Source organism: Geodermatophilus sp. SYSU D01106 (assembly GCF_054049995.1).
Genome location: NZ_JBJGYM010000018.1, coordinates 57,519 through 100,206, shown reverse-complemented (window position 1 = coordinate 100,206; position 42,688 = coordinate 57,519). Strand labels below are relative to the sequence as shown.

At 76.1% G+C, this 42,688-nt stretch carries 35 protein-coding genes and 1 tRNA gene (1 of these 36 running past the window's edge); 24 read left to right on the top strand and 12 right to left on the bottom strand.

Annotation, left to right across the window (positions count from 1 at the left end; translation table 11 throughout):
• Positions 1 to 190: 190 nt before the first annotated feature.
• Positions 191 to 1,051, bottom strand: coding sequence for a dihydropteroate synthase (gene folP / locus ACI78R_RS17820; RefSeq protein ID WP_083628096.1), 861 nt, complete (start codon positions 1,049 to 1,051; stop codon positions 191 to 193).
• 75 nt (positions 1,052 to 1,126) lie between these two features.
• Here folP and ACI78R_RS17815 point away from each other — a divergent pair, with 75 nt between their 5' ends.
• A complete protein-coding gene (locus ACI78R_RS17815) occupies positions 1,127 to 1,588 on the top strand; it encodes a MaoC family dehydratase (RefSeq protein WP_457041694.1) in 462 nt (153 codons plus the stop codon).
• A gap of 74 nt (positions 1,589 to 1,662) precedes the next feature.
• Here the strand turns inward: ACI78R_RS17815 and ACI78R_RS17810 are convergent, their stop codons facing one another.
• Positions 1,663 to 2,919, bottom strand: a complete 1,257-nt coding sequence (locus tag ACI78R_RS17810) for a serine hydrolase domain-containing protein (protein ID WP_457041693.1) — start codon at positions 2,917 to 2,919, stop codon at positions 1,663 to 1,665.
• A 145-nt stretch (positions 2,920 to 3,064) separates the two neighbouring features.
• The gene (locus tag ACI78R_RS17805; protein WP_073417863.1) at positions 3,065 to 3,349 is read right to left on the bottom strand and encodes an HU family DNA-binding protein; all 285 of its coding nucleotides are present in this window, start codon (positions 3,347 to 3,349) and stop codon (positions 3,065 to 3,067) included.
• 225 nt (positions 3,350 to 3,574) lie between these two features.
• On the opposite strand from ACI78R_RS17805, the gene ACI78R_RS17800 reads away from it, so the two are divergent.
• Complete coding sequence (locus ACI78R_RS17800) at positions 3,575 to 4,498, top strand: aldo/keto reductase (RefSeq protein WP_457041692.1); 924 nt, start codon at positions 3,575 to 3,577, stop codon at positions 4,496 to 4,498.
• 10 nt (positions 4,499 to 4,508) lie between these two features.
• Here ACI78R_RS17800 and ACI78R_RS17795 read toward each other — a convergent pair whose 3' ends face one another.
• Positions 4,509 to 5,684: an EAL domain-containing protein gene (locus ACI78R_RS17795; RefSeq protein WP_457041691.1), complete on the bottom strand. Its 1,176-nt coding sequence runs from the start codon at positions 5,682 to 5,684 to the stop codon at positions 4,509 to 4,511.
• A gap of 85 nt (positions 5,685 to 5,769) precedes the next feature.
• On the opposite strand from ACI78R_RS17795, the gene ACI78R_RS17790 reads away from it, so the two are divergent.
• Positions 5,770 to 8,520 (top strand): SpoIIE family protein phosphatase, encoded by a 2,751-nt coding sequence (locus tag ACI78R_RS17790; RefSeq protein WP_457041690.1) that lies wholly within the window; start codon positions 5,770 to 5,772, stop codon positions 8,518 to 8,520.
• Here ACI78R_RS17790 and ACI78R_RS17785 read toward each other — a convergent pair.
• Both ACI78R_RS17785 and ACI78R_RS17780 read right to left on the bottom strand, forming a co-directional pair.
• Complete coding sequence (locus tag ACI78R_RS17785) at positions 8,499 to 9,722, bottom strand: saccharopine dehydrogenase family protein (RefSeq protein ID WP_457041689.1); 1,224 nt, start codon at positions 9,720 to 9,722, stop codon at positions 8,499 to 8,501. The two genes, ACI78R_RS17790 and ACI78R_RS17785, sit on opposite strands and share 22 nt — an antisense overlap.
• Positions 9,723 to 9,749: 27 nt before the next feature.
• Positions 9,750 to 10,481 carry a trimeric intracellular cation channel family protein gene (locus tag ACI78R_RS17780; RefSeq protein WP_073417870.1) on the bottom strand — a complete coding sequence of 244 codons (732 nt, stop codon included), beginning with the start codon at positions 10,479 to 10,481 and terminating at the stop codon, positions 9,750 to 9,752.
• 101 nt (positions 10,482 to 10,582) lie between these two features.
• Here ACI78R_RS17780 and ACI78R_RS17775 point away from each other — a divergent pair, with 101 nt between their 5' ends.
• Both ACI78R_RS17775 and ACI78R_RS17770 read left to right on the top strand, forming a co-directional pair.
• Complete coding sequence (locus tag ACI78R_RS17775) at positions 10,583 to 12,580, top strand: putative bifunctional diguanylate cyclase/phosphodiesterase (RefSeq protein WP_457041688.1); 1,998 nt, start codon at positions 10,583 to 10,585, stop codon at positions 12,578 to 12,580.
• Positions 12,577 to 13,485: an ABC transporter substrate-binding protein gene (locus ACI78R_RS17770; RefSeq protein WP_457041687.1), complete on the top strand. Its 909-nt coding sequence runs from the start codon at positions 12,577 to 12,579 to the stop codon at positions 13,483 to 13,485. The genes ACI78R_RS17775 and ACI78R_RS17770 overlap by 4 nt, the downstream gene beginning before the upstream one ends.
• 90 nt (positions 13,486 to 13,575) lie before the next feature.
• Here ACI78R_RS17770 and ACI78R_RS17765 read toward each other — a convergent pair whose 3' ends face one another.
• Entirely contained in the window at positions 13,576 to 15,627 is a 2,052-nt protein-coding gene (locus ACI78R_RS17765) for an acyl-CoA dehydrogenase family protein (RefSeq protein ID WP_457041686.1), read from the bottom strand.
• Positions 15,624 to 16,283 (bottom strand): TetR family transcriptional regulator, encoded by a 660-nt coding sequence (locus tag ACI78R_RS17760; RefSeq protein ID WP_457041685.1) that lies wholly within the window; start codon positions 16,281 to 16,283, stop codon positions 15,624 to 15,626. Before ACI78R_RS17760 ends, ACI78R_RS17765 begins: the two co-directional genes overlap by 4 nt.
• A 90-nt stretch (positions 16,284 to 16,373) precedes the next feature.
• On the opposite strand from ACI78R_RS17760, the gene ACI78R_RS17755 reads away from it, so the two are divergent.
• From ACI78R_RS17755 to nagB, 9 genes are all read left to right on the top strand, one after another.
• Positions 16,374 to 17,663: an acetyl-CoA C-acetyltransferase gene (locus ACI78R_RS17755; protein WP_457041684.1), complete on the top strand. Its 1,290-nt coding sequence runs from the start codon at positions 16,374 to 16,376 to the stop codon at positions 17,661 to 17,663.
• A gap of 14 nt (positions 17,664 to 17,677) precedes the next feature.
• The gene (locus ACI78R_RS17750) at positions 17,678 to 19,045 is read left to right on the top strand and encodes a 3-oxoacyl-ACP reductase (protein ID WP_457041683.1); all 1,368 of its coding nucleotides are present in this window, start codon (positions 17,678 to 17,680) and stop codon (positions 19,043 to 19,045) included.
• The gene (locus ACI78R_RS17745; protein ID WP_457041682.1) at positions 19,045 to 19,896 is read left to right on the top strand and encodes a MaoC family dehydratase; all 852 of its coding nucleotides are present in this window, start codon (positions 19,045 to 19,047) and stop codon (positions 19,894 to 19,896) included. Before ACI78R_RS17750 ends, ACI78R_RS17745 begins: the two co-directional genes overlap by 1 nt.
• 130 nt (positions 19,897 to 20,026) lie before the next feature.
• Positions 20,027 to 21,208, top strand: coding sequence for an ROK family transcriptional regulator (locus tag ACI78R_RS17740; RefSeq protein WP_457041681.1), 1,182 nt, complete (start codon positions 20,027 to 20,029; stop codon positions 21,206 to 21,208).
• Positions 21,209 to 21,273: 65 nt separating this feature from the next.
• Positions 21,274 to 22,599 carry an extracellular solute-binding protein gene (locus ACI78R_RS17735; protein ID WP_457041680.1) on the top strand — a complete coding sequence of 442 codons (1,326 nt, stop codon included), beginning with the start codon at positions 21,274 to 21,276 and terminating at the stop codon, positions 22,597 to 22,599.
• 62 nt (positions 22,600 to 22,661) lie between these two features.
• The gene (locus tag ACI78R_RS17730; RefSeq protein ID WP_457041679.1) at positions 22,662 to 23,648 is read left to right on the top strand and encodes a carbohydrate ABC transporter permease; all 987 of its coding nucleotides are present in this window, start codon (positions 22,662 to 22,664) and stop codon (positions 23,646 to 23,648) included.
• The gene (locus tag ACI78R_RS17725; RefSeq protein ID WP_457041678.1) at positions 23,645 to 24,562 is read left to right on the top strand and encodes a carbohydrate ABC transporter permease; all 918 of its coding nucleotides are present in this window, start codon (positions 23,645 to 23,647) and stop codon (positions 24,560 to 24,562) included. The genes ACI78R_RS17730 and ACI78R_RS17725 overlap by 4 nt, the downstream gene beginning before the upstream one ends.
• Positions 24,559 to 25,524, top strand: coding sequence for an ROK family protein (locus tag ACI78R_RS17720; protein WP_457041677.1), 966 nt, complete (start codon positions 24,559 to 24,561; stop codon positions 25,522 to 25,524). Before ACI78R_RS17725 ends, ACI78R_RS17720 begins: the two co-directional genes overlap by 4 nt.
• 19 nt (positions 25,525 to 25,543) lie before the next feature.
• Positions 25,544 to 26,326, top strand: a complete 783-nt coding sequence (nagB, locus tag ACI78R_RS17715) for a glucosamine-6-phosphate deaminase (protein ID WP_457041676.1) — start codon at positions 25,544 to 25,546, stop codon at positions 26,324 to 26,326.
• 10 nt (positions 26,327 to 26,336) lie between these two features.
• Here the strand turns inward: nagB and nagA are convergent, their stop codons facing one another.
• The gene (nagA, locus tag ACI78R_RS17710; protein ID WP_457041675.1) at positions 26,337 to 27,467 is read right to left on the bottom strand and encodes an N-acetylglucosamine-6-phosphate deacetylase; all 1,131 of its coding nucleotides are present in this window, start codon (positions 27,465 to 27,467) and stop codon (positions 26,337 to 26,339) included.
• Entirely contained in the window at positions 27,464 to 28,924 is a 1,461-nt protein-coding gene (locus ACI78R_RS17705) for a glycoside hydrolase family 3 N-terminal domain-containing protein (protein WP_457041674.1), read from the bottom strand. The genes nagA and ACI78R_RS17705 overlap by 4 nt, the downstream gene beginning before the upstream one ends.
• A gap of 255 nt (positions 28,925 to 29,179) precedes the next feature.
• On the opposite strand from ACI78R_RS17705, the gene ACI78R_RS17700 reads away from it, so the two are divergent.
• The 7 genes from ACI78R_RS17700 (at position 29,180) to ACI78R_RS17670 (ending at position 36,765) form a co-directional block, all read left to right on the top strand.
• Positions 29,180 to 30,256: an ABC transporter ATP-binding protein gene (locus ACI78R_RS17700; protein WP_457041673.1), complete on the top strand. Its 1,077-nt coding sequence runs from the start codon at positions 29,180 to 29,182 to the stop codon at positions 30,254 to 30,256.
• 105 nt (positions 30,257 to 30,361) lie between these two features.
• A complete protein-coding gene (locus ACI78R_RS17695; RefSeq protein WP_457041672.1) occupies positions 30,362 to 31,894 on the top strand; it encodes an ABC transporter substrate-binding protein in 1,533 nt (510 codons plus the stop codon).
• Positions 31,891 to 32,832 (top strand): ABC transporter permease, encoded by a 942-nt coding sequence (locus ACI78R_RS17690; RefSeq protein WP_457041697.1) that lies wholly within the window; start codon positions 31,891 to 31,893, stop codon positions 32,830 to 32,832. The genes ACI78R_RS17695 and ACI78R_RS17690 overlap by 4 nt, the downstream gene beginning before the upstream one ends.
• Before the next feature lie 49 nt (positions 32,833 to 32,881).
• On the top strand, positions 32,882 to 33,823 hold the full coding sequence (locus ACI78R_RS17685; protein ID WP_457041671.1) for an ABC transporter permease: 942 nt from the start codon (positions 32,882 to 32,884) through the stop codon (positions 33,821 to 33,823).
• Positions 33,820 to 34,821: an ABC transporter ATP-binding protein gene (locus ACI78R_RS17680; RefSeq protein ID WP_457041670.1), complete on the top strand. Its 1,002-nt coding sequence runs from the start codon at positions 33,820 to 33,822 to the stop codon at positions 34,819 to 34,821. The genes ACI78R_RS17685 and ACI78R_RS17680 overlap by 4 nt, the downstream gene beginning before the upstream one ends.
• On the top strand, positions 34,818 to 35,915 hold the full coding sequence (locus ACI78R_RS17675; RefSeq protein ID WP_457041669.1) for an ABC transporter ATP-binding protein: 1,098 nt from the start codon (positions 34,818 to 34,820) through the stop codon (positions 35,913 to 35,915). The genes ACI78R_RS17680 and ACI78R_RS17675 overlap by 4 nt, the downstream gene beginning before the upstream one ends.
• 97 nt (positions 35,916 to 36,012) lie before the next feature.
• On the top strand, positions 36,013 to 36,765 hold the full coding sequence (locus ACI78R_RS17670; RefSeq protein WP_457041668.1) for an MIP/aquaporin family protein: 753 nt from the start codon (positions 36,013 to 36,015) through the stop codon (positions 36,763 to 36,765).
• 43 nt (positions 36,766 to 36,808) lie between these two features.
• Here ACI78R_RS17670 and ACI78R_RS17665 read toward each other — a convergent pair whose 3' ends face one another.
• The gene (locus ACI78R_RS17665) at positions 36,809 to 38,623 is read right to left on the bottom strand and encodes a helicase-related protein (RefSeq protein WP_457041667.1); all 1,815 of its coding nucleotides are present in this window, start codon (positions 38,621 to 38,623) and stop codon (positions 36,809 to 36,811) included.
• Positions 38,624 to 38,849: 226 nt separating this feature from the next.
• Between ACI78R_RS17665 and ACI78R_RS17660 the strand changes: the two genes are divergently transcribed.
• Positions 38,850 to 39,452: a CGNR zinc finger domain-containing protein gene (locus ACI78R_RS17660; protein ID WP_457041666.1), complete on the top strand. Its 603-nt coding sequence runs from the start codon at positions 38,850 to 38,852 to the stop codon at positions 39,450 to 39,452.
• Positions 39,453 to 39,816: 364 nt separating this feature from the next.
• Here ACI78R_RS17660 and ACI78R_RS17655 read toward each other — a convergent pair whose 3' ends face one another.
• A complete protein-coding gene (locus tag ACI78R_RS17655) occupies positions 39,817 to 40,572 on the bottom strand; it encodes an SDR family NAD(P)-dependent oxidoreductase (RefSeq protein ID WP_457041665.1) in 756 nt (251 codons plus the stop codon).
• Between the two features lie 487 nt (positions 40,573 to 41,059).
• On the opposite strand from ACI78R_RS17655, the gene ACI78R_RS17650 reads away from it, so the two are divergent.
• Both ACI78R_RS17650 and ACI78R_RS17645 read left to right on the top strand, forming a co-directional pair.
• Positions 41,060 to 41,146 (top strand) — tRNA-Ser (locus ACI78R_RS17650).
• Between the two features lie 90 nt (positions 41,147 to 41,236).
• A protein-coding gene (locus tag ACI78R_RS17645; protein ID WP_457041664.1) for a putative bifunctional diguanylate cyclase/phosphodiesterase crosses the window boundary here: on the top strand, positions 41,237 to 42,688 show its 5' portion. The gene runs 1,074 nt beyond the window's last position; 1,452 of the gene's 2,526 nt are visible here — the first part of the coding sequence; the start codon lies at positions 41,237 to 41,239; its stop codon lies off the right edge, out of view.

The window sequence follows — 42,688 nt, the reverse complement described above, 5'->3', positions numbered from 1 at the left end:
GCGCGCCACCCCGCTCCAGCGTCCGCCCCGGGGCGGCCCGCGCGCGCCCCCCCCGCGGCCCCGCCCCCCGCCCCCCCGCCACGGTGAGCCCGCCTGATCGTGCGGGGTCCGCTCGGGGACCAGGCCCCGACCGCGGGCCGTGGTGCCCGCCCTCGTGCTGTAGCGCGAGGTCGGGCACCGCACGACGAGGTCAGGCCAGGCCGCGGGTGGTGCGCGCGGGCGGGCGGTCGCCGCGGATCGACGCCACCATGTCCAGCGTCTGCCGGGTCGCCGCGACGTCGTGGGCGCGGAACACCCGGGCGCCCAGCCACGCGCTCACCGCCGTCGCCGCGAGCGTGCCGGTGAGCCGCTCCTCCAGCGGGACGTCGAGGGTCTCGCCGACGAAGTCCTTGTTCGACAGCGCCACCAGCACCGGCCAGCCGGTGGCCACCAGCTCGTCCAGCCGCCGGGTGGCCTCCAGGGAGTGCCGGGTGTTCTTGCCGAAGTCGTGGCCCGGGTCGACCAGCACCCGCTCGCGCTCCACGCCCGCGGCCACCGCCGCCTCGGCGAGCGCCGTCGTCCGGGCGACGACGTCGGCCACCACGTCGTCGTAGCGCACCCGGTGCGGGCGGGTGCGCGGCGGCAGCCCGCCGGCGTGGGTGCACACGATCCCCGCACCCGCCTCCGCGGCCACCTCGGCCAGCTCCGGCTCCACGCCGCCCCAGGCGTCGTTGACGACGTCGGCGCCCGCGGCGAGCACCTCGCGGGCCACCTCGGCGCGCCACGTGTCGATGGAGATGGGCAGCGCCGGGTGGGCGGCGCGGATGGCGGCCACCAGGTCGGCGGTGCGGCGGATCTCCTCGGCGGCGTCGACCTCCTCGCCGGGCGCGGCCTTGACCCCGCCGACGTCGACCATGTCCGCGCCCTCGGCCACCACCCGGTCCACCCGCTCGACGGCGGCGGCCAGCTCGTAGGTGGCGCCGCGGTCGTAGAACGAGTCGGGCGTGCGGTTGACGATGGCCATCACCACCAGACCGCCGTCGGGCACGTCCAGCCGGCCCAGTCGCAGCACCCGTGGCCCCCGTCCCCGTCAGCGGTGTGGTGGAGTCAGCCAACCAGACCCCCAGCGGACACAGGAGGACAGGCGATGGCGCAGACCACCGTGGACGGCGTCGAGGGCGTGCAGTCGCTCGTCGGTCAGCACCTCGGGTACAGCGACTGGGTGCAGGTGACCCAGGAGCAGGTGCAGCAGTTCGCCGACGCGACCGGCGACCACCAGTGGATCCACGTCGACGTGGACCGCGCGAAGCGGGAGAGCCCCTTCGGCGGGCCGATCGCGCACGGCTACCTGACGCTGTCGCTCATCCCGTCGCTGCTGCCGGAGATCGTCGAGATCAGCGGCTTCCGGATGGGCGTCAACTACGGCACCGAGAAGGTGCGCTTCCCCTCGCCGGTGCCGGTGGGCAGCCGGGTGCGCGCGGGCGCCACCCTCGCGTCGGCGACGCCGTTCGAGGGCGGCATCGCGATGAACATGGACGTCACCGTGGAGATCGAGGGCGGCACCAAGCCGGCGATGGTCGCCACCGTCGTCTACCGCCGCTACCTGTAGGCGCCCAGGCATTGGAGGCTATTCGCACGTCCTGAGCGCGGATACGTGCGGATAGCCTCCAATGCCTCAGGCCGTCAGGCGATGATCGCCTGGTTGACCAGCGCCCGCAGGTACGCGCGGATCGGCAGCGTGCTCGAGGGCAGCAGCTGCGTGTAGAAGGTGACGACGACGTCCTCGACCGGGTCGACGTAGAACGCCGTCGACGCCGCCCCGCCCCAGCTGTAGTCGCCGGCGCTCGCGACGCCGCCGTAGCGCGCCGGGTCCAGCACCATCGAGAAGCCCAGCCCGAAGCCCACCCCGCGCAGCGGCGTCTCGGCGAACAGGGGCCGGCCGAAGGTCTCCAGGTCGGCGTTGCCGGGCAGGTGGTTGCGCACCATGTGGGCGAGCGTGCGCGGGCCGAGCAGCCGGCCGCCGTCGTAGGAGCCGCCGCGGCGCAGCATCTCGCAGAAGCGGAGGTAGTCCGCCGCCGTCGAGACCAGCCCGCCGCCGCCGGACAGGAACGTCGGCTTGCGGTGCGCCGCCTCGCCCATGGCGTCGATCGGGGCGAACGACGTCGGCGCGCCGGCCGGCTGCCCCGGGACGGCGGCGTAGAGGCGGGCGAGGGAGTCGACGTCGTCGCCCTCACGCAGGCCGAAGGACGTGTCGGTCATCCCCAGCGGGCCGAACACCCGCTCCTGGAAGAAGACGTCGAGCGTCTGGCCGGACACGACCTCGACCAGCCGGCCGAGGACGTCGGTGGAGACGCCGTAGTTCCACTCCGAGCCGGGCTGGAACACCAGCGGCACCGACGCCCACTGGCGGCAGGCCTCGGCGGAGTCGACGCCGGGCGGGGTGCCCCACTCGTGGCCCATCGCCCGGTACATCGCGTCGACGGGGTGGGCGTGGTGGAACCCGTAGGTCAGCCCGGACATGTGGGTGAGCAGGTGCCAGATCCGGATCGGCTCCACCTGCGGCTGGGTGACCGGCTTCTGCGCCGAGCCGGCCACGTACACGCGGGTCTCGGCGAACTCCGGCAGCCAGCGGGCGATCGGCTCGGTGAGCTCGAAGGCCCCCTCCTCGTACAGCATCATCGCCGCGACCGAGGTGACCGGCTTGGTCATCGAGAAGATCCGCCAGCGGGTGTCCTCCTCGACCGGCCGGCCGTTCTCGACGTCGCGCGCGCCGTACCGGCCCACGTGCGCCAGCCGGCCGTGCCGGGACACCGTGACGAGGAAGCCGGGCAGCTGACCGCCGTCGACCCAGCGGGCCAGCCGCCGGTCGAGGCGCTCGAGCCGGGCGCCGTCGAGGCCGACCTCCGCCGGGTCGGTGTCCAGGGTCAGTGCGCTGCTCACGCGTGCCTCCGTCCCGGTGCCGTCCCCGTCGGGCGGCGCCTGCCTGCGCATCCTGACCCACCGGGCGTGGGCGGGGTCACAGGGGGGCAGGCGCCACCCCGGGCGGGCGGCCGGTCAGGCCGGCGCGTCGCCGGGGCCCGGCGGATCACACCGGGACGTTGGAGGCGGCCTTCTTCAGGTTCGAGCCGGCGGTGACCTTGACCGTGTTGGCGGCGGGGATCTCGATGGACTCGCCGGTCTGCGGGTTGCGGCCGGTGCGGGCGGAGCGCTGGGTCCGCTCGACGGTCAGCAGCCCGGAGACGGCGACCTTCTCGCCGCGGGTGATCGCCTCGACGAGCTCCTCCTGGAGCCCGGACAGGACGGCGTCGACGGTCGCGCTCGGGACGTCGGCGCGCTTGGAGATGGCGGTGACGAGTTCGGCCTTGTTCACAGAGGTTCCTCTCGGACGTCGCGGCCGCGCGGTCTCGGCGGCCGCAGGATGGGGTCCCGGGCGGTCGCCCGGGACGGACCGTTCCCCCTGCGGGGTCCGGCCCGGGGCACCGTGACACGCCGACCGGACATCTGGCCAGTCCACGGGCCTGCTGCCGACCCTACGGACCCGCGGGTCCCACCCGTCCCGGGGGCGGGGTCGCGGCCCCCGGCATAGCGTGGGCGCGTGCCGCAGCTCCCCGGGACCGACCTGACCGTCAGCGACCTGTGCCTGGGCGGCAACGTCTTCGGCTGGACGGCCGACGAGGCGACGTCGCACGCGGTGCTCGACCGCTTCGTCGACGCCGTGCCCAGCACGCAGAGCCCGTTCGTCGACACCGCGGAGATGTACGGCGACGGCCGCTCCGAGCAGATCCTCGGCGGCTGGATGGCCGAGCGCGGGCTGCGCGACCGGATGGTGGTGGCCACCAAGGCCTCGCCCGGGCAGAAGGAGCACCCGCTGTCGTCCCGCGAGGTCAAGGCGGCCGCGGAGCGGAGCCTGCGCAACCTGCGGACCGACCGGATCGACCTCTACTACGCCCACTACGACGACGCGACGACGCCCCTCGAGGAGACGCTCACCGCCTTCGACGAGCTGGTGCGCGAGGGCAAGGTGCGCCACGTCGCGGCGTCGAACTACTCGCCGGCGCGGCTGACCGAGGCCCTGGAGACCTCCGAGCGGCTCGGACTCGCCCGCTACGTGGCGCTGCAGCCGCACTACAGCCTGGTCGAGCGCCCGGCCTACGAGGACGGGCTGCGCGACGTCGTCGCGGCCAACGGCCTGGGCTGCCTGCCCTACTTCGCGCTGGCCAAGGGCTTCCTGACCGGCAAGTACCGCGCCGGCGAGCGGGTCGACTCGCCGCGGGCGCAGGGCGCGCAGGCCTACGTGGGGGAGCGCGGCGACCGGGTGCTCGCGGCGCTGGCCGAGGTGGCCTCCGCGCACGGGGTGAGCCAGGCCGCGGTGGCGCTGCGCTGGCTCGCCGACCAGCCCACCGTCACCGCGCCGATCGCCAGCGGCCGCGACGTCGACCAGCTCGCCGACCTGCTGCCCATGCAGGACCTCGTGCTCACCGACGACGAGCGCGCGGCGCTCACCGCCTCCGCCGGGTAGCCCGCCCGCGTCAGCGGACGGCGGCGGCCGAGGCCAGGTCCTCCACCCGCAGCAGCCCGAGGACCGCGCCGTCGGGCCCGGTGCACACGACCGGGTCGAAGCGGTGCGCCGGCGGACGGGTGAGCGCGCGCTGCAGCGTGGCGACGACGGCGTCGCCCGGGGCGGCGCACAGCGAGACCGGCGCGGTGTGCACCGACCCCGTCCGCGGGTCGGACAGCCGCAGGGCCAGCGGTGCGCCGTCGGGCGCCACGAGCGCGACGGGCGGGACGCCGGGCAGCGGGTCGCCCGCGTCCACCTGGCGGACGGGGCGCACCAGGCCGGCGACGGTGTGCGCGGAGCGGGCGCGGGCGGTGCTGCTGCGCACCAGCGCGGCGACGTCGGCGTCCAGCGGGGCGAAGCCCGGCGCGGGGCGGCCGAGCAGCCAGCCCTGGGCGAGCGGGACGCCGAGCCGGGCGAAGGCGGCCAGCTCGCCGCGCGTCTCGATGCCCTCGGCGACGAGCAGGGCGTCGATGCGGGCGGTGAAGGCGCCCACGGTCTCGGCCAGCGCCAGGCGCACCGGGTCCGCGTCCGCGCCGCTGACCAGCGAGCGGTCGAGCTTGACGAGCTGCGGGCGCAGCGCGGCCAGCTGGCGCAGCCCCGACCAGCCGGAGCCCGTGTCGTCGAGCGCGACCACCGCGCCGCGGGCCCGCAGTGCGGCCACCTGCACCCGCAGCGCCCCGAGGTCGGGCACGGGCACGTGCTCGGTCAGCTCCACGACGACGCCGCGCAGGTCCGGCCGGCTCGCCAGCGCGGCCTGGACGGGGGCCGAGCCGAGCAGGTGCGGGCCGACGTTGACCGTGAGGAAGGTGTCCGCGGGCAGCGCCGGGACGGCGTCGAGCGCCTTCCGCACGGCCAGCGCGTGCAGCTCGGCGGCCACGCCGGAGTCCTCGGCGGCGGCGAACCACACGTCGGGCCCGGCGGTGCCGGGGAAGCGGGCCAGTGCCTCGTACCCCGCGACGCGGGCGCGGGCGAGGTCGACGATGGGCTGGAAGACGAGCGTCAGGTCGTCCGGGTCGGCCAGCAGCGGACGGCAGTCCGGCAGCCGGCGGGTGAGCATCGCCGTCATGGAGGGGGGATCGGCGTCCGGCGGCGAGGGGTGCAGGCCGCCGGCGCCGGCCGTCACCCGGCGGGGTGACACTTCCGTCACCGGACGGTTCCGTCTGTTCAGGGGGTGCCCCGTGGCACCATGGTCGGGCGCGGCCGCCGGGGCCGGGTGCGCTCGAGGAGGAACCGTGACCGTTCCTCCGTCCCCGACCGCTGCCGGTGCCCTGCGCGACGCCCACCGCGTCGCCGCCGCTCGCCGCCTCTTCCTGGAGGTGTCGGGCCCGGCCGCCTACGACCGGCTGTCGGCGCTCGCCGCGCGGCTGCTCGCGGCCGGACACGCCAAGGTCACGCTCTTCACCGACCAGGACACCGTCGTCGGCGGGCACGGCCTGCCCCCGGGCGTCGTCGGCGGCCGGGCGCTGCTGACCGGCGCCCTGTCGGCAAGGGTCGTCGCGGACGCCCGGCCGCTGGTGGTGCCCGACGCCCGGCTCGACCCGTCGCTGGCGGACCTGCCGGCGGTCACCTCCGGGCAGGTGGTCGCCTACCTCGGCACGCCGCTGGTCGCGGCGTCCGGGCTGGTCGTGGGCGTCCTCGCCGTCTACGACCCCGCGCCGCGGGAGTGGCACGCCGACGAGGGCGAGCTGCTCGAGCACCTCGCCGCCTCGGTCGTCGCCGAGCTCGAGCTCTCCGCCGCCCGCTCGGTCATCGGCGCCTCGCGGACCCGGCTGGAGGTCGCGCTCGAGGCCAGCTCGGTCGGCATCTGGGAGCAGGACCTGCGCACCGGCGTCCTGCACTGGGACGAGCGCGGCGCGGCACTGCACGGCCTCGAGGGCCCGCTGGAGATCACCGACGTCGACGCCATGATCGCGGCGAGGCTGCACCCCGACGACCGGGACGCCGTGCGCCGGGCGATGGCCGACGCGCTGGCCGGCTCCGGGGAGTACGTGGCGGAGGCCCGGGTCCTGCACGCCGACGGCAGCACCCGGTGGACGGTGTCCCGCGGCCGCGTCGTCCGCGACGCCCAGGGCAGCGCCGTCCGGGTGCTCGGCACCGTCGTCGACGTCACCGACGCCCGCGAGGAGGCCGCCCGGCGCATGGCCGCGACGCAGCGGGCCGCGGCCGTGGCGGAGGTGGCCGCCCAGCTGGCCAACGCCACCGCGCTGTCGGAGCTGGCCGAGATCACCCTGCGCGGCGCACGGGTGCTCGGCGCCTCCTCCAGCGCGCTGGCCGCCTTCGACGCCGACGGCGCGCTGCGCCTCCACCTGGGCCGGCGGCTCGCCGACACCGTCGCCGCGGCCGCCGCCGAGGCCGACGTCGCGCCGCCGCAGGACATCGTCGTCGAGCTCGACGACACCCTCCCCACGCAGTACACCGCCCGGCACGGCGAGCGGTTCCTGTTCGCCGACCTCGACGACGCGATCGCCCGCTTCCCCGCCATGGCCGAGGTGGGCACGGCGCTCGGCCTGCACGCGCTGGCCTCGCTGCCGCTGCGGGTCGAGGGGCGGCTGCTCGGCAGCTTCGTCGTCATCTGGGACACCGCGCACGTCTTCGACGACGACGACGCCGAGCTGCTCGACGCGCTCACCGCCCAGATCGCGCTGAGCGTCTCCCGGCTGCGCGCCGACGCCGAGCGGGACGCCGCGGTGGCGGCCATGGCCGAGGCCAACCGGCGGCTGCAGCTGCTCGCCGACGCCGGCCGGGTCCTGTCGGGCAGCCTCGACACCGCCGAGCAGCTCGACCGGCTGGCCGACCTGGTCGTGCCGGCGCTCGGCGACTGGTGCTGGATCGTCGTCACCGACGACCACCGGCGGCTGCACGACGCCGCCGTCGCCCACCGCCACCCCGAGCGGCGGGCGGACGTCGCCGCCTACGTGCGCGCCATGGCGCACGCCATGACCAGCGAGCACGCCGCGCAGGTGGTGCTGCGCACCGGCCGTCCGCTCGTGGTGCCCGAGATCGACGCCGACCGCATCACCGCGGCGCTCGCCGACCCCGCGGCGCGGGAGGCGCTGTCCCGGCTCGAGCCCCGCGCGGCCGCCGTCGTGCCGCTGCTCGCGCGCGGGGAGGTCGTCGGCGCGCTCGGCCTGGCCAACGACGCCGGCCGCGGGGCCCACACCCCGGCCGAGGTCGAGGCGGCCGTGGAGATCGGCCGCCGCGTCGGCCTGTCCCTGCAGGCGGCGCGGCTGTTCGCCCAGCAGCGCGACCTCGCCGAGGCGCTGCAGCACAGCCTGCTCACCGAGCCGCCGCGCCTGGAGGGCTGCGAGGTGGTCGTCCGGTACGTCCCGGCGTCCGAGGGCGCCGACATCGGCGGCGACTGGTACGACGCGTTCCCCGGCGGCGACGGCGAGACGGTGCTCGCCATCGGCGACGTCGTCGGGCACGACCGGCACGCCGCCGCCGCGATGGGACAGCTGCGCGGCCTGCTCCGCGGCATCGCCTACGCCGACGCCGCGACGCCGGCCGAGCTGCTCACCCGCCTCGACCGCGCCGCCTCCGGCCTGGCCGTGGGCGCGATGGCGACCGCGCTGCTGGCCCGCCTGTCCCGGCCCGGCCCCGACGGCGCGGTGCTGCACTGGTCGAGCGCCGGGCACCCGCCGCCGGTCGTCGTCGACCCCGGCGGGGACGTGCGCGTCCTCGCCGCGGAACCCGCCGACCTGCTGCTCGGCGTCGAGCCGGGCCGCCCGCGCACCGACCGCGTCGCCGAGCTGCCGGCCGGCAGCACCGTGCTGCTGTACACCGACGGGCTGGTCGAGCGGCGCGACCGCGACCTCGAGGCCGGCACCGCCGACCTCGTCGCCGCGTTGCGCGGCTGCGACGGGGCGCCGCTGGACGAGCTGTGCGACGTCGTCCTGCGGCGGATGTTCCTCCCCGGCGCCGAGGACGACGTCGCCCTCCTGGCCGTGCGGGTGGGTCAGGCCTACACGGCCTCGACGTCGTAGGTGTGGCCGGCGGCGCGCAGCCGCTCCACCAGCACGTCCCCCAGCGCCGTCGACGGGGTGAGCGAGCCCGCCCGGTCGGGCAGCCGGTCGCCGTCGAGGGCCAGGCCCAGCGCCACCTGGCCGAGCATCACCGACGTCGCCTTGTAGCCGGGGTCGCCGGGACCCGCCGCCGTCGCGCGGTAGTGCCGCCCGCCCTCGGTGTCGGCGTCGACGACCATCCGGAAGAAGCCCTTCTCCCGGGCCGCCTCCGACGGGCCGGTGCCGGGCGCGGGCAGCACCCGGTCGACCAGCGCCCGCGTCGGCCCGAACGCCATCGCGCCGAACGCCGCCGCCAGGCCGGTGGTGATGCCCGCGGCGGTCAGGGCGCCGGTGACGCCGCGGCCGGCGCTCATCGACTCGCCGTAGCGCAGGCCGTGCCCGTAGGCCCAGTCCTGCAGGGCGTTGCTGCGCCGCACGATCCGGGTGTTGAACGGCGCCATGACGAAGGGCGCGGTCCAGCGGCCGTCGGCGGCCAGTGCGGGCGGGGCGACGTCCGGGGGCTGGCGCGTGCCGGGCTCGGCGGCGCGGTCGGGGGAGAGGGCGTACGGGTCGCCGATGACCCGGCGCAGCGAGCGGTCGGTGGCCATCTGCTCGATCTGCGCGCGCATCGAGTCGACCGTGCCGCCGCTGAACCCGCCCTTGAGGCTCGCGACCAGCCGGACGTCGGTGAGCCCGCCGGCGCCGTCGGCCCGGGCGCGCTCGGCGAGCAGGAACACCGAGAGGTCCGAGGGGATGGAGTCGTAGCCGGCCGCGTGCACGAGCCGGGCCCCGGTCTCCCTCGCCACGGCGTCGCAGCGGTCGATCGCCTCGCGGACGAAGAGCACCTCGCCGGTGAGGTCGGCGTAGTGCGTGCCGGCGCGGGCGCACGCCTCGACCACCGGCAGGCCGTAGCGCTGGTAGGGGCCGACGGTCGTGACCAGCACCCGGGTGGACGCCGCCAGCCGCTCCAGCGACGCCGCGTCGCCGGTGTCGGCCTCCAGCAGCGGCCACCGCTGCGCCGCGCCCGGCAGGTCCGCCGCGGTGGCGGTCAGCTTCTCCCGTGACCGGCCGGCCAGCGCCACCCGCAGGTCGGGCGGCGCGGCCTCGGCGAGGTAGGCGGCGACCAGCCGGCCGACGAAGCCGGTGGTACCGAAGAGGACGACGTCGTGCTCCCGCTCGGACATGCCGGTCATCCTCCGGGCGGCCCCGCCTCAGCGCATCCGGCGGCGGAGGACGCGTCGGCGGTCCCCGGGACGGGCGGACCGGTCCCGCGCGGCCAGCCGGCTGCGGGCGCGCCCGGGGAGGTCGACGGCCACCGGCGCCGCCCAGCCGCGCCAGACCGACAGCACCCGCAGCGCCGCGACGAAGACGATGACCAGCAGGGCCACGGGGATCGGGTCGAGGCCGGCCGGCCCAGCCAGCAGCGTGAGCAGGGTGGCGCCCAGCAGCGCGGCGACGGCGTTGTAGGGGCCCGGCTGCACGATGTCGGCGCGCTGGGCGAGCAGCATGTCGCGGATCACCGCCCCGCCCACGGCGGTGAGCGTGCCGATGAAGACGACCGAGGCGCTGGGCAGTCCGGCCAGCTGCGCCTTCTGCGCGCCGATGACGGTGAACAGGCCGAGGCTGAGCGCGTCGAGCCCCACGAGCAGCGTCGTCAGCCGCGACAGCCAGCCGGAGAAGTAGAAGGTCACCATCGCGGTGATCGCGACGGCGGGCAGGTAGGCGCGGTTGGTCAGCGCCACCGGCGCTCCCTGCGCCAGCAGCACGTCGCGGATGAGCCCGCCGCCGAGGCCGCCGGTGACGGCGAGCAGCAGCACGCCGGAGATGGCGAAGCCCTCCCGGGCCGCGAGCAGCCCGCCCGTGAGCGCCCCGACCACGATCGCGGCGAGGTCGACGGCGGCCGGCACGCGGAGGGTCTCGACGGTCGCCGCGAGGGTGCTCACGGCCGACCATCCTCCCGCGCTCGACCCTGCCGTCCGGGACGTCCCACCCCGACGGGTGAGACCACGGTTGACCTGCGGGCCCGCCCAGCCGATCAGGGGGCATGACCCGGTCCCGCAGCGCCACCGCGGCCGGCACCCGGCTCTTCGCCGCCTACGCCGCGGCCAGCCTGGTGCCGGTGGTCGTGCTGGGCGCCGTCCTGTCCAGCGGCTCCCGTCAGGACGCCGTCGACCGCGCCCTGGAGTACGGCCGCGCCCAGGCCGCCGTCGTCGAGGAGACGGCGATCGCCCCGGCCCTGCGCGGCCAGGACCTCGGCACCGGGCTGACGGCCGCCGAGCGCGAGCGCCTTCAGATGGCCACCGACCTCGCCGTCTTCCGCGGGTCGCTGCTGCGGCTGCGGCTGCGCGACTTCACCGGCGTGGTGCTCTTCGCCGACGACGGCGCCACCGGCCCCGAGGCGGCCCTGCCCGACTACCCCGCCGGGGAGGACGTCTCCCCGTCCACCGGTGCCGCCTTCACCACCGCCGCGGCCGGCGGCACCGACGTGACCCTGCTCGACGGCGACGGCCTCGCGGTCGGCCGGATGATCCGCGTGCTGCAGCCGATCGTGGCCGACACCTCGGGCCGCTCGATCGGCGTGCTGGAGCTGCTGCTGCCCTACGACACCGTCGCCGCCGAGGTCGAGGCGGCCACCACGCGCACCCACTGGCGCCTCGGCGCCGGCCTCGGCGCGCTGTACGTGGTGCTCGCCGGGATCTCCTGGTCGACCACGCGCCGGCTGCGCCGCCAGGCCGCGCAGGCCGAGCACGACGCGCTGCACGACCCGCTGACCGGCCTGGCCAACCGCGAGCTGTTCGCGCGCCGGGTGGCCGCCGAGCTGGAGCGCGGCGCGCCGGGCGCCGTCGTCCTGGTCGACCTCGACCGGTTCAAGGAGGTGAACGACACCCTCGGCCACCACGCCGGCGACCAGCTGCTCGTCGAGGTCGGCCGGCGCCTGGCCGCGACCGTCCGCGCCGAGGACACCGTCGCGCGCCTCGGCGGGGACGAGTTCGGCCTGCTGCTGCCCGGCATGGACGACGGCGCCGCCGCCCGCGACCTCGTGCTGCGGGTGAGCGACGCGCTCGCGGCCGAGACGGTCGTCGAGGGCGTGCCGCTCGCGGTCGAGGCCAGTTGCGGGATCGCCGTCTTCCCGGCCGACGCCACCGACGTCGAGACGCTGATGACCTGCGCCGACGCCGCCATGTACCAGGGCAAGCGCGGCGCGACCGGCGTCGTCGTCTTCGACCCGCGCGCCGCCGTCCCGACCGCGCACTCGCCGTCGCTGCAGCACGACGTCCGCCGCGCCCTGGAGGACGGCGACCTGCGCCTGCACTACCAGCCGCAGGTGGACCTGGCCTCCGGCCGGACCGTCGGCGTCGAGGCGCTGCTGCGCTGGCAGCACCCGGTGCGCGGGCTCATCGGCCCCGGGGACTTCCTGCCGGCCCTCGAGCAGTCCGGCGTCATGGGCGCGCTCACCGGGTGGGTGCTGCGCCGGGCGCTCGCCGACTGCGCCGCGTGGACGGCGGCCGGCGAGGACTGGACCGTCTCGGTCAACGTCTCGGTGCGCAACCTCGAGACGCCGGGCTTCGCGGCCACGGTGGCGCGGCTGGCCGCCGAGGCCGGGGTGGCGCCGTCGCGGCTGCACCTGGAGGTCACCGAGACCGCGCTGCCGGCCGACCTGGCCGCCGCCGCGACGTGCCTGGCCGAGCTCACCGCGGCCGGCTTCGGCGCCGCGCTGGACGACTTCGGCGTCGGCTTCGCGAGCCTGTCGCACCTGCGCTCGCTCACCCTCACCGAGGTGAAGGCCGACCGGGCCTTCGTCACCGGTGTCGACGTCTCCGCCGAGGACGCCGCCGTCGTGCGGGCCCTGGTGGAGCTCGCGCACGGCCTGGGTCTGTCGGTCTGCGCCGAGGGCGTGGAGACGCCCGAGGTCGCGGCCTGGCTCCGGGCGGTCGGCTGCGACCGCGCCCAGGGCTGGTTGTTCTCCCGGCCGCGCCCGTGGCCGGAGCTCTCGCGCGCGGCCGCAGGGGTGTCCGCGCCCTCCGTGGAGGTCCTCGCGTGACCCGCACCCGCACCCGCCGCGCCGTCCCCGGCGCCGTCCTCGCCGTCGCCGTCCTGCTCACCGCCGGGTGCGGCGCGGGGGAGGAGGCCGCGGCCGCCGCGGGCCCCACCGCCGACGTCGCCGTGGACGAGGCGCTGCACGCCGCGCTGCCCGACGACGTGCGGGAGGCCGGCGTGCTGACCGTGGCCAACGACCCGTCCTACCCGCCGGCGTCCTCGTTCGGCCCGGACGGGCGCACGATCGTCGGCTTCGAGCCCGACCTCGGCGCCGCACTGGGCGACCTGCTCGGCGTCGAGGTGCGCTTCGAGGCCTCGCCGTTCGACGGGCTGCTCGACGAGCTCGGCGCCGGCCGCTTCGACCTGGTGATGAGCGCGGTCACCGACACCGCCGAGCGCGAGCAGCAGGCCGACTTCGTCAACTACTTCCGCGCCGGGTCCTCGATCGTCGTGGCCCGGGGCAACCCGCTCGGCGTCCACGACCTCGCCGGGCTGTGCGGCCGCAGCGTCGCCGTCGAGGCCGGCACGGTGCAGGTCGGGCTGCTGGAGCGGGCGCAGGCGTCGTGCGCGCTGCGCATCGACGTCCACGAGCTGCCCACCAACGACGACGCCCTGCTCGAGCTGCGCACCGGCCGGGCCGACGCCGTGCTCGCCGACTACCCGCCGGCGGTCTTCGTGACCACCGACCCGCGGACGCAGAACAGCTACCAGCTCGTCTCCGACACCCAGTACGAGCCGGGCCTCTACGGCATCGCCGTCGCCCCGGAGCGCACGGAGCTGCGCGACGTCGTCACCGAGGCCCTGCAGCGCCTGGTCGACGACGGCGTCTACCAGGAGCTGCTCGACCGCTGGGAGGTCGGGCACGGCGCCGTCGCCGCGGTGACCGTCAACGGCGCCCTGCCCGCCTGACCCACACTGCCCGCCTGACCCACACTGCCCGCCTGACCCACACTGCCCGCCTGACCCACACTGCCCGCCTGACCCACACTGCCCGCCGGGTCACTGTCCCGGCGGCACGTCCACCGCGACGGCCGTGTCGTCCGGCGCGGCCGAGCCCGCCTCGGTGGTGATCCGCGCGTCCTCCGCGGCCATGGCCTCCTGGCGGGCGGCCTCTTCCTCGAGGACCGCCGCGTTCTTCCACGCGTGCGGGATCCCGAAGCCGTCGACGAGCGTGACCGCGTGCGGCCGCAGCTCGCCGAGCAGGGCGTTCACCGTGCCGGTCAGCGCCTTGGACCGGGCCGGGGTGAGCTGGCCGTGCTCGAGGAACCAGCCCTTGTCGGCCTCGATGGTCGACAGCGCGTAGAGGTCGCACAGGACCTCGAGCAGGGCCCGCGCGGCGGGGTCGGTCGTGCGGTCGATGCCCGCGACGAACGCCTCGAGGACGACGCGGTCGATGTGCGTGGACGCCGTCCGCAGCACGTGGTCCTGGACGCTGTTGAACACCGCGAAGGGCTCCATGCCGTCGGTCGCGGCGTTCCGGCGCAGCCGGCGGATGGCGCCCTCGAGGGTGTGCCTCTCGCGGAACTCGAACATCCGCAGCTGCCAGCCGCGGTCGCGCAGCGGCACGTCCTCGTCGCGGCCGGGAACGGCGTCGACGAGCCGGGCGATCAGCCCGCGGGCCGCCGTCCGCTCCAGCACCGTCTCGCGGACCATGTCGGCGACGAACGCCACCCGGCCCCAGCCGTCGAGCGAGCCGAACGCGTCGCGGTAGCCGGTGAGCAGGCCCTTGGCGACCAGCTGCAGCAGGACGGTGTTGTCGCCCTCGAACGTGGTGAAGACGTCGGTGTCGGCCTTGAGCTGCGGCAGCCGGTTCTCCGCCAGGTAGCCCGCGCCGCCGAGCGCCTCGCGGCACGTCTGGATGGTGCGGGTGGCGTGCCAGGTGGTGGCGGCCTTGAGGCCGGCGGCGCGCGACTCGAGCTCGCGCTGGGCGGCCTCGTCGACCTCCTCGCCGTGCTCGTGCACCGCCGTGTGCAGGTCGTGCATGGTGCCGACCAGCTCCTCCTGGGCGAAGGCCAGGGCATAGGAGGTGGCCAGCGCGGGGAGCAGCTTGCGCTGGTGGACCAGGTAGTCGTTGAGCACGATCTCCCGGTCGCGGCCCGGGGCGGCGAACTGGCGGCGCACCTCGCCGTAGCGGACGGCGATGTCGAGGGCCATCCGGGTGGCCGAGCCGGCCGAGCCGCCGACGCTCACCCGGCCGCGCACCAGCGTGCCGAGCATGGTGAAGAAGCGGCGCGTCTCGTTGGCGATCGAGCTGCTGTACGTGCCGTCCTCGGCCACCTGGCCGTAGCGGTCGAGCAGCATCTCCCGCGGCACGCGGACGTGGTCGAAGGACAGCCGGCCGTTGTCGACGCCGAGCAGCCCGGCCTTGGGGCCGTCGTCGCCGATGGTGACGCCGGGCATCGCGTTGCCGTCCGCGTCGCGGATCGGCACCAGCCAGGCGTGCACGCCCTGCTTGCGTCCCTGGGTGACCAGCTGCGCGAAGACGACGGCCATCCGCCCGTCCTTCGCGGCGTTGCCGATGTAGTCCTTGCGGGCGGCCTCGTGCGGGGTGTGCAGGTCGAAGGTCCGCGTCTGCGGGTCGTACGTGCAGGTGGTGCGCAGCTGCTGCACGTCGGAGCCGTGGCCGGTCTCGGTCATGGCGAAGCAGCCGGGCAGGGCGAAGCTCATGATGTCGGGCAGGTACGCGTCGTGGTGGCGCTCGGTGCCGAGGAGCTGGACGGCGCCGCCGAACAGGCCCCACTGGACGCCGGCCTTGACCATCAGCGACAGGTCGCCGTAGGCCAGCATCTCGATGGAGGTCACCGAGCCGCCGGCGTCGGCCTCGCCGCCGTACTGCTTGGGGAAGCCCAGCCCGACGCGGCCGGTGGCGGCCAGCTCGCCGGCCAGCCGGGTGATCCGCTCGCGGGCCTCCTGCACCGACTCGCCGTAGACCGGCGCGTACTTCGGGTCGCCGAGCTGCTCGCGGGCATCGCGGCGGACGTGCGCCCACCGCCCGTCGAGCACCTCCTGCAGGCGCGCCGGGTCCACGGTGCGGGGGAGGGTGGAGGTCACTTCTTCTCCTCGGGGGTCGCTCCGGCCGGGTCGAGGCTCGAGAGCCCGGCCCAGGCGAGGTCGGTGAGGTGGGCGGCGAGGGCGGCGCGGGGCATCGGGCGCTCGGCGCGCAGCCACCAGTCGGCGGCGGCGCGCACGAGGCCGACGAGTCCGTGGCCCCAGGGGGCGGCGGCGGCCGGGTCGCGGCCGGCCTGCTCGAGGGCGACGGCGACCAGCGCGGCGGCCTGGTCGCCCACGAGGTCGGACAGGGTGCTGACCGGGTCGGCGTCGACCGGCCGGTCCAGCAGCGGGTGGGCGACGACGAAGCGGTACAGCTCCGGGTCGGCCTCCAGGAACGCCAGGTAGGTCTCGACGGCGGCGGCCACCATCCGGTGCGGGTGGTCGGTGCTGGTCATCGCCGCGCGCAGCTTCTCGGTCAGCTGCGCCGCGACCCGGTTGCAGACGGCGACGTAGAGCTCGCTGCGGTCGGCGAAGTGCCGGTAGACGACGGTCTTGCTCGTGCCGGCCTCGGCGGCGATCTCGTCCATGCCGACGCCCGCGCCGTACCTGCCCACCGCGGCGACGGTGGCGTCGACGAGCTGCTCGCGGCGAGCCCGGCGGTGTTCGTCCCACCGCGAGTCCCGGCGGTCGCGCCGCGATGTCGTCTCCGCTTTCATGTAACCGACGGTACCGTGTACCGTCGGTACCGGCCACTCCGTCAGCCGTTCGCGTGCGCACGGCGCACCAGGGACCCCTGGAGGTCACCGATGAGCCCGACCCAGCCCCGCCGGGCCGCCGTCCTCGGCGGCAACCGCATCCCCTTCGCACGGTCGAACTCCGCCTACGCGCAGGCCTCCAACCAGGACATGCTCACCGCGACCCTCGACGGCCTGGTCGCCCGCTTCGGCCTCCAGGGCCGGCAGGTCGGCGAGGTCGTCGCCGGCGCCGTCCTCAAGCACGCGCGCGACTTCAACCTGACCCGCGAGTCGGTCCTCGGGTCGAGGCTGTCGGCCGCCACCCCCGCCTACGACGTGCAGCAGGCCTGCGGCACCGGCCTCGAGGCGACCGTGCTGGTCGCCAACAAGATCGCCCTGGGCCAGGTCGAGTCCGGCATCGCCGGCGGCGTGGACACGACGTCGGACGCCCCGCTCGCTGTCGGCGACGACCTGCGCCGCGCGCTGATCGCGCTCAACAACGCGAAGACCCTCGGGCAGCGGCTGAAGGCGCTCGGTCGCATCCGCCCCGGCTCGCTGGTCCCGGAGATCCCGCGCAACGCCGAGCCGCGCACCGGCCTCGCGATGGGCGAGCACCAGGCGATCACCGCCCGGGAGTGGGAGATCGGCCGGGAGGAGCAGGACGAGCTGACCGTCCGGTCGCACCGCAACCTCGCCGCCGCCTATGAGCGCGGCTTCCTCGACGACCTGGTCACGCCCTACCTGGGCCTCACCCGCGACCAGAACCTGCGGCCGGACACGACCGTCGAGAAGCTGGGGAGGCTGAAGCCGGTCTTCGGCACGGACGACCCCGCGGCCACCATGACCGCCGGCAACTCCACGCCGCTGTCCGACGGCGCGTCGGCCGTCCTGCTCTCCTCCGACGAGTGGGCCGCCGAGCACGGCCTGCCGGTGCTCGCCCACCTCGTCGACGCCCAGACCGCCGCCGTCGACTACGTCCACGGCGGCGAGGGCCTGCTGATGGCGCCGGCCCACGCCGTGCCGGTGCTGCTCGCCCGCAACGGGCTGACGCTGCAGGACTTCGACTTCTACGAGATCCACGAGGCCTTCGCGTCCACCGTGCTCGCCACCCTCAAGGCGTGGGAGGACCCGGCGTTCTGCAAGGAGCGCCTCGGCCTCGACGCCCCGCTCGGGCCGATCGACCGGTCGAAGCTGAACGTCAACGGCTCCTCGCTCGCGGCCGGGCACCCGTTCGCCGCGACCGGCGGCCGGATCGTCGCCTCGCTGGCCAAGCAGCTGCACGAGGCCGGTCCCGGCAGGCGCGGGCTGATCTCCGTCTGCGCGGCCGGCGGCCAGGGCGTCGTCGCGATCCTCGAGTCCTGAAGGAGCTGCACCCCGTGAGCGACTGGTACACGTCCTTCGCCAACTCCGGCGTCGGGTCCTCCCTCGTGCGGCAGCTGGGCCTGCCCCGGCCGGCCGTGCTGCGCCGGTACGAGCCGGGTCAGCCGGTGCTGCCCGGGCCGGCCGTCGTCGGCTCGGCGGGGGAGGGGCGGCTCCGGGAGACGCTGACCGCCGTCCTCCGCGACGCCGGCGTCGCCGTCCTGTCCCCGGTCACGGCCGACGGGGCGGACGACGGGGCCGCCGACGGCGAGCGGCCCGCGGCCGTGGTCCTCGACGCCACCGGCGTCACCGGCCCGGCGCAGCTCGCCGCCGTGCACGACCTGCTCGCCCCCGCGGTGAGGCGGCTGCGGCCCACCGGCCGGGTGGTCGTGCTCGCCGACCCGCCCGCCGACGCCGGCTCCCCGGCCCCGGCGGCGGCCCGGCAGGCGCTCGAGGGCCTGGTGCGCTCGCTGGCCAAGGAGCTGCGCGCGGGCTCCACGGCCAACCTCGTGTACGTGCCCGGGGGCGCCGAGGCGTCGGTCGCGAGCCCGGTGCTGTTCCTCCTGTCCGGGCGGTCGGCCTACGTGGACGGCCAGGTGCTCACCGTGTCGCCGGCCGACGTCCCCGCCGGGGGTGGCAGCGAGCGCCCGCTCGCCGGCAAGGTCGCCGTCGTGACCGGCGCCGCGCGCGGCATCGGCGCCGCGATCGCCCGCGTCGTGGCCCGCGACGGCGCGCACGTCGTCGCCGTCGACGTGCCCGCGGCGGGCGAGGCGCTCGCCGCGGTGGCCAACGAGATCGGCGGGACGGCGTTCCAGCTCGACATCACCGCGCCCGACGCCGCCCGGCGGCTGGTCACGCACCTGCGCGAGCGGCACGGCGGGGTCGACGTCGTCGTGCACAACGCCGGCATCACCCGCGACAGGCTGCTGGTCAACATGGACGCCGCCCGGTGGGACGCGGTCATGGCGGTCAACCTGCAGGCCCAGCTCGACCTCACCCAGGCGCTGCTCGACGCCGACGGCGTGCTGCGGCCCGGCGCCCGCGTGGTGGCGGTCAGCTCCCAGTCGGGCATCGCGGGCAACCGCGGCCAGACGAACTACGCGGCGAGCAAGGCCGGCGTCATCGGCATGGTCCGCGCCTGGGCGCCCGCCTTCGCAGAGCGCGGCGCCACGATCAACGCGGTCGCGCCCGGGTTCATCGTCACCGAGATGACGGCGAGGATGCCCTTCGGCACCCGCGAGGTCGGCGCCCGGATCAACTCGCTGCAGCAGGGCGGGCTGCCGGTCGACGTCGCCGAGACGATCGCCTGGCTGGCGCAGCCCGGCGCCGCCGGCGTGAACGGCCAGGTCGTGCGGGTGTGCGGCCAGTCGATGCTGGGGGCCTGATGGCGGCCACCGTGCTCGACGCCGCGCCGGACCTGGGCGCGCTGTACGCCCGGGCCGCCCTGACGGCGTGGGGCCGCGGCGGCGACCTGCCGGCCACCCGGCTGGCGCGCACCGGCGTCGCCGTCGACCGCGGGCACCTGGCCGCGTACGCGCGGGTGTGCCGGCTGTCGCTCGCCGACGTGCTGCCGGCGACCTACCCGCACGTGCTCGCGTTCCCGCTGCAGATGGCGCTGATGGCCGACCGCGCGTTCCCGCTGGCGCTGCCCGGGCTGGTGCACGTGCGCAACACCGTCGAGGTGCTCGCCCCGCTCGGCGCGGACGCCCCGCTGGACCTCGAGGTGTGGGCCGAGCGGTTCGCCGCGCACCGCAGCGGCGCGACCGTCGACCTGCGCGCGAGCGTGTCGGCCGGCGGCGCGGAGGTGTGGCGGTCGCGCTCCACCTACCTCGCCCGCGGGGCCCGTGCGCCGGAGGGCGCGCCGGCGTCCGACGTCGAGGTGCCCGTCGGGGACCTGCCGCGCGCCGTGGCCACCTGGCGGGTGCCCGCCGACGCCGGCCGGCGCTACGCCCGGGTCTCCGGCGACGTGAATCCGATCCACCTGGGGCGGCTCCCCGCGCGGGCGTTCGGCTTCCCGCGCGCCATCGCGCACGGCATGTGGACCGCGGCGCGGGTGCTCGGGGCGCTGGCCGGGCGGCTGCCCGACGCGTTCGTGTACGACGTCGCCTTCCGCAGGCCGCTGCTGCTGCCGTCGACGGTGCGGCTGGCCACGTCGCCGGCCGGCGGCGGCTGGGACGTGGCCGTGCGGGACGTGAGGGGCGGCGAGCACCTGGCCGGCACCGTCCGGCCGCGCTGATCCGTTGCTCCCGGAGCCGCCGTCCCCTCCCCGGGGCGGCGGCTCCCTCCGTCGGCGGCCAGGTCACCGTCCGGTCTCCGGGACGCCACCCTCTTGACACGGGATATGTAAGTAACCTTTCCTGACAAATGTGACCGCCGACGCAGCGCCGCCCGTCCCGCGTCGCCGTCCGCTGCGCCCGACGCGCAAGGTGCTGCCCGAGCACGCCCGGGCGCACCACCGCTCGATGGTGCTGCAGCACCTGTTCCACTCGGGTCCCCGGTCGCGCGCGGACCTCGCCCGCGCGACCGGGTTGACCCGGGTGACCGTCTCCGACCTCGTCTCCTCGCTGCTCGCCGAGGGCCTGGTCTCCGAGCTCGGCGTCCGCGCCGAGGCGCGGGTGGGCAAGCCGGCCACCCTGGTCGGCCTGCGCACCGACGCGTTCTCCATCGTCGCGGTCGACCTCGCCGACGACGAGCGCATGCACGGCGCGGTGCTGGAGCTGTCCGGCACCGTCCGCGAGCGCCGGTCGGCGGCGGTGCGGGGCCTCACCGGCGCCGCCGCCGTCGAGGCGCTCACGGCGCTGTGCCGGGAGCTCGCCGAGGCGTCCCCGCTGCCGGTCCTGGGGGTCGGCGTCGGCTCGCCCGGCGTCATCACCCCCGCCGGCTGCGTCGTGCAGGCCCCCAACCGCGGCTGGTACGACCTGCCGCTGGCCGCCCGGCTCACCGAGGAGCTCGGCCTGCCGGTGCACGTGGCCAACGACGCCAACACCGCGGCGCTGGGCGAGCTCACCTACGGCGACGCCACCGGCGGCGGGCTCATGGTGCTCACCGTCGGCGGGGGCGTCGGCGCCGGCATCGTCCTCGACGGGGCGCTGGTGCACGGCGACTCCCACGCGGCCGGCGAGCTCGGCCACGTCACCGCCGTCGACGAGCGGGACGACGTCGACGGCGCCCCGCTCGGCCGGCCCGCGCCCTGCGCCTGCGGGCGCACCGGCTGCCTGGAGACCGTGCTCTCGGTCCCCGCTCTCCGTCGTCGCGTCGAGGGCCTGGCCCCGGCCGACGCCGCCGCGGCGCTGGCCCAGGTGGGCCGGCGGCTCGGCATCGTGCTCGCCCCCGTGGTGAGCGCGCTCAACCTCCCGGAGGTCGTGCTGCGCGGCCCGCGGGAGCTCCTGGACGGCCCCCTGCGGGAGGCGGCCCTGGCCGCCCTCCGCGAGCGGACCATGCCGGTCATCAGCGGCACGGTGCAGCTGCGGATGACCTCGCTCGACGAGGACGGCGCCCTCTCCGGGGCGGCCGTGCTCGTGCTGTCCGGCCAGCTCGGGGTGACGTGACCACCCCGAGCCGGCCAGGTGCACGTCGGAGGACCCAACCCGCGCGAACGAGGAGGAACCCCAACATGAGAAGAGTACGCACCGGCGGGCTGGCCGCCGCTGCGGTCGCCTCGCTGCTCGCCGTCTCCGCCTGTGGCGGAGGCTCGACGGCGGAGGCGTCCGGGGACACCGAGGTCCGGCTCTGGCTCAACGGCACGGACACCCCGCAGGAGCTGCGCGACTACCTCGTCGAGACCTTCGAGGCCGACCACGAGGGCATGACGCTGGTCATCGAGGAGCAGGACTGGAGCGGCCTCGTGCCGCGCCTGCAGACGGCGCTGGCCAGCGAGGACCAGACGCCCGACCTGGTCGAGATCGGCAACACGCAGAGCCCGACGTTCACCTACGCCGGCGCCTTCAGCGACCTGTCCGACATGTACGACGAGCTCGGCGGCGACGACCTGCTGCCCGGCTTCGTCGAGGCCGGGACCGTCGACGACACGCTGTACGCGGTGCCCTACTACTCGGGCGCCCGGGCGGTCTTCTACCGCAAGGACCTCTTCGAGCAGGCCGGTGTGGCCGTGCCGCAGACCCTCGCGGAGTTCCGCACCGCGGCCATCGCGCTGCAGCAGGCCAACCCGGCGCAGGACTTCAGCGGGTTCTGGTTCCCCGGGCAGGACTGGTACAACGGCATCGCCTGGCTGTTCACCGGCGGCGGCGAGCTCGCCGTGCAGGAGGGCGACCGCTGGGTCGGCGCGCTGTCGAGCCCCGAGTCGCAGGCGGCGCTCACCGAGGTCCAGGACCTGTTCACCAACGCCACCCGCGCGCCGCGCGACGCCGACTCCAACGAGCCGTGGGTCGCGTTCAACAACGGCCAGGCCGCCATGTTCTCCGCGCCCACCTGGGCCCGGTGGAGCATCGCCCTGCCCGAGTGCGACGAGGGCGTCGACCCCGACGACACCTCGCCCGAGGCGGAGGCGCTGCTCGCCGAGCAGCAGGCCTGCAACGAGGAGCGCACCGGCGTCTTCCCGCTGCCCGGCGCGCAGCCGGGCACCCCGGCCACGGTCTTCGCCGGCGGCTCGAACATCGCCGTCCCGACGATGTCCCAGCACCAGGAGGAGGCCCGCGACCTGCTGCGGATCATCTACTCCGAGGAGTTCCAGACGATGCTGGCCGAGAACGGGCTCATCCCCGGGAACAGCCAGTACGCCGGCGCCCTCGGGGACGACCCGTACGCGCAGGCCGCGCTCGCCGCGGCGGTCGACGCGAAGCTGACGCCGGCCGCCGAGCGGTGGGCCGACGTCGAGGGCGCCCGGATCCTGGAGGACTTCTTCCAGCAGATCGCCAGCGGGGCCGACGTCGCGCAGGCCGCCGCCGAGGCCGACCGGCTCCTCGAGGAGACGCTCAACTGACCGCCCGACCGGGGAGGGCGCGGCCCGCGCCCTCCCCGGTCCCGGACGCCCGGAGCGCCCCCATGGCCGCACCACCCCTGCCGCCGGAGACGGCGGCGCCCCCGCGCGACCCCGCGCCCCCCGGCCCCGCCCCGGCGCCGCCCCGCCCGGTGCCCCGGCGGGCCCCCTGGCGGGCGCGCCTCAACCCCTACCTGCTGCTCGTCCCCGCGCTGGTGCCGATCGCCGTCGGCCTCGGCTACCCGCTGGTCCGCCAGTTCCTGCTGTCCTTCCAGGAGTACGGCCTGGCGCAGCAGTTCGGCCGGCCCGCCGAGTGGGTGGGCCTGCGCAACTACACGGAGCTGCTGAGCGACCCCTACGTCTGGGGCGTCATCGGCCGGTCGGTGGCGTTCTGCCTGGTCAACGCCGGGCTCACCATGGCCGTCGGCGTCGGGCTCGCGGTGCTGATGAGCAAGGTCGGCCGCGCCGCCCGGATCACCCTGCAGGTCGGCATGCTGCTGGCCTGGGGCACGCCGGTGCTGGCCACCCTCACCGTCTGGCAGTGGCTGTTCGACTCCCAGTACGGCGTCGTCAACTGGGTGCTCGCCGGCCCGCTCGGGCTCGCCGAGTTCCGCGGCCACTCCTGGATCATCGAGCCGGCGTCCTTCTACCTCGTCGCCACGGTGATCGTGGTCTGGATGAGCGTGCCGTTCGTCGTCTTCACCACCTACGCCGCCCTGCTGCAGGTCCCGGCCGAGTGCGTGGAGGCCGCCCAGCTCGACGGCGCCAGCGCCTGGCAGCGCTTCCGCCACCTGTCGGTGCCCCTGATCAAGCCCGTGCTGCTCATCGCCGCCCTGCTGCAGGTCATCTGGGACCTGCGGGTCTTCACCCAGATCCACGTGCTGCAGAAGGCCGGCGCCCCGACCCGGGAGACCCACCTGCTCGGCACCTACGTCTACTCGCTGTCCCGGGAGTTCTCGATGGCCGGCGCCATGGCCACGGTCATGCTCGTCCTCACCCTGTGCCTCACCGGCTTCTACATCCGCCGCATGCTTCGGGACGAGGAGCTGTGAGCGCCGCCGTCCCGCCGGCGGTCGCCGTCCCGCCGGCCGCCCGCGGCGCCCGGCCCGCGCCCCGCCCGCGGCGGCGGGTCCGCCCGCGCACCCGCGCCGCGCGCTGGCTGCTCGGCGGCCTCGCCGTCGCCGTCGCGCTCGTCTGGGCGTTCCCCATCTACTGGATGGTCAGCAGCGCCTTCCTGCCGACGGCGCGGCTGCAGCGGCCAGAACCGACCTTCGTCCCCGTCGACGGGACGCTGGCCAACTTCCGGCAGGTCCTGACCGACGAGTCCTTCTACGCCTCGTTCCGCGTCTCGCTGGCGGTCACGGCGATCACCCTCGCCGGCGCGGTGCTGTTCGCGTTCGTCGCCGCACTCGCGATCAGCCGATTCCGCTTCCGCGGCCGGAAGTCGTTCATCGTGACCATTCTCGTGGTGCAGATGATCCCCGCCGAGGGACTGTTCATCTCGCAGTACGCCGTGCTCGACGGATGGGGTCTGGTGAATTCCGTCCTGGGGCTCTCCATCGTCTACGTGGCCGCCATTCTGCCGTTCACCGTATGGATGCTGCGCGGATTCGTGAACGGCGTCCCGCTGGAACTGGAGGAGGCGGCGATGGTCGACGGGCTGTCGCGCACCCGCGCCTTCTTCCGCATCACCTTCCCGCTGCTCGCACCCGGCCTCGTCGCCTCCGGCGTCTACGGGTTCCTGCAGGCGTGGAACGAGTACACGCTCGCGCTGGTCGTCATGACCGAGCCGGGCGAGCGGACCCTGCCGCTGTGGCTGCAGGGCCTGGTCGAGGCCAACCGGGCCACCGACTGGGGCGTGGTCATGGCCGGCTCGACGCTCATCGCCGTGCCGGTCATCGGCTTCTTCCTGCTCGTGCAGAAGCGGATGAGCGCCGGTCTGGTGGCCGGGGCGGTGAAGGGGTGACCGGGACCGCGGGGAGCTGGTCGGCGGGTCTGGACATCGGGGGCACCAAGGTCCTCGGCGTGCTGGTCGACGACGCCGGGACCGTCCGGGGCAGCGTGCGGGTGCCCACCCGCCGCGGCACCGACGGCGTGGTGGCCGCGGCCGCCGAGGTGGTGGAGCGGCTGTGCGCCGACGCCGGCCCCGGCGTGGGCGCGCTCGCGGCCGTCGGTGCCGGCGTCCCGGGGCTGGTCGACCCCGTGTCGGGGGAGGTGTCGCACGCGGTCAACCTCGGCATCGACGACCGCGGCGTGGCCCTGGCGCCGCTGCTGTCCGCCCGCCTCGGCGGGGTGCCGGTGACGGTGGAGAACGACCTCAACGTGGCCGCCGTCGGGGCCGCCCGGGTGCTCGGGCTGCGCGGCGACCTCGCGCTGCTGGGCCTGGGCACCGGCGTGGCCGCCGGCCTGCTGCTGGGCGGCGGGCTGCGGCGCGGGCACGGCGGCGGGGCGGGGGAGATCGGCCACGTGCCGCTCGACCCGCACGGCCCGCCCTGCCCGTGCGGCCAGCGCGGCTGCCTGGAGCTCTACGCCTCCGGCTCGGCGCTCGACGCCGCCTGGCCGGCGCCGGACGGGGTGCCCGCCGCGGCCGCCGTCTTCGCCGCCGCGGGGGCGGGGGACGCCGCGGCGGTGCGCGTCCGCGACCGGTTCGCCGGCGCGGTGGCGGCCGCCGTGCGCCTGCTGGTGCTCACCTGCGACGTCGAGCACGTGGTGCTCGGTGGCGGCGTGGCCGAGGTGGGGGAGCCGCTGGTCGCCGCGGTGCGCGACCGGCTGGAGCGGCAGGCCGACGGGTCGCCGTTCCTGCGCAGCCTGGGCATGCCGGCGCGGGTGCAGGTGGTCCCGCGCGGGGTGCCGGTGGCCCCGGTCGGGGCCGCGCTGACCGCCCGGGAGGCGGCCGGCCCGCGGCTCGCCGAGCCGCTCGCCCTGTGAGCGCCGGGGAGGTGGGCGCGTGGAGGTGATCGTGCTGCCGGGGCCCGACGACGTCGCCCGGGTGGCCGCCGACGTCGTCGCCGACGTCGTGCGGCGGTGCGCGGACGCGGTGCTCGGGGTGGCGACCGGCTCCTCGCCGGTGGGCGTCTACGCCGAGCTGGCCCGCCGGGTCACCGCCGGCGACCTGGACCTGTCCGGCGTCACCGCCTTCGCCCTCGACGAGTACGTGGGCCTGCCGGACGGGCACCCGGAGTCCTACGCGGCGGTGGTCGCCCGCGACGTCACGGGGCCGCTGCGGCTGGACCCCGCGCGGGTGCACGTGCCCGACGGCCGGGCGGCCGACCTGGAGGCCGCCGCGGAGGCGTACGAGCGGGCGATCGCCGGCGCCGGCGGGATCGACGTGCAGCTGCTGGGCATCGGCGCCAACGGGCACGTCGGGTTCAACGAGCCCACGTCGTCGTTCGGGTCGCGCACCCGGATCAAGACGCTCACCGCCCGCACCCGGGCCGACAACGCCCGCTTCTTCGCCTCGCCGGAGGAGGTGCCGCTGCACTGCCTCACCCAGGGGCTGGGCACCATCCTCGAGGCCCGCCGGCTGCTGCTGGTGGCGCAGGGGGAGGCGAAGGCCGACGCGGTGGCGGCCGCCGTCGAGGGGCCGCTGACCAGCATGTGCCCGGGCTCGGCGCTGCAGCTGCACCCGCGGGCGACCGTCGTCGTCGACGAGGCGGCGGCCGCGGGGCTGACGCTGCTCGGGCACTACCGGGAGGTGTACGCGGCCAAGCCGGCCTGGCAGCGCCCCTGACGGCAGGGGCTCAGCGCACGCGCGCGCCGGCCGCCCAGACCGCCGTGACGGACCGGTCCGGGTCGAGGGCGACGACGTCGGCGGCATAGCCGGGCGCCAGCCGCCCGAGCCGGTCGCCCAGGCCCAGCGCGCGGGCCGGCACGCTGGTCAGCGCCGCCACCGCCGGCACCAGGCCGATGCCGGCGGCGAGCGCGTTGCGCAGCGCCGCGTCCTGGGTGAGCGTCGAGCCGGCGATCGTGTCGGTGCCGGCGAGCACGGCCCGGCCGCCGCGGACGGTGACGTCGAGGGCGCCGATGCGGTGCGCGCCGTCGGGTCCGCCGGCCGCGGCCATCGCGTCGGTGACCAGCGCGACCCGGCCGGGCGCCCCGGCCACCAGCAGCGCCGCGACGACGGGGTGCACGTGCACGCCGTCGAGGACCAGCTCGAGGGTGACCCGCGGGTCGGCCAGCGCGGCGCCCACCGGACCCGGCTCCCGGTGGTGCAGGCCGGGCATGGCGTTGAGCGCGTGGGTGAGCAGCCGGGCGCCGGCGTCGACGGCCGCGGCGGTGAGCACGGCGTCGGCGTCGGTGTGCCCGACCGCGACGACGACCCCGGCGGCGCTGAACGCGCGGACGGCCTCCAGGGCGCCGGGCAGCTCGGGCGCGACGGTGACCTGGCGCAGCGCGCCCCGGGCGGCGGCGAGCAGCCGGGCGACGTCGTCCGGCGCGGGCGCGCGCAGGTGGCGCGGGTCGTGCGCGCCGCAGCGGGCCGGCGCCAGGAACGGGCCCTCGAGGTGCGCGCCGAGCACGGTGGGGTCCTCGGCGGCGAGGTCGGCGACGCCGGCCAGCGACGCCTCGAGCTCCTCGAGCGGGGCGGCGACCAGGCTCACCACCGACCGCGTGGTGCCCGCCGCCCGGTGCGCCGCGAGCGCGGCGCGGACCGCGTCGGGGCCGTCGTCGAAGGCCGCCCCGCCGCCGCCGTGGGCGTGCAGGTCGACGAAGCCGGGGACCAGGTCGGCGCCCGGGAGCTCGACCGTGTCGTCGGCCGACGGCGGGGGACCGGTGCCGGTGGCGGCGATCGTCGCGCCGTCGAGGAGCAGCCAGCCGCCGTCGACGGCGCCGCCCGCGTCGACCAGCCGCGCGCCCCGGACCAGCGTGGTCATCCGGCCAGCACCTCGGCTGCGGCCTCGGTGAGCACCCGCGCGGCGCCGTGCGTGACGACCGCCGGGCCGGGGGTGAGGGCGGCGTCGTCGGGCATGCCGAGCGCCACGACGACGGCGTCGGGCCGGTGCGCGAGCAGGCCGGCCAGCCAGGCGCGCTCGGTGGGGTGCCGGTACGCGTCGCGGACGGCGACCACCAGCGGCCGGCCCTGCGCCCGTGCCACCACCGCGGCGGCGCCCGGGTCGCCGTCGCGCACGGTCAGCGTCTCTGCGAGCAGGCCCCGCCGGGCCAGCGGCCCGGCGAGGTCCCACCGGGCGTCGCCGACGGCCATGTTCGCCTCCCCGCGCACCTCCACGACCACCGCCGGCGCGGCCAGCGGGACGACGTCGCGGCAGCGCAGCGCCCGGCGCGCGGCGGCCGCGCCGGGGTCGCCGTCCGGCGCCGGGCCGGCGACGCGCGCCGCCTGGCGGGCCCGCAGCGCCCGCACCCGCCCGGCCGCCTCGTGCAGCCGTTTCTCGGGCAGCGTGCCCGCGCGGACCGCGTCGGTCACCGCCCGGCGGAGCGCCGCGCAGTGCTCCTCGCCGTCCTCGGCGCCGACCAGCAGCAGGTCCGCGCCCGCCGCCAGCGACAGCGCGCCGGCCCCGGCGATGCCGTGCGCGGCCCGCACGCCCGCCATGTCGAGCGCGTCGGTGACCACCACGCCGTCGAAGCCGAGCTCGCCGCGCAGCACGTCGACCAGCCAGCGGCGGCTCAGCGTGGCCGGCTGCCCGTCGACGGCGGGGAAGACCACGTGCGAGGTCATCACCAGGTCGGCGCCGGCGGCCACCGCGGCGGCGAACGGCGGCAGCTCCCGGGCCCACGCGATCGCCGGGTCGACGTCGACCACCGGCAGGCCGAGGTGCGAGTCGACGGTGGTGGCCCCGTGGCCGGGGAAGTGCTTGGCGCAGGCGGCGACGCCCGCGGCCTGCAGCCCGGCCACGAACGCCGCGCCGTGCCGGGCGACCAGCGCCGGATCGGCACCGAAGGAGCGCACGCCGATCACCGGGTTGCGGGGGTCGCTGTTCACGTCGACCGACGGCGCGAGGTCGACGTCGACCCCGGCGGCCCGCAGGTCGGCGCCGACGGCCGCGGCGACCGCGCGGGTGAGCTCGACGTCGTCGACGACGCCGAGCGCCAGGTTGCCGGGGTAGCCGCTACCGACCAGGTAGTCCAGCCGGGTGACGTCGCCGCCCTCCTCGTCGAGGGTGACCAGCGCGTCGGGGGCGGCCGCGTGGACGGCGTCGCTGATGGCCCGCACCCGCTCGGGCGCCGGCTGCGCGGGCCCGGCGGTGAGGTTGGCGCCGTAGACGCAGACGCCGGCCATCCCGCGCTCCAGCGCCGCGCGGACCCAGCCGGGGACGGTGTCGCCCGCGAACCCGGGCACGAGGCAGGCGTCGACCAGGTCGTGCAGTTCCGGCATCGTCCCGCCGTTCTCCGAGGTGCGCCGGGAACGGTCCCCGGGCGGTCCGGGAATGGCGCGCGGGCAGCCTATCGGCGACGGGTGGAGCGGGGCCAGCGGCGCCATTCCGGCGCGCTCGGGGAAATGGTGGCGGGCGGCCCGCCGGGCCCTTTTCCGGCGTGCCCGGCTGCACTACTGTCGCGGCGTGCCGGGCGCCGTCCCGGCGTGCGCGGGGAATGGCTGCCCGTGCCCGTTCCCGCCCCCGGAGGCCCCGCGATGGCGACCGTCACCTACGACTCCGCGACGTGCGTCTACGACGGGGCCGACCGCCTCGCCGTCGACGCGCTCGACCTCGAGGTCGCCGACGGCGAGTTCCTCGTCCTCGTCGGGCCGTCCGGCTGCGGCAAGTCCACGTCGCTGCGGATGCTCGCCGGCCTGGAGCGGGTCGACGCCGGCCGGATCCTCATCGGCGGCCGCGACGTCACCGAGGCGGCGCCCAAGGACCGCGACGTGGCGATGGTGTTCCAGAACTACGCGCTGTACCCGCACATGACCGTCGGCGACAACATGGGCTTCGCGCTCAAGATCGCCGGGGTGCCCAAGGGGGAGATCCGGGAGCGGGTGGCCGAGGCGGCGCGGATGCTCGACCTCGAGCAGTACCTCGACCGGCGGCCCAAGGCGCTGTCCGGCGGGCAGCGGCAGCGGGTGGCCATGGGGCGGGCCATCGTGCGGCGGCCGCAGGTCTTCCTCATGGACGAGCCGCTGTCGAACCTCGACGCCAAGCTGCGCGTGCAGACCCGCACCCAGATCGCCTCGCTGCAGCGCCGGCTCGGGGTCACCACGGTCTACGTCACCCACGACCAGACCGAGGCGATGACCATGGGCGACCGGGTCGCGGTGCTCAAGGACGGCCTGCTCATGCAGGCCGGCCGCCCGCGCGAGCTCTACGACCGGCCGCGCAACGTCTTCGTCGCCGGCTTCATCGGCTCGCCCGCCATGAACCTGTTCACCCTCCCCGTGGCCGACGGCGGGGTGCGCCTCGGCGACCAGCTCGTGCCGGTGGCTCGCGAGGCGCTCGGCTCGGCCGACGCGGCGGAGGTGGTGCTCGGGGTGCGCCCGGAGGACCTCGAGCTCGCGGCGGAGGGGCTGGCGGTGGAGGTCGACGTCGTGGAGGAGCTCGGCGCCGACGCCTACGTCTACGGCCGCGCGCGGCTCGGCGGCGAGACGCACGTCGTCACCGCCCGCGTCGACGGCCGCCGCCCACCGCAGAAGGGCGACGTCGTCCGGGTGGCCCCGCGGCCGGGCTCGGTGCACCTGTTCCGCGCCGGCGACGGGGAGCGCATCGCCGCCTGAGGCAGCCGGGTGGCGGAAACGTAACGATCACCGTTTCGGTTCGCGGGGGCGCGCGGTCGGGGCCAGGGTCGGGAGGACGACGCCGACGAGCTCCGGAGGTCCCCCGTGCGCACGAACCGGCTCCTGCCCCTCGCCGCGGCCGCGGCCCTGCTGCTGTCCGCCTGCGGCGGCGGGGAGAGCGTCGACACCGGTGGCGGTGGCGGGGGGAGCGGCGGCGAGGGCGGCACGCTCGTCGCCGCGGTCGCGGCCCAGCCCGACCAGCTCGACCCGCACCAGACGACGGCCTATCCGAGCTTCCAGGTGCTCGAGAACGTCTACGACACCCTCGTGGTCCCGAACGCCGAGGACCTGACGATGGAGCCGAGCCTGGCGGAGAGCTGGGAGACCAGCGAGGACGGCCTGACCTGGACGTTCACCCTCCGCGAGGGCGTCACGTTCCACGACGGCAGCGAGTTCGACTCAGCCGACGTCGTCTACTCCTACCGGCGGATCATCGACGAGGAGCTGCAGAACTCCTACCGCTTCGCGACCGTCACCGGCGTCGAGGCCCCCGACCCGCGGACCGTCGTCCTGACGCTCAGCCAGCCCACGCCGAACCTGCTGGAGCGGATCGGGGCGTTCAAGGGCATGGCGATCCTGCCCGAGAACGCCGCCGAGGACATCGACCTCGTCACCGAGGCCAACGGCACCGGGCCCTTCCGCCTCGAGAGCACCGACGCGAGCAGCACCGTCCTCACCGCGTACGAGGACCACTGGGGCGGCGCCCCGAGCGTGGGCGGCGTCGAGTTCCGCTACATCACCGAGCCGGCCGCGGCGCTCACCGCGCTGCAGAACGGCGAGGTGCAGTGGACCGACAACGTCCCGCCCCAGCAGATCGAGTCTCTGGCCGACGACGACAGCGTCGAGCTGCAGACGACGCCGAGCGTCGACTACTGGTACCTGTCCATGAACTACGCCCGGCCGCCGTTCGACAACCGCGACGTCCGGCGGGCGATCTCCCTGGCCGTCGACCGCGAGGCCGTCGCCGAGGCGGCCTGGTTCGGCGCCGCGCAGGCCAACCAGACGGCGATCCCCGAGGACAGCTTCTTCCACCTCGACTACGCACCGTTCGAGCGCGACGTCGACCAGGCCCGGCAGCTGCTGTCGCAGGCCGGCGTGCAGACGCCGCTGACGATGGGCCTGATGGTCACCGACGAGTTCCCCGAGACCGTCACCGCCGCGCAGGTCATCGCCAGCCAGCTCGAGGAGATCGGCGTGACCGTCGAGATCGAGACGCTGGACTTCGCCACCTGGCTCGACCGGCAGGGCCAGGGCGACTTCGACGCCTTCTACCTCGGCTGGCTCGGCAACCTCGACCCGGCGGCCTACTACCAGGAGCAGCACCAGACCGACGGCCCGAACAACTACCAGGGCTACAGCAACCCGCAGGTCGACCAGCTGCTGCAGCAGGGCGCGGTGGAGACCGACGAGGACGCGCGCAAGCAGCTCTACGACCAGGCGGCGCAGATCATCGTCGACGACGTCTCCTACCTGTACCTCTACAACCCCGACGTCGTGCAGGCCTGGGCGCCGGGGCTGCAGGGCTACCGGATCCGCGCGGACAAGGCGATCGACTTCGCGACGGTGGAGCTGCCCTGAGCGGCTACCTCCTCCGCCGGGTCGGCCAGGCGCTGGTCGTCCTGGCGGGGGTGAGCGTCGTCGTCTTCGCCCTGGTCCAGCTGGTGCCCGGCGACCCGATCCGGCTGGCCCTGGGCACCCGGTTCGACCAGGAGACCTACGACGCGCTGCTGGCCCGGTCCGGGCTCGACCAGCCCCTGGTGCAGCAGTACCTCACCTGGGCCGGCCGGGCCGTCACCGGCGACCTCGGGGTCAGCTTCCGCAGCGGCGAGACCGTCACCTCGCTGATCGCCGAGCGGCTGCCGGCCACGCTCACGCTGGCGCTCGCCTCGATCCTCGTGGCGCTGCTCATCGCGGTGCCGCTCGGCACGATCTCGGCGCTGCGGCCCCGCTCGCTCGTCGACCGGGCGGCCACCGTGCTCAGCCAGATCGGCATCTCGGTGCCGGAGTTCTGGATGGCGATCGTGCTGATCCTGGTCTTCGCCGGGACGCTGGGCTGGCTGCCCTCGGGCGGCTACGTCGGGCTGACCGAGGACCCGGCCGGCTGGGCGCAGCGGCTGCTGCTGCCGGCCGTCGTCACCGGGGTGGTGTCCGGCTCGGTGATCACCCGGTTCGTCCGGTCGAGCGTGCTCGAGGCGCTCGGCGCCGACCACGTGCGGACCGCCCAGGCCAAGGGGCTGCCGCGGCGGCAGGTGTTCACCTGGCACGTGCTGCGCAACGCGCTGCTGCCGCTGGTCACGGTCACCGGCGTGCAGCTGGCCTACCTGCTCTCCGGCGTCGTCGTGGTGGAGATCGTCTTCTCCTGGCCGGGGCTGGGGCAGCTCGCGCTGCAGGCCGTCCAGGCCCGCGACTACCCGGTGCTGCAGGGCGCGATCCTGCTGTTCGCCGTGACCTTCCTGGTGATCAACCTGGTGGTGGACCTCCTGTACACAGCCATCGACCCGAGGATCCGGCGATGACACGCCGGCCGGGTCCTGCCGCGATGACACCCAGCCGAGGCCTGCTGCCATGACCGGCGCCCCGCTGCCCGAGCCGGCAGCCTCCCCGACCGCCACCGACGCCGGCGTCCGGTCCATGCAGCGGGCACCCCGGCCGCGGTGGCGGGAGACCCTCGGCCTGCTCGCCCGCAACCCGACGGCGGCGATCGCGGCCGCCGTCCTCGTGCTGCTCGTGCTCATGGCGGTGTTCGACGAGACCGTCGCGCCCGACGGGCCGAACGAGATCTCGGTCGACGACCGGCTGCAGGCGCCGAGCTGGGCGCACCCCTTCGGCACCGACGACCTCGGCCGCGACATCCTGAGCCGGGTGGTCCTGGGGGCCGGTGTCTCGCTGCGCGTCGGGTTCCTCGCCGTCGCGTTCGCGCTCGTCGTCGGCGCGCTCGTCGGGCTGCTGGCCGGCTTCTACGGCCGCTGGGTGGACGACGTCCTCATGCGGTTCATGGACGTCCTGTTCGCCTTCCCCGCCGTCCTGCTGGCGATCGCGGTGCTCGCCGTGCGCGGGCCGGGGGCGGGCAACACCGCGCTGGCCATCGGGATCGTCTACGTCCCGGTCTTCGCCCGGGTGACGCGGGCGAGCGTCCTCGGCGTGCGCGAGGAGGTCTACGTGCGGGCGTCGCGCTCGGTGGGCGCCTCGGACTGGCGGCTGCTCACCCGGCACGTGCTGCCCAACGCCGCTCCGCCGATCATCGTGCAGACCTCGATCAGCCTCGCGTTCGCCGTGCTGGCGGAGGCGGCGCTGTCCTTCCTCGGCCTGGGCACCCAGCCGCCGAACCCCTCCTGGGGGCTGATGCTCGCCGAGGGCCGTGGGTTCATCGACATCGCCTGGTGGCTGGCCTTCTTCCCCGGGATGGCGATCTTCCTGACCGTGCTGTGCTTCAACCTGCTCGGCGACGGCCTGCGCGACGTCCTCGACCCGCGCCAGCGCACCCTCATGGCCGGAGGTGGACGGTGACCGCCCCCCTCCTGGAGGTCGAGGACCTCCGCGTGCGGCTGCGCACCCCGCGCGGCCCGGCCGCGGTGGTCAACGGGCTGAGCTACACGGTGGGCCGCGGCGAGACGGTCGCCGTCGTCGGGGAGTCCGGCAGCGGCAAGAGCGTCTCCGTGCTGGCGCTGCTCGGCCTCCTCCCCGAGCGGGTGGCGACGGTGACCGGCAGCGCGCGCCTGGACGGCGAGGACCTGCTCACCATGTCGCCCGAGCGGCTGCGGCAGGTGCGCGGCCCCGGCGTCGGCATGGTGTTCCAGGACCCGATGACCTCGCTCAACCCCGTGCTGACCGTCGGCCGGCAGCTGGTCGAGGGGATCCGCGCGCACGGCGAGGTGTCGAAGGCCGCGGCGCGCGAGCGGGCGGCCGGGCTGCTGGCCGAGGTGGGTCTGCCCGACCCGCAGGGCGCGCTCGACCGCTATCCGCACGAGCTGTCCGGCGGCATGCGGCAGCGGGTGGTCATCGCGATCGCGCTCAGCAACAGCCCCGCGCTGCTGATCGCCGACGAGGCCACCACCGCGCTCGACGTCACGGTGCAGGCGCAGATCCTCGACCTGGTGGAGTCGCTGCAGGCCGACCACGGCACCGGCGTCATCTGGATCACCCACGACCTCGGCGTCGTCGCCGGCATCGCCGACCGGGTGCTGGTCATGTACGGCGGGCGCTGCGTGGAGGACGGCACGGTCGACGACGTCCTGGAGCGGCCCGCGCACCCCTACACGCGCGGCCTGCTCGGGGCGCTGCCGGACCTGGCCGCCGGCGACGGCGGCGACCTCGCCACCATCCCCGGCACGCCGCCGGCGCCCACCGACCTGCCGGCCGGCTGCGTCTTCTGGCCGCGCTGCCCGGTGCGCGGCGACGCCCGCTGCGAGACCGAGCAGCCCCCGCTGCAGGTGGTCGGCGCCGGGCTGTCGAAGGGGCTGCCGCACCGCGCGGCCACCTGGTGCACGGAGGGGAGCGTGCGGTGAGCTCGGTCTTCCTGGACAAGGGGTCCGCGCCGGGGCCGGCGCAGCGCGACGTCCTCGTCTCCGCCCGGGGGCTGGAGGTGCACTTCCCGGTCCGGTCGGGCGGCCCGCTGCGGCGGACGACGGGCGCGCTGCGCGCCGTCGACGGCGTCGACCTCGACGTCTACCGCGGCGAGACGCTCGGCCTGGTGGGGGAGTCCGGCTGCGGCAAGTCCACGCTGGGCAACGCGCTGCTGCGGCTGGTCCCGCCCACCGGCGGCACGGTCACCTTCGACGGCCTCGACGTCACCGCGATGGGCCGCCGGCAGCTGCGCGACCTGCGGCGGCGGGCGGGGATGGTCTTCCAGGACCCGTTCGCCTCGCTGGACCCGCGGCGCACGGTGGCCCAGACGGTGTCCGAGCCGCTGGAGGTGCACCGCCTGCACCCCGGCCGGCAGGCCCGCGCCGCGCGGGTGCGGGAGCTGCTGGAGCTGGTCGGGCTCGACCCCGCCGTCGCCTCCCGGTACCCGCACGAGTTCTCCGGCGGCCAGCGGCAGCGGGTCGGCATCGCCCGGGCGCTGGCCGGGGAGCCGGACTTCCTGGTCTGCGACGAGGCGATCGCCTCCCTCGACGTCAGCATCCAGGCGCAGGTGCTCAACCTGCTGCGCCGGCTGCAGCGGCAGCTCGGTCTCACGCTGCTGTTCATCTCCCACGACCTGTCGGCGGTGCGGCACGTCTCCGACCGGATCGCGGTCATGTACCTGGGCCGGGTGGTCGAGGTGGGGCCGGCGACCGCCGTCGCCGCGGAGCCGCAGATGCCCTACACGCGGGCGCTGCTGTCGGCGGTGCCGCTGCCGCACCCGGCGCTGGAGCGCTCCCGGCAGCGGATCGTGCTGCGCGGCGACGTCCCCTCGCCGGCCCGGGTGCCCAGCGGCTGCCGGTTCCGGACCCGCTGCCCCGACGTGTTCGAGCCCTGCCCCGACGTCGACCCGGCCCTGCAGGCGGTGGGCTCCGCTCCCGGGCACGTGGCTGCCTGCCACCTGCACGGCGTCGTCGGGACGCCCGTGCGGCGGGAGGACCCCGCCGCCCCGGCCGACGCCGGGGACCCGGCGCGCTGACCTGGCGGTACGCGACCGTCCGTTTGCCGATAAGGCCACCCGGCTAGTGGCCCCCGGATCAGGCGGCGCGGGGGCGCCGCCGGGAACGGGGAGCGGGATGGCGTCGAACAGGACGACCTCGAGGGTCGGGTCCACCGGCCTCTACGGCAGCAGGATCGGGGACCGGCTGGGGCGCGCGGCGCTCACCGAGGTGATCGGGACGGCGATCCTGGTGTTCGTCGGGACGAGCACCGTGGTCGCGGGCCCGGCCACCGGCAACAGCCTCTTCGAGCTGGTCGGCGTGGTGCTGGCCTTCGGGGTGACGCTGGTGGCGCTGGCCGCGGCCCTCGGGCACGTCTCGGGCTGTCACCTCAACCCCGCCGTGACGCTGGGGCTGGCCGTGACGCGGCGCTTCCCGTGGCCGGCCGCCGGGGTCTACGTCGTCGCGCAGCTGCTCGGCGGTCTGCTCGGCGCGGCCGCCACGTGGGCGGTCTACGGCAGCGCGGCGCGCGAGGAGGGGCTGCTCGGCGCCACGACGCCGCAGGAGGGCGTCTCGGCCGGCCAGGCGTTCCTGGCCGAGGCGCTGGTGACGTTCGTGCTGGTGCTCGTCGTGGTGTCGGTGGCCACCGACGACCGCGCCGAGTCCGCGATCGCCCCGGTCGCCGTCGGGTCCGCCCTGGCGGCCGGCATCTTCGCCGTCGGCGGGCTCACCGGCGGCGCGGTGAACCCCGCGCGCGCCTTCGGCCCCAACCTGCTGGCCGGCCAGGTCGGGCCGCTGTGGATCTACCTGCTGGCCCCGGTGGTGGGAGGCGTCCTCGCCGCACTCGTGTACGACCGGCTGCTCTCCCGCGGCGAGCCGCCGGAGGCCTGACCGCCCGGCTGCGGCCGCCCCCGTGGGCGGCCGCAGCCCGAGGTCAGCCGCGGCCGCTGCGGGTGGGCCGCCGGCCCTGCCGGGAGCCCGAGCGGGGCGCCCGCCGGGAGTCCCGGCCGCCGGCGCGGGGATGCCCGTCGGAGCCGCGGCCGCGCGGGGCGCTGCACGGGCGGCAGGTGGAGAACCACGGCGCGATCGGCGTCCCGCACTCCACGCACGCCGACGACCGGCTGACCGCGATGGCGTCGGGCAGCAGCTCGCTGATGGCCTCCGCGCACTCCTCCTCGACCCAGGCGGCGTCGTCGCCGTCCAGCCCGGCGACGCCGGGGAACTGGCGCAGCAGCGTCTGGGCGTCGCGGGCGGCCGCGGCGGCCTGCTCGAACTCCTCGACGCTGCCGCCGACCGGCACGTCGGGCAGCACGACCTCCGGCCGGACCGGCAGGCCGACGGCGTGCCGCAGGGCCGCGCGGGCGAGCAGCAGCCAGCGGGTGCGCCGCGGCGGCTCGTAGTCGATGGGCAGGCGGACCAGCCGCCAGACGGTGTGCAGGTCGCCGGCCGCGCCGAGCGGGCCGCGCAGCAGGGGCAGCAGCGCCTGCACCCGCAGCACGAGGGCGGTGACGTCGTCGGGCGCGACGGCCTGGTCGCGGGTGGCCGCGCGGGCCCACGCCTGCCACCGGACCAGCGCCTCGGGCAGGTCGACGGGCTCGAGCGCCCCGAGGTCGTCGAGCTCGGGTCGCAGCCGCGGCATGCGCCCGGGCAGGTCGCTCGGCCGGTCGCCGCGGGCCACCTCGGCGCCGAGGGACACCAGCGCGGCCGACGGCTTGAGACCGCGCACGCCGGTGAGGATCCCGACGGTGCCGTGCCCGGTGAGGCCGTAGCGGCCGGCGCGCCCCGCGATCTGCGCGGCCTCCCAGCTGCGCAGCGGCCGCAGCTCGGTGCCGTCGAACTTCGTCGTCTCGGCGAACAGCACGGTGGTGGCCGGCACGTTGATGCCGTGGCCGATGACGTCGGTGGTCACCAGGACGTCGAGCTCGCCGGTGGTGAACCGCTCGATGACCTCGCGGCGGGTGGCCGGCGGCAGCGCGCCGTAGAGGACGCCGACCTTGCCGGGCCGGTGCCGGTCGAGCTCGGCGGCGACGGCGTAGACGGTCTTGCGGGAGAAGGCGACGACGAGCGTCTGCGGCCGGACGCCGGTGGTGCGGACCGGGGCGCGCAGGACGTCGAGCCGCGACAGCCGCCGGTGGTGCACGACCTCGACGTCGTCGGCGTCGGCGACCAGCGGCGCGAGCAGCGGGTGCGCCTCGGCCGCGGCGATCAGGTGCATCTCCCGGTACGCGCCGGTGAGCAGGAGCCGCGCCCAGGTGTGGCCGCGGTCGGGGTCGGCGACCCAGTGCGACTCGTCGAGCACGAGCATCTCGCCGGCCATCGGGGCCTTCTCGACGGTGCAGCACAGGACGGGCGCGCCCGGGTCGATCTCCTCCTCGCCGGTGGACAGGCCGACGGTGCCCTCGGGCAGCAGCGCGGAGAGCTTGGCGTAGGCCTCGTGCGCCAGCTGGCGCAGCGGCGCGGCGTAGACACCGGACCCGCCGGCGGCCAGCGCCTGCAGCGACTCGTACGTCTTGCCGGAGTTGGTGGGGCCCAGGTGGAACACCACGCGCTGCGGCGGGGTGGCGCGCACGGGGAGGTCCGGCGCGGTGGCCTCGACCCAGCGCTGCTGGGCGGCCCGCTCGGCGCGGGCGGCCTCCCGCTCGGCGGCACGCTCGGCGGCGCGGGCGGCGGCGCGGTCGCCGGGGTCGTACGTGTCGTGCGTGTCGTACGCGGTCCGGACGGGCGGGCGGTCGGCGTCGGGGCGCCGCACCCGGCGGCGGGCGGTGGACGGCTGGGGAGCGGTGTCGGTCAGGAGGGGTCCTCGGGTCGTTCGCGGGGCAACTCCGGGTCAACACCGCGGGCACCGCGGACATGCCCGCGCCCGGGCGTCGTCTGCCGTACGCCCGGCCGGAGGTCCCCACTGCCCGGGTGCCGCGTCGTGCGTGAAGCAACCCAACCGCGTACACCTGCGTTGACGGGCCGGTTACGATGAGGGCATGGGCGGAGCGGCCGAGACGATGACCAGCCGTTACGGCCTCGCACTCGCGCCCGGGGGACTCTTCGTCGCCCAGGAGCTGGTGAACACCGGCGTCCCGAGGGGAGCGGCGGACGATCCCCTGCTGGAGGCGGGGGCGGCGCAGGACTGGCTCGACACCACGATGGCCGAGTGGTCGGCCAGGACGGGGCAGGCGGACCCCCACCTGTCCCTCGGCGACCGCGACCTGCCGCGCCTGCGCGAGTTCCGTGAGGTGGTGGACGGCTGGCTCCGCGGGCAGCAGTCCCGGGCGTCCTCGACGATGTCCCTCGGCCTGACCTCGGACCGGGGCATCACCTACGCACCGCGTGGGCCCGGGGCCGCGGGACTGCAGGCGGTCGTCGTGCTCGAGCTGCTGCTGGCTTCCCGCACTGATGCGCTCCGACGGTTGAAGGTGTGCGCCAACCCCGAGTGCGGCGCGGCCTTCCACGACGAGTCGCGCAACGGCAGCCGCCGCTGGCACGACGTCAGGACGTGTGGGAACACGGTCAACCTCCGTCGGGCGAGGGCACGCAAGGCCGCTGCCCCGGCTGGTGGTGCCGAGGGGGCCCGCGAGGTCGACTGAGGGACCCCCGCCTGCGGGACGGGTCCTGCGGACCGCCCTGCAGCCGGCCCGGTGGGTCGCGGCCTCCACCGTGTCGGCGCAGGATGCGCCGGACGGGGAGGAGGTCGTCCCGGTGCAGCAGGTGGGTCGTCCTCGTGGCCCGGTGGGCCGCGGAGGTGCCGGCGGTGCGTGACCGGCCGTCGCCTGGCCGGCCGGTGGGCCTGCGCGGGTCCCTCCGTCGGGCACGCCTGGGTGGCAGTGGACGTCGGCCTGGGAGCGGGCGCCGGTGGGCCGACCTCGAGTCGGCCCACCCGCGCCTCGCGGAGTGCGGCGGCGTCGCCGCGCCAGGTGCAGGTGGGCCCACCCCGGGGTCGGCCCACCTGCGTCAGGCTGCGTGCGGGCGCAGCAGCAGCTCGTTGATCGCGACGTGCCGGGGGCGGGAGACGACGTAGGCGATCGAGTCCGCCACGTCCTCGGCCTGCAGCAGCGCCGTGGCCGCGATGGACTCCTTCGCCGCCTCCAGCACCTCGGGGCGGATGTGGGTGAACAACTCGGTGCCCACGGGGCCGGGCTCGATCAACGAGACCCGCACGTTGCGGCTGGACACCTCCAGGCGCAGCGACTCCGCGAAGGCGCCCACGCCGTGCTTGGTGAGGTTGTAGACGCCCATCCCCAGCGCCGCCGACCGGCCGGCCTCGGAGCTGACGTTGACGATGTCAGCGGTGCGCCGGGGGCCGGCCGCGGCCTCGAGCAGGTGCGGCAGTGCGGCGTGCGAGGCGTACAGCAGCCCCTGCAGGTTGATCGCGATCATCCGGTCCCACTCGTCGACCGGCGCGCCCTCGATCGATCCGAGCAGCATCACCCCGGCGTTGTTGACCAGGGTGTCCAGTCGCCCGAAGGCGGCCACGGTCTGCTCGACGGCAGCGGCGGCCTGGGCGCGGTCGGTGATGTCGGCCTCGACGACCTCGGCCTTGCTGCCGAGCGCACGGACCTGCTCCGCGATCTCCTCCAGGCGGTCCCGGCGGCGCGCGACGAGCGCCACGTCGGCGCCCCGAGTGGCCAGCGCCAGCGCCGTGGCGGCCCCGATCCCGCTGCTGGCGCCGGTGACGAGCGCGGCGGTCCCGGTGAGCGTGGTGGTCATGACGTCCTCCTGAGGTGTTCGGTCCGAAGGCCACTATGACATAGCCAAACCCTGTTTGGCTATGTCGCCAACCGGACTCCTCCGATCGGTGCGCGGAAGGCGTGCGACGCCTGTGGGGACTCCGGGTCGAGGCCCGCTCGAGCACGCGGGACCGGCGCCACGGCCAGGAGTTCACGGGTGGCTCGTGCACCGGTCAGGAGCGGCGAGGACGACCGTCGACCGCCCCTCCGTCGCTGCGGACCCGGCCGCCGCCGCTCCCGCGGCGCAGCTCGCGGCTCGCGGTGGCCCCGCGGCGATCGACCCCGGCCCCGACGTCCGTCGCGAGGCGCTGCTGCGCGAACAGCGGGGCTCCGTAGCATGAGACCCAGCGTGTGGCTCCTCGTCCATCGATCAACGGCACGAAGGGGTCTCCAGGGGGGCGGCTGGGAAGCGCACGGGGCGCACGTCAGTACGGCATCGATGCAGTCACACCGCATCGATGCAGCCGGGAGGGCTCGCCTAGAGGCCGATGGCGGCGGTCTTGAAAACCGCTATGGGGTCACACCCATCGTGGGTTCGAATCCCACGCCCTCCGCTCGCGCCGCCGGTTCCCCTCCGTGCGCCGTCCATCGCCTAGCGTGTGCCCCTCCGCGGGGGAACCGGGCCCCGCGGGCCGGGGAGTGCGATGAGCGGGGCAGCGGTGCCGGACGCCGGCACGCAGGCGCGGGAGGACGACGCCGCGGCGCTGGAGCGCAGCCGCCGCTGGCTGGCCGAGGCCCAGCGGCTGGCCGCGCTCGGCAGCTGGGAGTGGGACGTCCGCACCGGCGCCGTCCTGTTCAGCGACGAGCTCCGCGCCGTCTACCGCCTCGACCCCTCGGTCACGCCGACCTTCGCCACCTGCCTGGAGATGGTCCACCCCGACGACCGCCCGCGGGCCGAGCGGGCCATCCTCGCGGCGCTCGCCGACGGCGGGGTCTTCGACCTCGACCACCGCGTCGTGTGCGGCGACGGCGCCGTCATCTGGGTGCGGGCGCGCGGCTCGGTGACCCGCGGCGAGGACGGCAGCCCGCTGCTGCTCGTGGGCACCGCGCAGGACGTCACCGAGCGGGTGGCGATCGAGGCCCGCCTGCAGGAGAGCGAGCGGCGGCTGCTGGAGGCCCAGCGGGTGGCCCGCCTGGGCCGGTGGGACTGGGACGTGCGCAGCGACGTCGTCGTCTGGTCCGACGACATGTTCCGCATCTTCGGCATCCCGCCGGCCGCGCTGGAGCCCACGGTCGAGGGCTACCTGGCGCGGGTGCACCCCGACGACCGCGACGAGCTGCTGCAGATGCTCGCCGACGTCCGGGCCGGCCGGGAGGACTACGCGCTCGAGCACCGGGTGCTGCGCGCCGACGGCAGCGTCGGCTGGGTGAGCTGCCGGGCCGCCGTCGTCCGCGACGACGACGGCGCCGAGGTGCGCCTGCACGGCACCGCCACCGACGTCACCGAGCGCAAGCTCGCCGAGCTGGCCGCCGCCCGCGCCACGGCCGAGCTGGCCGCCCGCGCCGAGCAGCTGCGCCGGATGGCCTTCACCGACCCGCTCACCGGCCTGGCCAACCGCGCCCTGTTCGCCGACCGGCTGCAGCACGCCCTCGACGCCCGCTCCCCGGCCGGCGTCAGCGTGCTGCTGGTCGACCTCGACGACTTCAAGGACGTCAACGACGTGCTCGGCCACCAGGTCGGTGACCGGCTGCTCGTCGAGGTCGCCGGGCGGCTGACCCGCTGCGTGCGCCCGGAGGACACCGTGGCCCGCCTGGGCGGCGACGAGTTCGCCGTCGTGCTCGCCGAGGCCGCGCACGGCGAGCAGGTGGCCCGCCGGATCGGGGCGGCGCTGGACACCCCGGTGCGGTTCGGTGACCGGCAGCTCGTGCCCACCGGCAGCATCGGCCTGGCCCGGGTGGCCGGCGGCGAGCCCGTCCCCGCCGACGTGCTCCTGCAGCAGGCAGACATCGCGATGTACGCGGCCAAGCGCGCCGGCAAGGGCCGCTACGAGGTGTTCGACCCGACGATGTCCACGGCGGTGCTCGCCCGCGCCGACGTCGAGAACGGGCTGCGCCAGGCGCTCGACCGCGACGAGCTCGTCGTGCACCTGCAGCCG

What these genes read in the sequence shown, in the direction of transcription:
- ACI78R_RS17815 (WP_457041694.1), top strand. Translation starts at nt 1,127, where the DNA reads ATGGCGCAGACCACCGTGGACGGCGTCGAGGGCGTGCAGTCGCTCGTC.
- ACI78R_RS17785 (WP_457041689.1), bottom strand. Translation starts at nt 9,722, where the DNA reads ATGTCCGAGCGGGAGCACGACGTCGTCCTCTTCGGTACCACCGGCTTC.
- ACI78R_RS17775 (WP_457041688.1), top strand. Translation starts at nt 10,583, where the DNA reads ATGACCCGGTCCCGCAGCGCCACCGCGGCCGGCACCCGGCTCTTCGCC.
- ACI78R_RS17760 (WP_457041685.1), bottom strand. Translation starts at nt 16,283, where the DNA reads ATGAAAGCGGAGACGACATCGCGGCGCGACCGCCGGGACTCGCGGTGG.
- ACI78R_RS17755 (WP_457041684.1), top strand. Translation starts at nt 16,374, where the DNA reads ATGAGCCCGACCCAGCCCCGCCGGGCCGCCGTCCTCGGCGGCAACCGC.
- ACI78R_RS17745 (WP_457041682.1), top strand. Translation starts at nt 19,045, where the DNA reads ATGGCGGCCACCGTGCTCGACGCCGCGCCGGACCTGGGCGCGCTGTAC.
- ACI78R_RS17735 (WP_457041680.1), top strand. Translation starts at nt 21,274, where the DNA reads ATGAGAAGAGTACGCACCGGCGGGCTGGCCGCCGCTGCGGTCGCCTCG.
- ACI78R_RS17730 (WP_457041679.1), top strand. Translation starts at nt 22,662, where the DNA reads ATGGCCGCACCACCCCTGCCGCCGGAGACGGCGGCGCCCCCGCGCGAC.
- nagA (WP_457041675.1), bottom strand. Translation starts at nt 27,467, where the DNA reads ATGACCACGCTGGTCCGGGGCGCGCGGCTGGTCGACGCGGGCGGCGCC.
- ACI78R_RS17705 (WP_457041674.1), bottom strand. Translation starts at nt 28,924, where the DNA reads ATGCCGGAACTGCACGACCTGGTCGACGCCTGCCTCGTGCCCGGGTTC.
- ACI78R_RS17700 (WP_457041673.1), top strand. Translation starts at nt 29,180, where the DNA reads ATGGCGACCGTCACCTACGACTCCGCGACGTGCGTCTACGACGGGGCC.
- ACI78R_RS17685 (WP_457041671.1), top strand. Translation starts at nt 32,882, where the DNA reads ATGACCGGCGCCCCGCTGCCCGAGCCGGCAGCCTCCCCGACCGCCACC.
- ACI78R_RS17670 (WP_457041668.1), top strand. Translation starts at nt 36,013, where the DNA reads ATGGCGTCGAACAGGACGACCTCGAGGGTCGGGTCCACCGGCCTCTAC.
- ACI78R_RS17660 (WP_457041666.1), top strand. Translation starts at nt 38,850, where the DNA reads ATGGGCGGAGCGGCCGAGACGATGACCAGCCGTTACGGCCTCGCACTC.
- ACI78R_RS17655 (WP_457041665.1), bottom strand. Translation starts at nt 40,572, where the DNA reads ATGACCACCACGCTCACCGGGACCGCCGCGCTCGTCACCGGCGCCAGC.